This is a genomic window from Pseudoalteromonas sp. 23_GOM-1509m, assembly GCF_000518425.1.
In the GTDB taxonomy this organism is placed as follows: domain Bacteria; phylum Pseudomonadota; class Gammaproteobacteria; order Enterobacterales; family Alteromonadaceae; genus Pseudoalteromonas; species Pseudoalteromonas tetraodonis.
On sequence record NZ_JADO01000008.1, the window covers coordinates 57,672 to 115,342 of the forward strand.

General features: G+C 40.7%; 49 protein-coding genes and 1 tRNA gene (2 of these 50 cut by a window edge). 34 read left to right on the top strand and 16 right to left on the bottom strand.

Annotated elements, in window-relative coordinates; all coding sequences use genetic code 11:
* Positions 1-205 carry the final stretch of a 23S rRNA (adenine(2030)-N(6))-methyltransferase RlmJ gene (locus N523_RS0100275; RefSeq protein WP_028835561.1) on the top strand. The gene continues 635 nt to the left of window position 1, outside the view, so 205 of the gene's 840 nt are visible here — the last part of the coding sequence; the start codon falls outside the window, past its left edge; the stop codon is at positions 203-205.
* A gap of 382 nt (positions 206-587) precedes the next feature.
* Here N523_RS0100275 and N523_RS0100280 read toward each other — a convergent pair whose 3' ends face one another.
* Entirely contained in the window at positions 588-1,394 is an 807-nt protein-coding gene (locus tag N523_RS0100280; protein WP_028835562.1) for an META domain-containing protein, read from the bottom strand.
* Between the two features lie 135 nt (positions 1,395-1,529).
* Positions 1,530-2,096: a PhnA domain-containing protein gene (locus N523_RS0100285; RefSeq protein ID WP_024601949.1), complete on the bottom strand. Its 567-nt coding sequence runs from the start codon at positions 2,094-2,096 to the stop codon at positions 1,530-1,532.
* 267 nt (positions 2,097-2,363) lie between these two features.
* On the opposite strand from N523_RS0100285, the gene N523_RS0100290 reads away from it, so the two are divergent.
* Positions 2,364-3,632, top strand: a complete 1,269-nt coding sequence (locus N523_RS0100290; RefSeq protein ID WP_028835563.1) for an EAL and HDOD domain-containing protein — start codon at positions 2,364-2,366, stop codon at positions 3,630-3,632.
* A gap of 23 nt (positions 3,633-3,655) precedes the next feature.
* On the opposite strand, the gene N523_RS0100295 is transcribed toward N523_RS0100290, so the two are convergent.
* Positions 3,656-3,985, bottom strand: a complete 330-nt coding sequence (locus N523_RS0100295) for a hypothetical protein (RefSeq protein ID WP_028835564.1) — start codon at positions 3,983-3,985, stop codon at positions 3,656-3,658.
* A gap of 156 nt (positions 3,986-4,141) precedes the next feature.
* Here N523_RS0100295 and N523_RS0100300 point away from each other — a divergent pair, with 156 nt between their 5' ends.
* The 6 genes from N523_RS0100300 to N523_RS0100325 all read left to right on the top strand — a co-directional run bounded on the left by N523_RS0100300 (position 4,142) and on the right by N523_RS0100325 (position 11,831).
* The gene (locus tag N523_RS0100300; protein ID WP_028835565.1) at positions 4,142-4,750 is read left to right on the top strand and encodes a paraquat-inducible protein A; all 609 of its coding nucleotides are present in this window, start codon (positions 4,142-4,144) and stop codon (positions 4,748-4,750) included.
* A gap of 63 nt (positions 4,751-4,813) precedes the next feature.
* Positions 4,814-5,188 carry a hypothetical protein gene (locus N523_RS0100305; RefSeq protein WP_013466001.1) on the top strand — a complete coding sequence of 125 codons (375 nt, stop codon included), beginning with the start codon at positions 4,814-4,816 and terminating at the stop codon, positions 5,186-5,188.
* A 103-nt stretch (positions 5,189-5,291) separates the two neighbouring features.
* Complete coding sequence (locus N523_RS0100310) at positions 5,292-6,617, top strand: TolC family protein (protein WP_028835566.1); 1,326 nt, start codon at positions 5,292-5,294, stop codon at positions 6,615-6,617.
* Positions 6,607-8,106 (top strand): efflux RND transporter periplasmic adaptor subunit, encoded by a 1,500-nt coding sequence (locus N523_RS0100315; RefSeq protein WP_028835567.1) that lies wholly within the window; start codon positions 6,607-6,609, stop codon positions 8,104-8,106. The genes N523_RS0100310 and N523_RS0100315 overlap by 11 nt, the downstream gene beginning before the upstream one ends.
* A gap of 8 nt (positions 8,107-8,114) precedes the next feature.
* Positions 8,115-11,231: an efflux RND transporter permease subunit gene (locus N523_RS0100320; RefSeq protein ID WP_028835568.1), complete on the top strand. Its 3,117-nt coding sequence runs from the start codon at positions 8,115-8,117 to the stop codon at positions 11,229-11,231.
* Positions 11,232-11,375: 144 nt separating this feature from the next.
* A complete protein-coding gene (locus N523_RS0100325; RefSeq protein ID WP_028835569.1) occupies positions 11,376-11,831 on the top strand; it encodes a hypothetical protein in 456 nt (151 codons plus the stop codon).
* Between the two features lie 70 nt (positions 11,832-11,901).
* Here N523_RS0100325 and N523_RS0100330 read toward each other — a convergent pair whose 3' ends face one another.
* Complete coding sequence (locus N523_RS0100330) at positions 11,902-12,408, bottom strand: glycine cleavage system protein R (protein ID WP_013465996.1); 507 nt, start codon at positions 12,406-12,408, stop codon at positions 11,902-11,904.
* Between the two features lie 356 nt (positions 12,409-12,764).
* On the opposite strand from N523_RS0100330, the gene N523_RS0100335 reads away from it, so the two are divergent.
* The 7 genes from N523_RS0100335 to N523_RS0100365 all read left to right on the top strand — a co-directional run bounded on the left by N523_RS0100335 (position 12,765) and on the right by N523_RS0100365 (position 21,389).
* On the top strand, positions 12,765-14,999 hold the full coding sequence (locus N523_RS0100335) for an ABC transporter permease subunit (RefSeq protein WP_028835570.1): 2,235 nt from the start codon (positions 12,765-12,767) through the stop codon (positions 14,997-14,999).
* 15 nt (positions 15,000-15,014) lie between these two features.
* Positions 15,015-16,664 (top strand): phosphate ABC transporter permease PstA, encoded by a 1,650-nt coding sequence (gene pstA / locus N523_RS0100340; RefSeq protein ID WP_028835571.1) that lies wholly within the window; start codon positions 15,015-15,017, stop codon positions 16,662-16,664.
* A gap of 19 nt (positions 16,665-16,683) precedes the next feature.
* A complete protein-coding gene (pstB, locus tag N523_RS0100345) occupies positions 16,684-17,511 on the top strand; it encodes a phosphate ABC transporter ATP-binding protein PstB (protein ID WP_008114812.1) in 828 nt (275 codons plus the stop codon).
* A 44-nt stretch (positions 17,512-17,555) separates the two neighbouring features.
* Positions 17,556-18,257 (top strand): phosphate signaling complex protein PhoU, encoded by a 702-nt coding sequence (gene phoU, locus N523_RS0100350; protein WP_008114815.1) that lies wholly within the window; start codon positions 17,556-17,558, stop codon positions 18,255-18,257.
* 150 nt (positions 18,258-18,407) lie between these two features.
* Positions 18,408-19,082: a TIGR00153 family protein gene (locus N523_RS0100355; RefSeq protein ID WP_008114817.1), complete on the top strand. Its 675-nt coding sequence runs from the start codon at positions 18,408-18,410 to the stop codon at positions 19,080-19,082.
* Between the two features lie 39 nt (positions 19,083-19,121).
* Entirely contained in the window at positions 19,122-20,390 is a 1,269-nt protein-coding gene (locus tag N523_RS0100360) for an inorganic phosphate transporter (RefSeq protein ID WP_008114819.1), read from the top strand.
* 81 nt (positions 20,391-20,471) lie between these two features.
* Entirely contained in the window at positions 20,472-21,389 is a 918-nt protein-coding gene (locus N523_RS0100365; RefSeq protein WP_028835572.1) for a hydrogen peroxide-inducible genes activator, read from the top strand.
* 46 nt (positions 21,390-21,435) lie between these two features.
* On the opposite strand, the gene N523_RS0100370 is transcribed toward N523_RS0100365, so the two are convergent.
* Together N523_RS0100370 and N523_RS0100375 are read right to left on the bottom strand one after the other, a co-directional pair.
* Positions 21,436-21,639 (bottom strand): hypothetical protein, encoded by a 204-nt coding sequence (locus N523_RS0100370; RefSeq protein ID WP_008114823.1) that lies wholly within the window; start codon positions 21,637-21,639, stop codon positions 21,436-21,438.
* 187 nt (positions 21,640-21,826) lie between these two features.
* Positions 21,827-24,358, bottom strand: coding sequence for an EAL domain-containing protein (locus N523_RS0100375; protein ID WP_028835573.1), 2,532 nt, complete (start codon positions 24,356-24,358; stop codon positions 21,827-21,829).
* 242 nt (positions 24,359-24,600) lie between these two features.
* Here N523_RS0100375 and queA point away from each other — a divergent pair, with 242 nt between their 5' ends.
* The 6 genes from queA to N523_RS0100405 all read left to right on the top strand — a co-directional run bounded on the left by queA (position 24,601) and on the right by N523_RS0100405 (position 32,016).
* Positions 24,601-25,632 carry a tRNA preQ1(34) S-adenosylmethionine ribosyltransferase-isomerase QueA gene (queA, locus tag N523_RS0100380; RefSeq protein WP_028835574.1) on the top strand — a complete coding sequence of 344 codons (1,032 nt, stop codon included), beginning with the start codon at positions 24,601-24,603 and terminating at the stop codon, positions 25,630-25,632.
* 138 nt (positions 25,633-25,770) lie between these two features.
* A complete protein-coding gene (gene tgt / locus N523_RS0100385) occupies positions 25,771-26,898 on the top strand; it encodes a tRNA guanosine(34) transglycosylase Tgt (RefSeq protein WP_028835575.1) in 1,128 nt (375 codons plus the stop codon).
* 26 nt (positions 26,899-26,924) lie between these two features.
* Entirely contained in the window at positions 26,925-27,260 is a 336-nt protein-coding gene (gene yajC / locus N523_RS0100390) for a preprotein translocase subunit YajC (protein WP_010391747.1), read from the top strand.
* 19 nt (positions 27,261-27,279) lie between these two features.
* Positions 27,280-29,139, top strand: a complete 1,860-nt coding sequence (secD, locus tag N523_RS0100395; protein ID WP_013465988.1) for a protein translocase subunit SecD — start codon at positions 27,280-27,282, stop codon at positions 29,137-29,139.
* Positions 29,140-29,148: 9 nt separating this feature from the next.
* Positions 29,149-30,096 (top strand): protein translocase subunit SecF, encoded by a 948-nt coding sequence (gene secF, locus N523_RS0100400; protein ID WP_028835576.1) that lies wholly within the window; start codon positions 29,149-29,151, stop codon positions 30,094-30,096.
* Between the two features lie 132 nt (positions 30,097-30,228).
* Entirely contained in the window at positions 30,229-32,016 is a 1,788-nt protein-coding gene (locus N523_RS0100405) for a GGDEF domain-containing protein (protein WP_028835577.1), read from the top strand.
* Positions 32,017-32,068: 52 nt separating this feature from the next.
* Here N523_RS0100405 and suhB read toward each other — a convergent pair whose 3' ends face one another.
* Positions 32,069-32,872 (bottom strand): inositol-1-monophosphatase, encoded by an 804-nt coding sequence (suhB, locus tag N523_RS0100410; protein ID WP_010391751.1) that lies wholly within the window; start codon positions 32,870-32,872, stop codon positions 32,069-32,071.
* Between the two features lie 236 nt (positions 32,873-33,108).
* Between suhB and N523_RS0100415 the strand changes: the two genes are divergently transcribed.
* A complete protein-coding gene (locus tag N523_RS0100415) occupies positions 33,109-33,525 on the top strand; it encodes a VOC family protein (protein ID WP_028835578.1) in 417 nt (138 codons plus the stop codon).
* 46 nt (positions 33,526-33,571) lie between these two features.
* Here the strand turns inward: N523_RS0100415 and N523_RS0100420 are convergent, their stop codons facing one another.
* Positions 33,572-34,237 carry a LiaF domain-containing protein gene (locus N523_RS0100420; RefSeq protein ID WP_028835579.1) on the bottom strand — a complete coding sequence of 222 codons (666 nt, stop codon included), beginning with the start codon at positions 34,235-34,237 and terminating at the stop codon, positions 33,572-33,574.
* A 313-nt stretch (positions 34,238-34,550) separates the two neighbouring features.
* On the opposite strand from N523_RS0100420, the gene N523_RS0100425 reads away from it, so the two are divergent.
* From N523_RS0100425 to N523_RS0100440, 4 genes are all read left to right on the top strand, one after another.
* Complete coding sequence (locus N523_RS0100425; RefSeq protein ID WP_013465983.1) at positions 34,551-35,120, top strand: BON domain-containing protein; 570 nt, start codon at positions 34,551-34,553, stop codon at positions 35,118-35,120.
* A 64-nt stretch (positions 35,121-35,184) separates the two neighbouring features.
* The gene (locus N523_RS19235; RefSeq protein ID WP_008466367.1) at positions 35,185-35,343 is read left to right on the top strand and encodes a YqaE/Pmp3 family membrane protein; all 159 of its coding nucleotides are present in this window, start codon (positions 35,185-35,187) and stop codon (positions 35,341-35,343) included.
* A gap of 277 nt (positions 35,344-35,620) precedes the next feature.
* Positions 35,621-35,697, top strand: a tRNA-Ile gene (locus N523_RS0100435).
* 260 nt (positions 35,698-35,957) lie between these two features.
* Positions 35,958-37,835, top strand: a complete 1,878-nt coding sequence (locus tag N523_RS0100440) for a methyl-accepting chemotaxis protein (protein WP_028835580.1) — start codon at positions 35,958-35,960, stop codon at positions 37,833-37,835.
* A gap of 86 nt (positions 37,836-37,921) precedes the next feature.
* Here N523_RS0100440 and N523_RS0100445 read toward each other — a convergent pair whose 3' ends face one another.
* Positions 37,922-38,251: a 5-carboxymethyl-2-hydroxymuconate Delta-isomerase gene (locus N523_RS0100445; RefSeq protein WP_013465979.1), complete on the bottom strand. Its 330-nt coding sequence runs from the start codon at positions 38,249-38,251 to the stop codon at positions 37,922-37,924.
* Positions 38,252-38,413: 162 nt separating this feature from the next.
* Positions 38,414-40,534, bottom strand: coding sequence for a winged helix-turn-helix domain-containing protein (locus tag N523_RS0100450; RefSeq protein WP_028835581.1), 2,121 nt, complete (start codon positions 40,532-40,534; stop codon positions 38,414-38,416).
* 315 nt (positions 40,535-40,849) lie between these two features.
* On the opposite strand from N523_RS0100450, the gene N523_RS0100455 reads away from it, so the two are divergent.
* The 7 genes from N523_RS0100455 to N523_RS0100485 all read left to right on the top strand — a co-directional run bounded on the left by N523_RS0100455 (position 40,850) and on the right by N523_RS0100485 (position 49,044).
* On the top strand, positions 40,850-43,870 hold the full coding sequence (locus tag N523_RS0100455; RefSeq protein WP_028835582.1) for a TonB-dependent receptor domain-containing protein: 3,021 nt from the start codon (positions 40,850-40,852) through the stop codon (positions 43,868-43,870).
* 185 nt (positions 43,871-44,055) lie between these two features.
* Entirely contained in the window at positions 44,056-44,526 is a 471-nt protein-coding gene (locus tag N523_RS0100460; protein WP_013465976.1) for a CreA family protein, read from the top strand.
* 3 nt (positions 44,527-44,529) lie between these two features.
* The gene (locus N523_RS0100465; protein ID WP_028835583.1) at positions 44,530-45,312 is read left to right on the top strand and encodes a hypothetical protein; all 783 of its coding nucleotides are present in this window, start codon (positions 44,530-44,532) and stop codon (positions 45,310-45,312) included.
* Between the two features lie 2 nt (positions 45,313-45,314).
* Complete coding sequence (locus N523_RS0100470) at positions 45,315-45,941, top strand: LysE family translocator (protein ID WP_028835584.1); 627 nt, start codon at positions 45,315-45,317, stop codon at positions 45,939-45,941.
* 12 nt (positions 45,942-45,953) lie between these two features.
* Positions 45,954-46,448: a gamma-glutamylcyclotransferase family protein gene (locus N523_RS0100475; protein WP_013465973.1), complete on the top strand. Its 495-nt coding sequence runs from the start codon at positions 45,954-45,956 to the stop codon at positions 46,446-46,448.
* A 27-nt stretch (positions 46,449-46,475) separates the two neighbouring features.
* Positions 46,476-48,017, top strand: a complete 1,542-nt coding sequence (locus tag N523_RS0100480; protein WP_028835585.1) for a serine hydrolase — start codon at positions 46,476-46,478, stop codon at positions 48,015-48,017.
* 103 nt (positions 48,018-48,120) lie between these two features.
* Positions 48,121-49,044 carry a histone deacetylase family protein gene (locus N523_RS0100485; protein WP_028835586.1) on the top strand — a complete coding sequence of 308 codons (924 nt, stop codon included), beginning with the start codon at positions 48,121-48,123 and terminating at the stop codon, positions 49,042-49,044.
* Here the strand turns inward: N523_RS0100485 and N523_RS0100490 are convergent.
* On the bottom strand, positions 49,024-49,323 hold the full coding sequence (locus tag N523_RS0100490) for a DUF4144 family protein (protein WP_028835587.1): 300 nt from the start codon (positions 49,321-49,323) through the stop codon (positions 49,024-49,026). The genes N523_RS0100485 and N523_RS0100490 overlap by 21 nt on opposite strands.
* A 77-nt stretch (positions 49,324-49,400) precedes the next feature.
* Here N523_RS0100490 and N523_RS0100495 point away from each other — a divergent pair, with 77 nt between their 5' ends.
* Positions 49,401-51,929: an EAL domain-containing protein gene (locus N523_RS0100495; RefSeq protein WP_028835588.1), complete on the top strand. Its 2,529-nt coding sequence runs from the start codon at positions 49,401-49,403 to the stop codon at positions 51,927-51,929.
* Here the strand turns inward: N523_RS0100495 and N523_RS0100500 are convergent.
* The 5 genes from N523_RS0100500 to purH all read right to left on the bottom strand — a co-directional run.
* The gene (locus N523_RS0100500) at positions 51,902-52,717 is read right to left on the bottom strand and encodes a DUF2797 domain-containing protein (RefSeq protein ID WP_028835589.1); all 816 of its coding nucleotides are present in this window, start codon (positions 52,715-52,717) and stop codon (positions 51,902-51,904) included. The two genes, N523_RS0100495 and N523_RS0100500, sit on opposite strands and share 28 nt — an antisense overlap.
* A 21-nt stretch (positions 52,718-52,738) precedes the next feature.
* On the bottom strand, positions 52,739-55,279 hold the full coding sequence (locus tag N523_RS0100505; RefSeq protein WP_028835590.1) for an EAL domain-containing protein: 2,541 nt from the start codon (positions 55,277-55,279) through the stop codon (positions 52,739-52,741).
* A gap of 97 nt (positions 55,280-55,376) precedes the next feature.
* The gene (gene purD / locus N523_RS0100510) at positions 55,377-56,663 is read right to left on the bottom strand and encodes a phosphoribosylamine--glycine ligase (RefSeq protein ID WP_028835591.1); all 1,287 of its coding nucleotides are present in this window, start codon (positions 56,661-56,663) and stop codon (positions 55,377-55,379) included.
* A 14-nt stretch (positions 56,664-56,677) separates the two neighbouring features.
* Positions 56,678-57,496: a class I SAM-dependent methyltransferase gene (locus N523_RS0100515; protein WP_013465965.1), complete on the bottom strand. Its 819-nt coding sequence runs from the start codon at positions 57,494-57,496 to the stop codon at positions 56,678-56,680.
* A 109-nt stretch (positions 57,497-57,605) separates the two neighbouring features.
* Positions 57,606-57,671, bottom strand: partial view of a bifunctional phosphoribosylaminoimidazolecarboxamide formyltransferase/IMP cyclohydrolase gene (gene purH, locus N523_RS0100520; RefSeq protein ID WP_028835592.1) — the 3' portion only. It continues 1,521 nt past the right edge of the window; the window shows 66 of its 1,587 coding nt (coding positions 1,522-1,587); the start codon falls outside the window, past its right edge; its stop codon occupies positions 57,606-57,608.

Genomic DNA, 57,671 nt, shown 5'->3' on the forward strand with positions numbered 1-57,671 from the left:
TGACGCGGGCATTAAAAATATTCAATTATTTGAATTAGGTACTGAAGCAGATACAGAAGTACATGGTATGACCGCCTCTGGAATGATAGTGATAAATCCACCCTGGAAGCTGAAACAAACTATGGATGACGTGTTACCTGAACTAGTAAGCTTGTTGAGTAAGCCAAGTGGCTTTTATCGCAGCGAGCAGTTAGTTGTCGAATAAAAATAAATAAGCCTAGGGTCTGTTGACCTTTGCGGATTAAAATTTGTTCAAACTAGGGGCGGTTTAATCGCGGCGCGAGGTTTGTAACCTAGTGGGCTAAGTAAAAACCGAGCAAAGCTTCCGCGTCCTGCTCACGCCCCTTACCTACATCCATGTAGGCAACAAAGAGTAAACCGCCCTTAGGCAGAACCCTTCGGGCAGCGCCTGTTTGGCATTGATGCTGCGTTATCGCCTATTTATGGGGAATAACCACACCACATAGGCTCTGCCTTGCCTAAATACCAAACAGACTGCTGCAAATTTGACCTTGAAAGATCAACAGACCCTAGTTTAACTGGGCTTTATACTGTTCTGCTTAGATGCGGAGTATTGTTACGCTTAATTAAAAGTAAACAGCGTTAAAGGTTGCAAGTTGCTTGCCTGCCTCATTTTGTAATACTAATTTTTCACCGTTAATTTGCCATTGCGTTGCTGCTTGCAGCACACCCGCCATGGCGCTTTCTTGTTCCATATTGTCATGACACATTTTTTGCGTGGTAGCTAACTGCGTAAAAGTAACCGTTTGCTTCGATACTTCATAACCGCCATTAAAGTTATTGCACCCTAAAAAACCGTGCACAGTGTTGTCACTATTAAATTGAATAAATGGCTCTTTAGTATTCACTTCAACGGGATTGCCGTCGATTGAAACGGCTTTGAAGTAGGTATTTACTAAGTCAACGTCTGGCTTTGGCGCTACTTTTGAAACAATAATTTCTAAAGGCTCTGATGAGGCCGTATTAGCAAAAGGCGAGTTACTTGTTGTGCTGGTGTATAGTAAGTTTCCTTGATTATTAATGGTTGCGCGCACGCTGTAGCGATGGGCTGGATCAATTTTTTCAAGGTTGTATTCAAGCTCTACTTTATACGGCGGTGCGCCTACTAAATCAATTACCTGCTCAGAAATAACGGTTGCTGCCACATCCATTTTTGACACATCAACCAAGGTAACGGTTAGCTGTGAATTAGGCGCTAATAGGCTGCGATCTAGGTAGCTAACTTGTACTGGTAGAGAGGCTGTTGTTTGTTTCACAGCGCTATTTTGCTGTGCGGTGTCATCGTTACATGCGCTAAGCATAAGTGTGCCACTTGCTAAAAAACATAGGCCTGCAACCGACTTTAAGATTGAGTTTGGCTTTGGTGAGAACATAACAGTTCCTAGATATAATTACGGATATAAACAGTAGCATACGGCTAAGTTACTTAATCATCGCTTAACTTGTAAATACAGCCAATACAGAAAGTTGAGATATAAAAAAAGACGCTAGGCGCCTTGATTCGTTACTTATTTTTTAACGTATTTAGTTAAAATTACAATACGTTGTCCATCAACACGCCCTTCAATATGTTCTGGGTTGCTGGTTAAGCCAATATTGCGCACAGCAGTACCGCGCTTTGCCGTTAAGCTGCTACCTTTCACATCTAAGTCTTTTATTAAGGTGACGGTATCGCCAGCTTGTAGCACTACGCCATTACTATCAATGTGTTTAATATCATCATCTTCAGCAAGCGCTTGCTGAGCCCATGTTAATGTGTCTTCTTCAAGGTAAATCATATCAAGTGCGTCTTGTGCCCAGCCATTATCGGCTGCTAGTCGTGTCAGCATGCGATAAGCAACAACTTGTACCGCCGGTGTTTGGCTCCACATGCTGTCATTTAAACAATGCCAATGAGTAGGAGTTAAATCGCGGGTGCCCTCAATTTGATCTTTACATGTTTGACAGGTGTAAATGCATTTATCTGAATGAGCTTCGGTAACTGGAGGTACTTCGTATACAGTTAAGTTATCTGTTGCTGCGCAGAGTTCACATTGGTTGTTGCTACGCTCTATTAAGGCTTGTTCAATGCTCATATTAGGGGCTCTTGTGAGTTTATAAAAAATTTATAAGAGCATTATACCTTATAACCATAACCTTTGGGTATGCTCAGAGCGACTGATAGCAGCAAAACCTTATAAAAAATAAGGTTAATAAAGGTTTTTATTTTAAGAATATAAATTTAGGCTTAGTTGCTTGTTTTTTATTCGAATTAAAATTGCAGCAAGTCTTTAAAGTTTCACTATACTGGTTAGGTATAACAATAAAAATAACGCTTACATCACTGCAAAACAGGAAGGGTAATGCCAAATAATCCAGACGTAAAAAATTCATCTATTTTGGTTACTCAATATATTGCTAGGCAACCCATTTTTCATGCTGATAGAAGCATTTTTGCCTTTGAGTTACTTTATCGCGATTCAGTTAATAATGCCTTTCCTGCGGGAACAACCGACGGGCAGGCCACTGGGCGACTTTTTTTTAATGCGTTAATGCTGGTTGGGGTGGAAAAGCTGGCGCTTAATCAGACCGTGTTTATAAACCTATCTAGCGAAGGGCTTTTAGAGGATTTACCTACATTATTGCAGCCTGAAAATACTGTAATTGAAATTGTTGAGCGTACTGAAAATATCGAGCTTGTTACTCAACGAGTAACTGAGCTAAAAAAAGCAGGGTATGTATTTGCGTTAGATGATTATGACGCGCATGAAAAATGGCAACCTTTGCTCAGTTTGGTTGATTATATAAAGCTTGAAGTAGAAGAGCCTATAATAAAAACCACCATGCTACTTAAAAAGCTCAAACGCAATCACCCTGAGGTTAAAATAGTGGTAGAGCGAATCGAAACCTATGACGAATTTAGGCAGCTTAAAGAAGCTGGATGCGATTACTTTCAAGGATTCTTTTTTGCACGGCCAGAAATGCTCAGTTACGGTAATGTTGAGCCGTTAAAAATGGCGGTTTTTGATTTATTGCGCTGCACATCTCGGCCCGACTTAGATTTTAACGAAATTAATCAACGTATTTCTAAAGATGTGGGTTTAACCGCACGTGTTCTCAAACTAGTTAATGCTCGCTCTGCTAATAAAAATTTAGTGATTACGTCAATTCCACAAGCGGTTGTGTATTTAGGGGAAGATTCTATTAGAAAGTTTGTACGAGTACTGGCGCTGAGCGAACTTGGCTCAGACAAGCCTAGTGAACTTACTCGTTTAGGTTTATGTAGAGCGCAGTTTATGCAATTGATTTTAGAGCCTGGCGGAAAGATTATTGCAGAGCAAGGCTATTTAGTCGGCTTGATGTCGGTGCTTGATGCTATTTTAGATATGGAACTGGAAGCTATTGCCAAAGAGTTTAGTTTAGGGGCTGAGTTATCTGGTGCACTTTTAAGTTTTGATGGCATGATGGGGAACTCATTACATTTAATAAAAGCAGTAGAAGAAGATAACTGGCAATTGGCTAAAAAGTTGCTAGAGACTATTCGCCCTGCATCAGATATAAAGCTGGTGTATACAGCCATGTTAGATGCGCGCCAATATGCGGATGAGTTATTAGCCACCATTTTGGAGTGAATTTATTCTAATGGTTCAGCGGCTTACCCCGTTATAAGCCACTGAACGAAAATATAAGCGCCAATCAACAAATATATGCCTACACCAATTACAAATCCACGATATGTTATAGCAATGGCTAATGCAACGTGTAAGACCTGAAAGACGCGAACCCAAAACCCCTCTTTAAAGTACAAATCGAACCATTCTGTTGCAATATATTCTTGGCTACCCCAAGCAAACATACCCGCAACTAAGAAAAGTACGATATGAACAAAGTTTATCTCCATCTTTACAACTGGGGCTGTTTTCTCAATTATGACAAGCACCAACGATAAACATAGTAATATACCTAAACCAATAAAAAACAACATCGTTCTCTCTATTTATCTGATTTTCAGTCAATTATAATGAGTATCTATTTTGTTTCATAAAAAGTACAGCTCAGTTAACCATTAAATTATTGAGCAAGACTAACGCAAAGCGTTTGGGTATGATTGGCACATATTGATTTTACTTAGTATTACACCATGCGTTTATTTTTACCTATCACGACTATTTTAATAGCCTTAGCTTTATTAATCCCCGGGGTGACACAGCCGGTGTTGAGTATGGAAGGCAAAATTGATAAATCTAAACTTGCTCAAGCCGGTATTGAAATGCTGGCAGATGAAGGAAATCAAAACACCCGTAATATGCTAATGATGATCTCGAGTATGTTGGGATTAGACAAACTTGAAGGTGAGATCAGCGCTTATCAAAAAACGCGTAGTATTTGGGGCACCGTTAACGAACTGGCCGATAACAAAAACTACTTAGTGGCGATATTAGTGGCGTTTTTTTCAATAGTGATCCCAACAATTAAGCTGCTGCTTCAATTGTTTTATTGTGCACTGAAAGAGACTTCGTTTAAGTACAAGCTTGGTAAGGTCATTATTAGTTTGAGCAAATGGAGTATGGTGGATGTGTTTGTTATTGCATTAATCGTGGCTTACATGGCTGGTAATGCAAACGCGAACTCAGAAGACTTACTTAATATGCATGCTGAGTTTGGTACTGGTTTTTGGTATTTTACCGGCTATTGCCTGTTCGCCATTGCGGCTAGTAGCTTGATAAAGCCAATGGTAAAAACCAGTTAATGATTGAGTTTTAAAGCCAGTTACCATAAACTTTAAATGTCTATTTATTATTAGGTTAATTCATTGCAACGTATTTACTGTATTTTACTCACGCTAACTTTGTTACTCACTTTTGTGGGTCAAGCCGTTGCGTCTGTATCTATGGTATGTGATGTGCCGCATATGAACATGGCAACCCATGCATCGATGCAGCATAGTGAAATGGCAATGAGTGACGACGCTGATACAACAACCATGTCTATGGATTGCTGTAGTGAGCAAAGCACGTTAACCCAAGATTGCAGTTGCCCGATGAGTGCTTGTAATTCGCATTCGGCCTTGCATGTAAACTCGCTATTTATAGCTTCTAAATTACCCTCTGAAAAAGTGCACCTTGCTGTCATGCAGCGCCAACCTAATTTTGCACGATCTCTTTATCGTCCTCCTATGCCTGCATAACCGCAGGATAGGTGTATTCAAAATCTAGCCATTTAGCTTTTTGTCATCTATCTGCTTAAAAATTTAATCGTTTTTTATTTTTTAAATTTAAGTGGAGCAAGTGATGAATCACTTCGCAGTATTAAAAGCCGTTTGTGTGAGCAGCTTATTGAGCATTAGTGTCTCTGTACACAGTGCTGAACTGAGTTTAAATGAGGCAATTAACTATGCCTTAAACCATGAGCCTTGGCTTAAAGCCAGCAAACAAAAACAAGCATCAATTGAAGCAAAAAGTATTGCCGCAGGTACCTTACCTGATCCGGTACTCACGCTAGGGTTAATGAACTTACCCACTAATGGTTTTGCTTTTGATCAAGAAAATATGACCCAATTTAAAGTAGGAATTAGCCAATCGTTAAGCCGAGGCGATAGTTTAGCATTGCAGCAAAAAGCACTGTCTCAGTCGGCTGCGGCAGAGCCTTGGCTTCGTAAAGATAGACTCGCGCAGGTAAAAACCACAGTGACCGAGTCATGGCTCAATGCGTTCAGAGCGCAGCGAACTATTGCACTTATTGAGCAGGACAAAGCGTTGTTTACTCAGCTAATCGATATTACCGAATCAAGTTATGTAAGCTCGGTGGGTAAAACACGCCAACAAGATATTATTCGTGCGCAATTAGAGCTAACCCGCCTTGAAAATAAACTAATGCAACTTGATCAACAGCTTCAAGGTGCTAAAAAGCGGTTAACACAATGGTTGCCCATCGACATGCTAAGCCAGCCTGTTGGTGAGGACTTTTCACAGGTTTCAGCGTTAAAAAACTACACGGAGTTAGAGTTTCAGCAATTGATGGCATTGCTATTAAAGCACCCCGCTATTATGGCGATTGATAATGCAATAGAGGCAAAGCAAACTCAAATCAGTGTGGCTGAGCAAGGCTATAAACCGCAAATTGGTGTGAATATGGGATATGGTTATCGTGATGATATGCCAATGGGGGGCTCGCGAGCCGACCTTTTCTCTGTGGGAGTGAGTATCGATTTACCGTTATTTACCGACAATCGCCAAGATCAACTCGTTAATGCCGCGATTGCTGATAGCGAAGAGGCAAAAACACAAAAATTAATTGCTCTTAAAAAGCTACAAGGAATGTACTTTAAGGAAGTCAGCCAACTAACACGATTAAGTCAGCGAGCAGCGCTCTATAAAACTAAATTATTGCCGCAAATGGCCGAGCAATCCCAAGCGACCCTTAATGCTTATACCCGCGATGATGGTAATTTTTCGGATGTGATGCAAGCGCGGATCAGCGAATTAAATGCCAAAATAGACGCACTTAATATTCACGTTGATCAAAAAATTATTATTGCACGGTTAAATTATTACGCCAGTGCTGATGACGCCAGCTTAAAGAACTTAACACAGCAGGAGCTAACCTATGAATACTAATTTTAAATTGTCATTGGTGGCTATATGCAGTGCAGCGCTGACGGCCGGGATGTTATTGAGCTTGCCAGCTGAGCACACTATGCCAAGCGATAACAAAACCAGTAGTAAAAAAGAGCCGCTTTATTGGGTGGCACCAATGGACAGTAATTATCGTCGTGATGAACCGGGTTTATCACCTATGGGTATGGATTTAGTGCCTGTTTATGAAGAGTCAGACAGTGATGCAAATGAAGGCCCCGGCAGTGTTAAAATTTCACCTACCGTGATTAATAACTTAGGTGTACGCACTGCACCGGTGGAGTTTGCAGCGCTGGAAAATGAAGTCAACACGGTAGGCTATGTACAGTATAACCAAGACCAGCTCATTCATATTCACCCGCGGGTAGAGGGCTGGGTAGAGACGTTATATGTGAAGGCCGCAGGCGATCAGGTTAAACAAGATGAGCCACTTTATACCTTGTATTCACCGCAATTAGTCAATGCCCAAGAAGAGTTTGTTTTAGCGTTAAAGCGCAATAATCCGGTGCTAATTCGGGCGGCTAAAGCACGTTTAAAATCGCTTAATGTGTCTGAGGGTTTTATTTCACGCTTACAAAAAAGTCAGCAAGTGCTACAAAATATTACTTTTTATTCTCGCCAAGGTGGCGTTGTTGATGAGCTTAATATTCGTGAAGGGTTTTACGTTAAACCAGATACATCAATGATGAGTATTGCTCAGCTTGACGAAGTGTGGGTTGAGGCTGAGGTATTTGAACGCCAAGCTGAGCTGATCCGTGTTGGCTTACCGGTAACCATGACACTCGATTATTTAAGTGGTCAACGTTGGCAAGGGCAAGTGGATTATATTTACCCTACTTTAGATGCTAAAAATCGTACTTTACGAGTGCGTTTGCGCTTTAATAACGAAGGTCATCAGTTAAAACCAAATATGTTTGCGCAAGTGAGTATTCATAGCCAAAAAGCTGAAAAGCAGTTAATTGTGCCTAAAGAGGCGGTTATTCGCACTGGTAGCCAAAACCGCATTGTAATTGCGCTTGGTGAGGGGCGTTTTAAATCGGTTGAAGTAACCTTAGGGCGAAGCGATGCGACTCATACTGAGATTTTATCGGGTGTTATGGCTGAAGATGAAGTGGTTACTTCTGCGCAGTTTTTAATTGATTCAGAGTCGAGTAAAAGCTCTGACTTTAAGCGTATGCAAGCCCCTTCGCACAGCACCATGGCAATGAGTGATAGTGACCCAAGCATGGCTACTGTGAATGGGGTTATCAACAGCATTGACCCTAGCACGCGGGTTATGAATATTAGCCGTGAAGCGATTGAAAAGTGGGGGCGCGGACCTGCAACTATGGACTTTGTGTTAGCAAAAAATGTAACGATTGAGGCGTTTAAGCTAAATGATGAAGTTACATTTACCTTTAGTATTGAGCAAGGTGAGTTTGTGATCCATACAATGACTTCTGTGCATGCTATGCATAGTCAGCACGAGTAGGAGTGGTTATGATTACTGCAATTATTCGCTGGTCTGTTGTTAATCGTTTTTTTGTACTGTTACTGACCGCTATATTGATTGGTGGCGGCTTGTATGCTGTAAAAAACACCCCAGTAGATGCCTTACCCGATTTATCTGATGTACAGGTTATTGTTAAAACATCTTACCCTGGGCAAGCGCCGCAAGTAGTGCAAGATCAGGTTACATTTCCTATAACCACGGCGATGTTATCGGTACCAGGGGCGCAAACAGTACGCGGTTTTTCGTTTTTTGGTGACTCCTACGTGTACGTTATTTTTGACGAAGACACCGATTTATACTGGGCACGAAGTCGTGTTCAAGAATATTTAAGTCAAGTATCTGCGCGTTTACCCAATACGGCAATTGCAGAGCTAGGCCCGGATGCCACAGGAGTTGGTTGGGTGTATTTATATGCACTCACTGATACCACAGGTAAGCATGACATAAGCCAACTACGCAGTTTACAAGATTGGTTTTTAAAGTTTGAACTGCAAACTGTGCCCGGTGTATCCGAAGTAGCATCGGTAGGTGGCATGGTGAAACAATACCAAGTTAACGTACAGCCCGATAAGTTACGTGCCTATGGTATTCCGCTAAGCCTTATTCAAACTGCCATTAAGCAAGGCAACCAAGAAATGGGGGCATCAGTTGTTGAAATGGCAGAAGCCGAATACATGGTTACCAGCACTGGCTATGTAAAAAGTGTGGCTGATTTAGAAGCGATTCCTCTAGGTATAAACGCTAACGGTACTGCACTGCAGTTACGTGATGTTGCTAATGTGCGTTTAGGTCCTCAAATGCGCCGTGGTGTTGCCGAGCTTAACGGCGAAGGCGAGGTGGCTGGTGGCGTAGTAGTGATGCGCTTTGGTGAAAACGCGCAAAAAACTATAGAGCTCGTCAAAGCTAAATTGGAGTCACTTAAAAAAGGCCTGCCTGAGGGGGTTGAAATTGTACCTGTGTACGATCGCTCTCACTTAATAAAAGACGCAGTTGATAACCTCACCTCTAAATTGACGGAAGAACTTATTGTAGTGGCTTTAGTGTGTGTGGTGTTTTTATTCCATGTACGCTCATCGCTGGTGGCTATTATTACCTTGCCCTTAGGCATACTCACCGCTTTTATTATTATGTATTGGCAGGGGATTAACGCCAACATTATGTCATTAGGCGGGATTGCTATAGCGATAGGTGCCATGACCGATGGTGCGATTGTGATGATTGAAAACATGCATAAACACATGGAGAAAAAACCGCTGACCGATGAAAATCGTTGGCAAGTGGTGATTGATTCTGCCAGTGAAGTAGGGCCTGCATTATTTTTTAGCTTATTAATCATTACAGTTAGCTTTATGCCGGTGTTTATTTTAGAAGCTCAAGAAGGGCGAATGTTTGCGCCATTAGCTTACACAAAAACCTATGCAATGGCGGCATCTGCCGGCTTAGCAATTACCTTAGTACCCGTACTGATGGGGTACTTTATTCGCGGTAAGGTGATATCTGAAAATAAAAATCCGGTAAACCGTTTATTGGTAAATAGTTATAAGCCACTGTTAAACACAGTCTTAAAATTCCCCAAAAGCACCTTGTTAGTGGCACTGATTATTACTTTAGTGGGCTTTTATCCGGTTAATAAAATAGGCAGTGAGTTTATTCCACCTCTTGATGAGGGGGATTTAATGTATATGCCAACCACTTACCCTGGGATTTCTATTGGTAAAGCGCGCGAGCTATTACAGCAAACCGATAAGCTGATTGCCACTGTGCCCGAGGTGAAAACCGTATTTGGTAAAATTGGACGAGCGGAAACGGCAACCGATCCGGCACCACTGACCATGATTGAAACCTTTATACAGTTTAAGCCTAAAGATCAGTGGCGCGAGGGCATGACCACCGAAAAGCTCAAACAAGAGCTGGATGCTTTAGTAAAATTTCCAGGACTCACAAACGCTTGGGTAATGCCAATTAAAACGCGAATAGATATGCTGGCTACAGGGATTAAAACCCCAGTGGGTATAAAAGTCGCGGGGCCTAATTTGAATGAAATTCAAAAAATTGGCCAACAAATAGAAGTGCTGCTTAAAGATCTTCCAGGTACGGCGTCGGTTTACTCAGAGCGAGTAGCGGGTGGGCGTTATATTAAGGTCGATATTAACCGCGAAAAAGCAGCGCGTTATAGTTTAAATATTGCAGATGTGCAGCAAGTGGTCGCAACCGCTATTGGCGGGATGAACGTGACTGAAACGGTTGAGGGTCAAGAGCGCTACCCGGTTAATATTCGTTATCCGCAAGCGTATCGTGATTCACCTGAGGAGTTAATGCTACTGCCTATTGTGACCCCAGCTGGGCAACGCATTGCACTTGCCGACGTGGCTGATGTATACATTAGCGATGGCCCTCCTGGCATAAAAAGTGAAAATGCCCGTTTAAATGGTTGGAGCTTTATTGATATTAAAGATACTGACATTGGCAGCTACGTAGAAAGTGCTCAGCAGTTACTAAACGAGCAGCTAATTTTACCCGCAGGGTATTCTATAACTTGGGCAGGGCAATACGAATATATGGAGCGTGCCAAAGCCAAACTGAGTTATGTGTTGCCGCTTACCTTAGCCATTATTGTGGTACTGCTTTACCTGAATTTTAGAAGCTTCACTGAAGTATTTATTATTATGGCGACATTACCACTGGCGATGATAGGGGGTATTTGGCTCATGTACTTAGAAGGCTTTAATTTCTCTGTTGCTGTGGGGGTCGGCTTTATTGCCCTTGCTGGGGTGGCCGTAGAAATAGGCGTTATTATGTTGGTGTATTTAAATCAAGCGTATAAAGCGCAGGTACAGGCCGCCGCTCAATTAGGAAAAAGCATCAGTATTGAGCAGCTTAAACAGGCGATATTAGAAGGCGCTGGTTTGCGCGTTCGCCCGGTAATGATGACGGTAGCAACCATAGTGATTGGTCTGTTACCGGTGTTATATGGCACAGGCACGGGCAGTGAAGTAATGAGTCGAATAGCCGCCCCCATGGTTGGCGGTATGTTTAGCGCCATTGTTTTAACATTGCTGGTATTGCCTGCTGTGTATTTATTATGGCGAAAGCGAAACCTATAATTTTTACACTGGTTGTGTAACTTGTACTGTAAAAAATCAGTGCAAGTTACCCAGCTTTACTTTACCTGCTGATTTTATTGTGTTTTTTATTGGCATGATTCACGCATCTATTTAATCATTAGGGTTAAATAGTAAGGAACGCACATGCAAGTTAAAACAATCCAAGAAGTGTTCGATTGGACCGTTCAATTTCACACACAAATGGCTGCTAATTTTTTTAGTGTAAAGGACCTACTCGGGGAGCATAACAAACAGCTAATTGATTATTGTGTTGAGTATGAAAAAAAGCTCGCTGAGGATTTAATTGGCTTTAAAGCCATCACGCAAATAAACACATTAGATACGTATTGTTATGAATATTTTTCAGAGCACGCAGAAATTATTAACTTTACTGATTTAGATCGCAGTAACCAGTTAGATGAGCAAGTAATTCAAGAATATTTATCAAAGCAGCATCAAAAAGTATTGAACGCATATAGTTATTTGGCTGATAAAGCACAATCACCTGAGGCTCAAGAAAAACTAAGTGAGCTGTTGCAACTTGAAGAGCAAGGATTAAAGCAAATGATACAAAGCATTAATCGTCATGCAGATATGTAGCAACAAGTGTTACGCATAAAAAAGGCGCTGTAATAAGCGCCTTTTTCGTATGTAAAATAATAGAGCACATTTAACTTTGCTCTACATCAACCACTAAGTCACTCGTAATCGACTCAAGAGCGTTAATTACTTCGTCTTTGTTAAGCCCATTAGGCAGGCTAACGGTGGCAACGGCACTAAAAATTGGCACCCCCCAGTTTGGCGCACTTTGCTGCCTTGAGTTTAAGTTCGTAATATTAGCGCCTTTATGACGAATAACACTTGCCAACTCCTGGACAATACCGGGACGATCGTTCCCAGTGATCACAAAATTAAGCTGCTCGAGTTCAACAGGCTCAATTTCGGTGTTGCCTTTTTCAATACGGACATCTAATTTAGGAAGCCCATTAAGCGCATCTTGAAATGCCTGTAAATGCTCTTCAGCCACCTCAACTTGTATAATGCCAGCAAAGTGGCCAAGCAAATGACTTAAATTACTGCTTAACCAATTACCGTGGTTTTCCAATATAACCGATGAAATACTTTCTACTAAACCGGGGCGATCTTCCCCTAAAATGGTTATTACCAACTGCTTCATAATAGTTCTCTTTTTAAGCCCAAATGAAAAAATAAATGCATAGGCATTAAGTGATGCGATCTAATGTATGTGATTCTTAATGTATGTAAAAGCTAACCACAAAAGGATTGTTATATCTTAATAGGTTACTTTATTATTGTTATATTAGATGCCCATTGAGTATTGTCTTGGATAAATAGTTTGTCCAATTAATAATTGATTTAGTTTATTAATAACACATAAATAAATACAATTATTTAATAAAACAATACTTTAATATTATTTTGTGGTTCCAGTAAAGAATTATTACGACTGTAACATTACTGTCACTTTGATGAAATATAATGCGCCCAACGTTAAGATATAAGGGTGTTTTGATGACTTCAAATCCGAATAAACCGACTTTTAATACGGATCGAAGCCGTCTATTTAAAGACCGGTTTGCTAAGTTTGGCATAACCGCAGGCGGTATAATGGTATTAATAGCACTGCTATTGATCTTTTTTTACCTTCTTTATGTAGTGCAGCCTATTTTCGAGTCAGCTAAAGTTGAAAAGCGCGCTAGCTTTAATGTTGCTAATGCTGAGCAAATAGTTGGGCTTGGTGTTGAAGAGCAAACTGAGGTTGCTTACTTACTTGATAATCAAGGTCAAGTTAACTTTTATAGTGTTGATAAAGCAAACTTTGGTAAAAAACTAAAAACACTTAATGCCACTTTACCTGCGAAGGTAACCAGCTTTGCAAATAGTGCTCCTTTTCAAGGTCATTATGCGTATGGCTTAGAAAATGGCACCGTGACTATTGTTGCGCCTAAGTTTTTAGTCACCTTCCCTAATAATGAACGTAAATTAAGCCCGCGTTTAGGTTATCCATTGGGTGAGATGGCGTTAGAAGTTGATGAACAAGGTGCTGCTATTAAGCGTTTTGCCTTTAGCCATTATGAGGACAAAACAGCCGTTGTGGCACTTACCGCCGATAAACGTGTGGTATTTAGCAGCTTTGTAGCCGAAGAAAATATGTTTACCGGTGAAGTCGAATGGCAAGTTGAACGTACCGAATTGAACGTTGATGGTCGCGTAGATGAGTTATTAATGTCGCCTGATACCACCCGCACATTTGTTCGCTCTGCTAATCAAATTTACGTATTCGATACTCGCTACCCAAGTGAAGTAGAGCAAATCCAATTATTATCTGCCAACGAAGAAAACGCTAATATTGTGTCATCACAATTATTAGCTGGCGCAAACTCCCTGATGCTGGCCAATGATAATGGTGAAATATCGCAGTGGTTTGAAGTAAACACTGACTCAGGTCGCGAGTTTCAAAAAATTCGTTCGTTTGAAACCACTAAGCAAAGTAAGTTAAATATTTTTACTGAGTTTTACCGTCGCACCTTTTTTACAACCGGTCAAAATGGTGAGCTAGGTGTTTATTACACAACCAGTGAAGCAAAGTTGTGGCAAGGTAAAGTCAGTGAAGGTGCAATTGAACAGTTTGCTATTGCTCCGCGTTCAAATGCCGCGCTGATTTTGGCTGATAACAAGCTAACGGTATTAGAAATTCATAACGAACACCCAGAAGTAACGTGGTCAGCGCTTTGGCAAGAAGTATGGTACGAGGGTTACCCTGAGCCGGGTTATATTTGGCAATCAACGTCTGCCAGTGATGATTTTGAATCTAAGTTCTCACTGGTACCAATTTCATTTGGTACTTTAAAGGCTGCTATGTATGCAATGTTATTTGCTGTGCCTATTGCTATTTCAGCCGCTATTTACACCGCTTACTTTATGTCGAGCGAATTACGTCGCGTAGTTAAGCCGACCGTTGAAATAATGGAAGCTTTGCCAACGGTAATACTCGGCTTTTTAGCTGGCTTGTGGTTAGCGCCTTTAATTGAAGAGCACCTGCCGGCTATTGTTGGCTTACTCGTATTACTGCCATTAGGTATTTTAGCAACCGCTTTAGGTTGGACTAAATTACCTGCAGCTATTCGCCATAAAATTCCTGAAGGCTCACATTCAATTTTATTAATTCCTGTGGTGTTATTTATTGGTTGGTTGTCATTTGCGATGAGCGAAAGTATTGAACTGTGGATGTTTGATGGCAATGTGCGTCAATACTTAACCAATGAGCTTGGTATGACTTTCGATCAGCGTAACTCGCTTGTGGTTGGTATTGCGATGGGCTTTGCGGTTATTCCCACTATCTTCTCAATTGCGGAAGATGCGGTATTCAGCGTTCCTAAGCATTTATCTAATGGCTCGTTAGCATTAGGTGCAACGCAGTGGCAAACGCTAATTCGCGTGGTGTTACTAACGGCTAGCCCAGGTATTTTCTCTGCGGTCATGATGGGGTTAGGTCGCGCCGTAGGCGAAACCATGATTGTACTGATGGCAACCGGTAATACGCCGATTATGGATTGGAGTATTTTCCAAGGTATGCGTACCTTAGCCGCTAATATTGCCGTCGAAATGCCGGAGTCGGAAGTGGGGAGTTCGCATTATCGAATTCTATTCTTGGCCGCCTTTGTATTATTCATATTTACCTTTATTTTCAACACCGTTGCTGAATTTGTTCGTCAGCAGCTGCGTGAAAAATATAGCTCAATGTAAGTGGAGAAACACGACATGGTAAAGCAGTGGTTTAGGTCTGGTTCTCCTTGGATTTGGATGACCGGTGGTGCCGTCAGCATCAGTTTAATTTCAGTAATTGGTTTACTCGCCATGATTGCATGGAAGGGATTAAGCTTTTTTTGGCCATCTCAAGTTATGCAATATGAGCTTGAAGGCTCGATTACTAAACAAACCGTTATTGGTGAAATTTACGACCGTGAATTAGTACCTAAGTCGCGTTTAGCGGCAACCGGTATTGATGTTTCTAAATTTGAAAAAGACGAGGTTGAGCGTTTACTAATTAAAACCGGTAACCGAGAGTATGTAGATTTAGACTTTCGCTGGATACTTGAAACTGATATTACACAAAGCTCAGCACCAAAAGCACTCGCGGTATTTGAGCGTAGCAAAAACGGTAACTTTTACGGTTATGTAGAATCAGTAATCAAAGATGGTGAAACAATAACTACAGATAAAGTTGAAATATTACATGATCTTGTAGAGCGTGCGGTTGACTTAAATGACGAAGCACTGGATTTACAAAATGGTGATATTGGTCATATAAACTACGAGTTAGAGCGTTTACGTTTGCAGGAAAAAGCCTATTTGCTTGATAACGAGCTAACTGATGAGCGCGTAGCTGAACTTGCTCAAGCCCGTGCTGATTTACGTGCGCAATATGGTGAGCTTGAAAAAGAGTTATTTGCACTGCGTAACCAAGCTAAGCGTGACCAAGTAACTGTGAAAGATATGCGTGGTGAGATTGTTACTATCCCGCTTTATCAAGTGTTGGATGTATGGTTTCCAAACGATATGGGCTTTTTTGCTAAACTAGGCCATTACTTTGTGCAGTTAGGCAAGTTTGTTTCAGATGACCCACGTGAAGCCAATACCGAAGGCGGTGTATTTCCTGCTATCTTTGGTACGGTATTCATGGTGATGTTAATGGCTGTGATTGTGACGCCATTTGGTGTGGTTGCCGCCATTTATTTGCATGAATATGCAGCTAAAAACGCAATTACTAAAATGATCCGTATTGCGGTTATTAACTTAGCGGGTGTTCCGTCAATTGTATATGGTGTATTCGGTCTAGGTTTCTTTGTGTATATGGTAGGTGGCAGTGTTGACCAACTATTTTACCCAGAGTCATCGCCTACGCCTGTATTTGGTACACCCGGTGTGATGTGGTCGGCACTCACCTTGGCTATATTAACTCTGCCTGTGGTAATTGTGTCAACCGAGGAAGGTTTATCTCGTATTCCAAGCACAGTACGTGATGGTTCATTAGCACTGGGCGCGACTAAGGTAGAAACGTTATGGCGAATCATTATTCCTATGGCCAGCCCTGCTATTATGACGGGGTTAATTTTAGCGGTTGCTCGTGCTGCGGGTGAAGTTGCACCGCTTATGCTGGTGGGTGTGGTAAAAATGGCACCAACGTTGCCGCTTGATGGTAACTTCCCTTACATACACTTAGATAGAAAGTTCATGCACTTAGGTTTTCATATTTACGATGTTGGTTTTCAAAGCCCTAACGTTGAAGCGGCGCGTCCGCTGGTATATGCAACGGCCTTTTTGTTAGTGTCGGTTATTATTACCCTTAACATCACCGCCATTGGTATACGTAACCATTTACGTGAAAAATTCAGATCGCTTGAGCATTAATTTAGTATAGGTAACAAACATGATTACAGTCGCTCCAAAAGTAAACCAAGCAAAGCCAAGCTTGAAGTTAGATTTAAATAATTTAACAGACGAACAAAAAGCGCTAGAAATTAAAGATCTCGACCTTTACTACGGTGATAAACAAGCACTGAGTAAAGTAAATATGAACATTCCGAAAGGCCAAGTAACGGCATTTATCGGTCCGTCGGGTTGTGGTAAGTCAACTTTGCTGCGTTGTATTAACCGTATGAATGACTTGGTTGATATTTGTCGCATAGAAGGCGAAATAATGCTGCACGGGCAAAATATTTACGACAAAAGCGTAGATGTTGCTGCGCTTCGTCGCAATGTTGGCATGGTGTTTCAGCGTCCAAACCCGTTTCCTAAATCAATCTACGAGAATGTGGTTTACGGTCTTCGCCTGCAAGGGATTAAAGAAAAGCGTAAGCTTGATGAAGTGGTAGAGCAATCGCTACGTGGTGCGGCTCTTTGGGATGAAGTAAAAGACAGACTTCACGATAGCGCATTTGGTTTATCGGGCGGTCAGCAGCAGCGTTTAGTTATTGCTCGCTCAATTGCGATAGAGCCAGAAGTATTATTACTTGATGAACCAACATCAGCACTCGACCCGATTTCAACTTTAGTGATTGAAGAACTAATTAATGATTTAAAGAATAAATTTACTGTGGTTATTGTTACTCATAACATGCAACAAGCAGCGCGGGTATCTGATCAAACCGCGTTTATGTATATGGGTGAGCTCATTGAGTATTCAGATACCAATACCTTATTTACCACACCAACGAAGAAAAAAACTGAAGATTATATTACCGGACGCTACGGCTAGTCGGGTTAAAACGCTAAAACAATGAATTATTAAAGAAGGTCATTATGGAACACAACATTAATAAACATATTTCTGGTCGTTTTAACCAAGAGTTAGAAGATGTGCGAAACCATGTACTGAGTATGGGTGGGTTGGTTGAGCAACAACTTAATAGCGCGCTTGATGCAGTTAGCAAAAACGATGCGGTATTGGCACAAAAAGTACGTGAAAACGACTACAAAGTTAATGCAATGGAAGTCAGTATTGATGAAGATTGCACCCGTATTATTGCTAAGCGCCAACCGGCAGCCAGTGATTTACGTTTAGTAATTGCAATAGCAAAAACCATTGCTGATTTAGAGCGAATTGGTGATGAAGCTAAGCGAATTGCTAAAGTTGCACTAGACTCATTTACTAAGGATCAACAAGATTTACTAGTAAATATTGAAAATATGGGTCGCCAAGTATCTAAAATGCTGCATGACGTTTTAGATGCATTTGCACGTATGGATGTGCAACGTGCGTTTGAAGTGCATAAAGAGGATGCTAAGGTAGATAGAGAGTATGAAGCTATCACCCGTCAAATAATGACGTACATGATGGAAGATCCGCGCTCAATTCCAAAAATTATGGATTTAGTATGGTCTGTTCGCTCATTAGAGCGTATCGGTGATCGTTGTCAAAACATCGCTGAATATGTCATTTATTTTGTAAACGGTAAAGATATTCGTCATACATCTCAAGAAGATATTGAAAAATCACTGTAGTGATACGAATAACTAGAAAATAAGAAAGGCAGTAATACACTGCCTTTTTTATTTTTTGTAAATAATTGAATGAGAAAAAGCGTTCACAATCTAGCTTAATGCTGTAAAATTCACGCTGAACAGCATATTGAATTGATTAAAGGGTCAGTTATGCCAACAAATTTTTTAGGTGTTTTTGCAAAATCACCTATAAAACCAATAGAAGAACACATCAGAAAAGCGCATCAAGCAAGCGAAAGTTTGATACCTTTTTTTAATCATGTTTTTAAAGAAGAATGGCAACAAGCTGAAGAGCTACGTTTAACTATTCGTAATTTAGAACGTGAAGCCGATGAAATGAAAAGAACTATACGCTTACAACTACCTGGCGGATTATTCATGCCGGTAGAGCGTACAGACCTTCTCGAATTAGTAACCCAACAAGACAAAATTGCTAATAAGGCAAAAGACATTGCTGGGCGTGTAATTGGTCGTGAGATGATCATACCAAAAGAGATTCAAGAAGACTTTTTGGCGTATGTAACTCGTTGTGTTGATGCAACAAAACAAGCATCTAAAGCGATTAATGAATTAGAAGAATTGTTAGAAACGGGCTTTAAAGGCAGAGAAGTTACTCTGGTTGAAAAAATGCTCGTAGAATTGGATGCCATAGAACAAGACACGGATGAAATGCAAATTAGAATACGCCGCCAACTACGTAAAGTAGAAAGTGAGCTAAATCCAGTAGATGTAATGTTTTTATATAAAATCATTGAATGGGTTGGCGAGCTTGCAGATATTGCAGAGCGCGTAGGATCACGTCTTGAGCTGATGTTAGCTCGTTAATTTAAAATCAGTTCAAACACGAAAGATTAAGGTTACACAATGGATATCATTGCATCTTACGGCACGGTATTAATTTTAATTGCCGCAGCAGTCGGCTTTTTTATGGCTTATGGTATTGGCGCAAATGACGTTGCCAACGCGATGGGTACATCAGTAGGTTCAAAAGCACTTACCATTAAACAAGCGATTTTTATCGCGATGATTTTTGAGTTTGCAGGTGCTTATTTAGCCGGTGGTGAAGTAACATCAACAATTCGTAAAGGGATTATTGATGCGGCCCCATTTGCCGACATTCCTGAATTGATGATTTTAGGTATGATCGCCTCTTTATTTGCCGCGGGCAGTTGGTTATTAATGGCCTCGTTTTTAGGCTGGCCGGTATCGACGACTCATTCAATCATTGGCGCTATTATTGGCTTTGCTCTGGTTGCAGTAGGCACAGAGGCTATTCAATGGGGTAAGGTTGCCGGTATTGTAGGTAGCTGGATTGTAACGCCGGCGATATCAGGTTTTATAGCGTACTTAATATTTATGAGTGCGCAAAAGCTGATATTTGATACAGACGCTCCACTTAAAAATGCCAAGCGCTTTGTACCAATATACATGGGTTTAGCTGGCTTTATTATGGCACTTGTGACCATTAAAAAAGGCTTAAAGCACATTGGTATTAATTTAGGTACCTTTGAAGGTTTTGCTATTTCTATAGGTATAGCGGTACTAGTTGCTGTTATTGGTAAAATTGCGATTTCTCGTTTAAATATCGATCCTAAAGCGGATAGAGAAATGCAGTTTAACAATGTAGAAAAAGTGTTTGCAGTACTTATGGTGCTAACAGCCTGTTGTATGGCATTTGCTCATGGTTCTAATGATGTTGCTAATGCAATTGGACCACTAGCTGCTGTTGTAAACATTGTTGAAAATAATGGTGAAATCGCGAAGAAAGCGGCTATTGCTTGGTGGATATTACCACTGGGTGGTTTAGGTATTGTTGCCGGTCTTGCTATTTTAGGCAAAAAAGTAATTAAAACCATTGGTGAAGGAATTACACATTTAACACCAAGCCGTGGTTTTGCTGCTGAATTAGCCGCTGCATCTACCGTTGTTATTGCATCGGGCACAGGCTTACCTATCTCAACCACACAAACCCTAGTGGGTGCCGTGTTGGGTGTAGGTATGGCACGTGGTATTGCCGCACTTAATATGGGTGTAATAAGAAATATTGTAGTTTCTTGGGTAATTACATTGCCAGTTGGTGCTGCCCTTGCTATTGTTATTTTCTACGTACTAAGAACCGCTTTTGGGGTTTAATAAAAAGTACTTAAAAGACTTTTAGCTTGAAAAGATCTCAACGCCCTTGGTGTTGGGGTCTTTTTATTTGTGGAAAGAAAAATGACCAATCTCCCTAGTATAAAGCAGCTACAGTATTTATTAGCTGTGCATCAGCATCAACATTTTGGCCGCGCAGCAAGTGCCTGCTTTATTGGCCAGTCAACGCTGAGCACCGCAATTCAAAACTTAGAAGAGACCTTAGGGTGTCAGCTTATAGAACGAGAAAATCGCAGCCTTATGTTTACCACCATTGGTGAAGAGGTTGTTGAGCGTTCAAGAAAAATCATTCACGACACTATTAGCTTAAAAGAGCTTACCAAAAGCTTTTTAACGCCGCTTAGCGGCACATTAACGGTAGGTGTTATTCCCACGATTGCGAGCTTTATTGCAGCGCCTCTTTATCACTTTTGTCAGCAAACGTTTGCTGACTTAGAGTTAGTTTTAGTGGAGGATACCAGCGACAAGCTACTTGATAAGTTAGAGCATGGGCAAATTGACTTGGCACTATTAGCGCTGCCCTACGAAACCGATAAATTTCATACACAAGTACTTGCACAAGATCATTTTAGCTTAGTGCACCATAAAGACTACACACCAGCTAAAGGCATTGAAGACTTTAATTTACTACCAGAAGCGAGTGTATTTTTACTTGAGCGAGAGCACTGTATGACTGGGCATGCGCTCAGTGCGTGCCATTTAAACCGCTCTAGCTGTATAAATCCCTTTGAGGCAGCTAGCTTACATACTTTATTGAGTATGGTTGAGTATAAACTTGGCGTGACTTTTTTACCGCAAATGGCGATTAACGCGGGTATTTTAGAAAACAAAAACATGCTTGCTACGCCATCACAAGGTGATGCCTATCGTGATATTGGTGTACTGTGGCGCAAAACAACGGGGCGGATTCGTGACTTTAAATTGTTTAGCCAACAGTTAGAGGTCTTTTTGAAAAAGCAGTGCAGTGTTGATTTTAAGTAACGTAAAAAAAGCGTATTAGAGATAATACGCTCAATAACACAGGGAATTAAAGTGGCTGCTTGTGCTGGCCATGGTAGCTCTCTAGAGGCGGTAAAAACAATAAGTAAACCCACACAACAACATTGAAGTAAGGCACCAGTCCAAGCACTGTAAAGGTTTTTACAGGATAGCCTTTAATCTGAGCATACTTGTAACATTGAAGCGCAATAGCAAAGTGTATAAACAATAATAACGTGATTAGTTGCGTCATAAACATCCTCCTTATGACCAAATGTCCATCTTTAAGAGTATAGACATCTAGACGATAAGAAATAAAGATGTCATGTAAAATCAAGGTAATCACTTAATTTTCATGACATTGTGCTGCCGATAAGCAAAGTATAGGTTAGATGGGCAATTTTGGTAGTAATAAATTGCTTAAATTTGTTTATTAATGTTTATAGTGATGTGAGGGTATCTTGATAAAAAATAGGGTTGTTCTTTATTTTTTCTAATTCAATCAGTACCTTGTCGATAGGGACAGGGCGAGCAATAAAATAGCCTTGCCCGTAGTCTACGCCTATTTCTTTGAGTGCAAAAAATACTTCAGCGGTTTCCACATATTCAGCCACAGAGCGCTTATCTAGTGACCGACTGATGTCATTTATGGCTTTTACTAGCGCTAAATCAATGGAATCGTTAAGCATATCGCGGACAAATGAGCCGTCAATTTTTACATGTTGGGCTGGTAATTGTTTAAGATAATTAAAGGTACTAAATCCGGTACCAAAGTCATCAATCGAAAAGTGGCAGCCTAAATTATTTAACCGTTCAATCATTTTACGAGTGGCAGCCAAATTATTAATGCTAGCCGATTCAGTTATTTCAAAAATAATTTTTGACGGAGACACTTGGTATTTTTCGAGGCTCGACTCTATTAACGGCAGTAAACGCTCATCTAAAAATGACTGTGCCGATAAATTTATTGCAACCTGAAGAAGCTCTGGGTGCGCAGCAACACTTGCAATACTGTTACGAATAACACATTGATCCATTAAAAAGGTGTCGTTAAGCATTTCCAATGAGGGAATAAACTGATTTGGGTAAATAAGTTCGTCGTCGAGCTTTAATCTCAGTAGTACTTCAAAGTAAGCAACCTGATTAGTTTTAAAATCCCAAATGGGTTGATAATGAAGTTCTATATTGTCTTGTTGTAGAGCTTGGCGTACGCCATGACCCCATTCTAAGCCCGTTTGCAGCGCATTGTTTTCACCATCTTGTTTTGAATAACAATGTACTAAGTTACGGCCTAAATTTTTAGCAATATATAACGCAATATCTGATTGCTTTAAACATTCATTTGGATCGCAGTTATCAGCAGTAATTTGGGTTAAGCCAATAGAGCAGCTAATTGAATACACTTGATCTTCTGACTTAAATTGGTTGCCTTCAATGGCACTACAAATCCCTTCTGCAATTAAATGTGCATCTAATAAATTGGTGTTTTTAAGGATCACCGCAAACTCATCGCCACCCACACGGCAGATCAGGTGCTCATTACTAATATTGGCAATAAACAGTTGTGCCACTTCTTTTAAAACAATATCGCCTTGTTGGTGGCCTTTACTGTCGTTGATTATTTTAAAGTGATCAAGATCGATATAAATAAGCGCATGCTCAATATTTGCATAGGTATTTTCGCTTTGACAAATATAGTTAAGTTGTTGGTCAAAGTAATAACGATTATGTAGGCCGGTTAACGTGTCATGCAATGCTAAATGGCGTAATTGAAGCTCAGCTTGCTTACGCTCATGAATATTATCGAGTGTGGCGGTAATGGTCGCGTTATTACTGCTATTTTTTATTAGCTGGAGGCGGCATTCAACCCACACCGAATTGCCGTTTTTTTGTTGTAGTTTAACTTCTATTTTTTGTTTATTTGCGCCACCTTGTAAAATGTCATCAATAGTGGATTGTAACGACTGTTTATACTCTTTGGTACAAAATGCAGTTAATGGCTGTTTCAAGGTCGATTTAACCCCAAAACCACTCAAAGACTCCCATGCAGGGTTTATAAAGCGAATATTGCCTTGCTGGTCTAGCTCAAGCACCACGGTATTTAGGTGCAATAAAATACGTTGATGTGCTGAAAACAGGTCGCGATACTTTACTTCACTAATACTTAATTGCTGCACTTTATTGGCAAACTCAGCATAGCTGACCATAAAGTCTTCACGACGAGCGGCGTGGTCACAGACTTTATTTAAAAATGAGGGGTCGTAAGGGGCGCGAATAAAGTCGGTAACGCCTGAAAGTAATAACTGCTCGGCGTAATCGGCATCGTTTTTATCAATAATAGTAACAATGGCTTGCTGAGGGTTATGCTGCAGAATTTTTTCGACTAATTGATTTGAGCTTTCTGCTTGTGCCGCTGTGGCATCCAGTAGCACGATAGCAAAAGGCTGCTGATTATAAGCACTTAGCGCCGCTTTTTCAGTTGTGACATGGGTGATAGCAAAGTTAAGTTTTAATTGCTCACTCATGTCGTTTGCCCTGCTGGCAAAGGGTTCTAATAACAACAGGTTTAAGCGACTACTTTTTTCTAAATGGCTCGACAACACATTTGCGAGTATTTGCGGCAGAATATCTTGGCGTTCAAAAGGCAGTACCGCATCTATGCCATAACTTCGTGCAGTAGTCTCGGCGATACGTTCACAATAAATAGGCGGAATAAGTAAAATAGGCGTATTTTTAGGCGTGTTTAGTAATCCAGAGCGGATCATACGGGAAAACCGCCAACCATCAATTTTACCTACATCTAAGCCAGTTATGATTATATTTACGCTTTGATTTTTTAATATTTTTAGGGCGTCTTGGCTGTCTGATGCTTCAATGAACTCAAACACATTAAGCCTCTCTAACGTGGCACGAATAGTCTGGCGCTCATCATTACTTGCATTCAATATTAGCAATTTAAGCTGTTTTGCCACGTAGGTACCACTCCGAGAGATGCAGATCATAAAACAGTAAGAGTAATGATATTTAGCGATAAGAACAAGCGTATTTAACCGCTATTTTAAATGTAGCTCATTGGTGGCTAATTAGGGGGAATATGTGGGATATCTTGAGCTTCATTAGTAATAGAAATTAGGGAGAATATAGGGGTTATCTTGAGCTTCATTAGTAATAGTAATACACTTGGCGCGATTTTAAATGATGTGGAATTCTAACAATGCGCGTAGCTGATTTTAGCTTTGACTTACCTGATGAATTAATTGCTCGTTTTCCTAAAGCAGATAGAACGAGTAGCCGTTTATTGAGCCTAAACGGGCCAACTGGTGAGATTGAGCATAAAATATTTAGTGACATACTTGAGCTTGTAAACGAAAACGATTTACTGGTTTTTAATAATACCAAGGTTATACCTGCGCGTATGTTTGGTCAAAAAGAGTCTGGTGGTAAAGTTGAGGTACTCGTTGAACGCGTATTAGACGAACACCGCGTACTTGCGCATATTCGTGCGAGTAAATCCCCAAAGCCAGGTAATGTACTCATTTTAGAGGACAAAGCAAAAGCTATTATGGTGGCACGCCATGATACCTTATTTGAGCTTGAGTTTGACCGCAGTGAAAATGTGCTCGACATTTTAAATGATGTCGGTCACATGCCGCTTCCTCCTTATATTGACCGCCCAGATAACGAAGCCGACCGTGAGCGTTACCAAACGGTATATGGCGAAAAGCCAGGCGCTGTTGCTGCACCTACGGCAGGTCTTCATTTTGACGATAAACTCATGGCTGCGCTCAAAGATAAAGGCGTGCAAATGGCGTTTGTAACCTTGCACGTTGGTGCTGGCACCTTTCAGCCTGTAAGAGTTGAGAGTGTTGATGAGCACATCATGCACTCTGAATATATTGAAGTGCCACAAGATGTGGTGGATGCGGTTGCAAGCACCAAAGCCAAAGGCGGGCGAGTGATTGCTATAGGTACAACTTCAGTACGCTCACTTGAGTCTGCAGCAAAAATACATGGCGGCAAGCTAGATACTTACTTTGGCGATACCGATATCTTTATTTTTCCGGGTTATCAATTTAACGTTGTTGATGCCATGGTAACTAACTTCCATTTACCCGAATCAACTCTGATCATGTTAGTTAGTGCCTTTGCAGGGCAAGACAACATTATGGGCGCTTACAATACGGCGATTGAACAACAGTATCGCTTTTTTAGCTATGGCGATGCGATGTTTTTGACCCGTAAATAATTTACAGCGTCATCGGTTTTTATTTACTCCTAGGTATAGTGAATTTCTCACTGCTAATAGTAATAGGGTGGTAAAAAGGGTAGAATCGAGCGGTTAAATTATAGCTTGTTGGACTGTTTTTCCGACACAGAGGATATTATGAAATTTGAATTAGACTGCACTGATGGTAAAGCGCGCCGCGGCCGCTTGATTTTTGACCGAGGTGTAATAGAAACACCGGCGTTTATGCCTGTAGGTACTTACGGCACGGTTAAGGGTATGACACCTGATGAAGTAAAAGCAACGGGTGCACAAATTTGTTTGGGCAATACATTTCACTTAATGTTGCGCCCTGGTACTGAAATCATTAAACAGCATGGTGATTTACACGACTTTATGAATTGGGACTTCCCAATTTTAACTGACTCAGGCGGTTTCCAAGTATTTAGCCTTGGTGCAATGCGTAAAATCACTGAAGAAGGCGTGATGTTCCAATCGCCTGTAAATGGTGACCAAATTATGATGTCGCCAGAAAAGTCAATGGAAGTGCAGCGTGATCTTGGCTCAGATATCGTGATGATATTTGACGAATGTACGCCGTACCCTGCCACAGAAAAAGAAGCCAAAGACTCTATGGAGCTTTCTCTTCGTTGGGCTAAGCGTTCAAAAGAAGGGCATGGCGACAACCCTTCAGCATTGTTTGGTATTATTCAAGGCGGTATGTATCCTGAGCTTCGTGCACAATCACAAGCTGGCCTTGAAGAGATTGGTTTTGATGGTTATGCACTCGGTGGTTTATCGGTGGGTGAGCCTAAACATGAAATGATTAATATTCTTGATCATTGTGCTTATAAAATGCCAGAAAACAAACCGCGTTACCTAATGGGTGTTGGCAAGCCTGAAGACCTAGTTGAGTCGGTTCGCCGTGGTATAGATATGTTTGACTGTGTAATGCCAACGCGCAATGCACGTAACGGTCACTTATTTATTACAACTGGCATCATAAAAATCCGTAACGCAGTGCATAAAACAGATACTGGCCCACTTGATCCAGAGTGTGATTGCCATACCTGTAAGAATTATTCGCGTGCTTATTTGCATCATTTAGACAAATGTAACGAAATTCTTGGCGCACGACTAAACACTATCCATAACTTACGATACTATCAACGTGTTATGGAAGGTTTGCGTAATGCTATTAGCGAAGGTCAACTAGAGACATTTGTACACGATTTTTACGCTCGCCGAGGCCAAGAAGTGCCAGAGCTAGCTGATACAACAAATTAAAATTTAAAAATTAAAGAGGAAGTATTATGAGTTTATTTATTTCAAACGCACATGCAAGCGCTGGCGCACCTGCAGCAGGCGGCGGTATGGAAATGCTAATTATGTTAGCGATTTTTGGTTTGGTTTTTTACTTTTTAATTTACCGCCCGCAAGCAAAGCGCGTAAAAGAGCATAAAAGCTTAATGAGCGCGATGGCAAAAGGCGATGAAGTGCTAACCCAAGGTGGTTTAGTGGGTAAAATCGTAAAAATTGCTGAAGATAAAGACTTCATCGTGATCTCATTAAATGAGCAAGCAGAAGTAACTGTACAAAAATCAGCAGTATCTGCTGTACTGCCTAAAGGCACAATGAAGTCGCTATAAAAATAATAAGGACGGCCCCGTGTTAAACAAGTTTCCAATTTGGAAGTATTTACTTGTTTTAGCTGTGTTAGCCATTGGCCTTTTATATGCTTCACCAAACTTGTATGGCCGCGATCCGGCCATACAAGTTTCTGGCGCTAAAGGCACCGATGTTGACCTCAGTGTTGTAGACAAAGTAAACGCAATCCTCAAAAAAGATAACGTCAGCGCTAAATCGACGAAACTCGAAGACGGGCAAATTCTTGTTCGTTTTAAAAACGTTGAAGACCAACTAAAAGCGCAAGACTTATTGCGTAACTCGCTTAGTGACGATTATATCTCAGCTATTAATATGGCTCCTGCACAACCGGCTTGGTTAAAGTCGCTTGGCGGTAACCCAATGAAGTTAGGCCTAGATTTAAGTGGTGGTGTACATTTCACCATGGAAATCGACATGGTCACTGCGGTTGATAATCAGCTTGAGCAAATGGAGCAAGATTTTCGTAGCGATCTGCGCGAAGAAAAACTACGTTATCGAAGTGTGCGCCGCGTAGCAGGCTCAGAGCGTATGCGTGTAGAAATGCGTAACGAAGAAGATAAAGAAGCCGCAGAGCGCTTTTTAGAAAGCCGTTACCCATTAAACGTTTACATTGATGATAGCAGTAATGATAACGCATTCTTTGCCACTATGAGTGAGCTAAAGCTAAAAGAAATTCGTGACTATGCCATCAAGCAAAACGAAACGATTATTCGTAACCGTATCAACCAAATTGGCGTTGCAGAGCCAAACGTACAGCGCCAAGGTGCTGAACGTATTATTGTGCAATTACCAGGGATTCAAGATACAGCTCGCGCTAAAGAAATTTTAGGTGCTACGGCCACGCTTGAGTTTCGTGAAGTTGACGAAAATGCTGACATAAGCGCCGCTGCTCAAGGTCGTATCCCACCGGGTACTGAAATGATCATGAGCCGTGATGGTTATCCTGTGGTACTAAAAAAGCGCATCATTCTTGAAGGCAGCCATATTACTGGCGCGCAGTCAGGTGCAGATGAGTACCAGCGTCCACAAGTAAGCATTAAACTCGATAGTAAAGGTGGGGCAAAAATGAATGCCTTCACCAAACGTGCTATTGGTAAACGTATGGCTACCGTGTTTATTGAGTACAAGCCATCGGGTAAAAAAGATAGCGAAGGTAAAGCACTTCCACCGATTAAAGTGGAAGAAGTGATTAACGTAGCAACCATTCAAGCGCGTCTTGACCGTTCATTCCGTATTACCGGTATTGATAACCCCGCTGAAGCACATAACTTAAGTTTACTACTTCGCGCGGGTGCACTGGTTGCGCCTATTCAAATAGTAGAAGAACGTACGGTTGGGCCAAGCCTAGGTCAAGAAAACATTGAAGCAGGTATGACCGCTGTAGCCTTAGGTTTTGCGTTTGTACTGGCCTTTATGCTTATTTACTACAAAGGTTTTGGTCTTGTTGCGAATATCGCACTGGCTGCCAACTTAGTACTTATTATTGGTGTAATGTCGTTAATTCCAGGTGCAACGCTTACCCTGCCGGGTATCGCAGGTATTGTACTAACCGTGGGTATGGCTGTTGATGCGAACGTACTTATATTTGAGCGTATTCGTGAAGAGCTCGCTGATGGCCGCAGCCCTCAACAAGCGGTTCATTTTGGTTACGATAGTGCCTTTAGTACTATTTTTGATGCCAATATCACCACATTAATTGCGGCGATTATCTTGTTTGCTGTTGGTACCGGTCCTGTTGCAGGCTTTGCGGTAACCCTAGCAATTGGTATTTTAACCTCTATGTTTACAGCAATTGTAGGTACCCGTGCGGTGATCAACCTATTTATTGGTGGTAAACGTGTTGATAAACTTTCAATTTAAGGAGCAGACATGCAAATTTTAAGATTGGGCGGAAAAACCCTTCGTTTCATGTCTCTTCGAAAAGTGGCAATGGGCTTTTCTACGTTATTAATCATAGCGTCGCTGGCGTCACTTTTTGTTAAAGGCTTAAATTTCGGTTTAGATTTTACCGGCGGTACAGCAGTTGAGGTAGGTTTTTCACAACCTGCCGATCTGAAAAAAGTACGTAATGTACTGGCTGAAAACGACTTTGCTGATGCATCGGTACAGCTTTTTGGCTCAAGCCAAGAAATACTGGTCCGTTTAGCCCCTCGCGGTGATGATGTAAAAGCAGAAGTAATTGGTAACCAAGTAATTACTGCCCTTAAACAAGCTGATGATAGCGTAGTAATGCGCCGTATTGAGTTTGTAGGCCCAAGCGTAGGTGAAGACTTAAAAGAGCAGGGTGGCCTTGCCATGTTAACTGCGCTTATATGTATCTTAATTTACGTGGCATTTCGCTTTGAATGGCGCTTTGCTGTAGGTGCGGTGGGTGCACTATTACACGATGTAATCATTACGATTGGTTTATTCTCGGTGCTTGGTTTAGAGTTTGACCTAACTATTTTGGCTGCAATACTCGCCGTGATAGGTTACTCACTAAACGATACCATTGTTGTATCAGACCGTATCCGTGAGAACTTCCGTAAAGTACGTATTGACGACACCATTGAAATTATTGACCTGTCACTTACGCAAACACTTAATCGTACTTTAGTTACATCAATTACCACTATTTTAGTATTGATTGCACTCTTTGTATGGGGCGGCCAAACTATTCATGGCTTTGCTACCGCACTATTATTTGGTGTATTTATTGGTACTTATTCTTCAGTTTACGTTGCCAGCTCGGTGGCTATTGCCATGGGCGTAAGTAAAGAAGATTTAATACCAGAGGTGATTGAAAAAGAAGGTGCCGATTTAGACTCAATGCCTTAATTGAGATTAAATTATCCTTTTTAAAAAACCGCTCCTTGTGAGCGGTTTTTTATTGCTTAGCGTGTAAGACATATAATTGTCATACGAGCTTGATATTTTATTACTCTTATTTAATTTTGATCAGAGCTAGTAGTGACTGAGCAACGTAAAGCCTTAGAATCAATTTTACAACAAGGGGCAATAACAACCTTGTTTCAACCTATTTTTGATATAACTAAGCAATCTATTAATGGGTATGAAGCGCTTAGCCGTGGGCCTAAAAATAGCCCATTAGCGATGCCAAATAAGCTATTCGAAACGGCTCATAAATATCAATTAATTTCAGAGCTTGAGCTTTTATGCCGTTCTCGCGCCATAGAAAACTTTGTAAAACTAAATCTACAAGGGAAGTTATTTTTAAATGTCAGCCCAAAAATTCTACTCGATCCGAGCCACCCTAAAGGCGAAACCTTACATTTAATTGAACAGTTTGGTCTTGCGGCTAATCGTGTGGTGATTGAAGTCACCGAACAAGAAAAAGTAGATGATGGCTTTTTACTGTTAAAAACCATTGCTCATTATCGAGAGCTAGGCTTCACTATTGCTATTGACGATCTTGGTGCAGGTTATTCCGGTCTAAAGCAATGGTCGCAGTTATGCCCAGATATTGTAAAAATTGATCGTTACTTTATTGATCATTGCGATCAAAGCGAAGTTAAAAAAGAATTTCTAAAATCAATTGTGGTGTTAGCACGGGCAACAAATACAGCGGTGATTGCAGAGGGAATTGAGCGTACTGAAGAACTCGATTTAGTTAAAAGTATAGGCATAAGTCATGTTCAGGGATTTTTGTTAGAAAGACCCAGCCAACAACCAAGCTATGACTATAACTGTAAGCAGTTACAAGCATTTACATTGACTCAAGCAGGGTCAAAGTTTGAACAATCAATGGCTATCGGGGTGCTTGCTGTTGCTCAGCCTGCCATTAGCAGTCACACGCGTTGTAAAGAGGCTCATGCGCTTTTTGAGCAAGACAAGCGCATAATTAGCTTACCCGTTTTAAATAGCAATCAGCAGCCAATAGGGCTGTTACATAAAGATCAGCTAACAGAAGTGTTTGCCGCGCCATACGGGCATGCGCTTTATGATAAATGTGAAGTCACTGAGTTAATGGATAAACAGCCTTTGGTGGTTGATGAAAATCAAATGCTTGATATTGTCTCTCAGCAAATAACAGAGCAAGACTTTGATATTCGTCGCCATATTGTTATCACAAGTAATAATAAATATTTAGGTTTGGCACCGCTCAGGGACATATTAAAGCACATTACCGCTGAAAAAATCCGCCACGCCCAACATGCTAACTCTCTAACCATGTTACCGGGTAATGTGGCAATTAGTGAAGTAATAGAGCAGCGTCTGCAACATAAACAGCCATTTTCACTAGCCTATATCGATTTAAATCATTTTAAACAATTTAACGATCTGTATGGTTATGCCAGTGGGGACAGCGTGATAAAACTTCTGGCCGATGTGACTGTAAAAGCGTGTGCGCACAGCGCTAACTTTGTCGGGCATATTGGTGGCGATGACTTTATGGTGGTGTTTGAAAAAAAAGATGCGGTGGAGGTTTGTAATACCATTATCACGCAATTTGAATTGCAGTCACGCGTATTTTTTACGCCAGAGCATATTGCTGGAAAAGGGTATTGGGCAACTAATCGAGAGGGCGAAAAGCAGTTTGTACCTCTACTTACATTATCGATAGGTTTAGTTGAGCCGGATCTGCAGCAGTGTAAAAATAGCCATCAAGTAGCGGCATTAGCCACAGATGCTAAAAAAGAAGCAAAACGTTATCGTCACAGCTACTTATTTATTTGTAATCGAAGAAGGCCTGCACCCGCTGTTGTGCGTTTATCCAATAGTAAAAAAAGTGGCTAACAAAAAGCAAAAAAGGAGCCTAGGCTCCTTTTTTTTAAGTGCGGTATTACGATTAACGTAATAACGACTCAGATAATACTGGGCGCATTTCACGAACAATCGCTTGTGTTAGCTTAGGTGCACCACAAATAACGTTACCGCTCACGTTGTAGTTATTACCGCCAGCAAAATCAACAACCATGCCGCCAGCTTCTTTAACTAATAGCTCGCCTGCTGCTGTATCCCACGGTTTTAAACCAATTTCAAAGAAACCATCAACACGACCCGCTGCAACATATGCCATATCAAGTGCTGCAGAGCCTGCACGACGAATATCAGCGGTATGTACGAATAATGCTTTAAACGCTTCAGAATAGGCATCTAAGTGGTGTTTTTGTTTGAAAGGGAAACCTGTTGCAAGAACAGAACCGGCAAGTTCAACCGTTTTAGATACACGTAAACGTTTGCTGTTTAACTGTGCGCCTTGACCACGAGAAGCGGTGAAAAGTTCGCCACGAATTGGATCGTAAATTACGGCTTGGTCTAAACGACCTTTAACTTTAAGTGCAATAGATACTGCGAAATGAGGGATACCCTTGATGAAGTTAGTTGTGCCATCAAGTGGGTCAACAATCCATTGGTAATCAGCATCCTTACCTTTGTGTTCGCCTAACTCTTCACCAACGATGCAGTGATCAGGGTAAGAACGTAAAATAGTGTCACGAATTACGGCTTCGGCTTCTTTATCAATGTTCGTAACTAAATCATTAGTGCCTTTTTGTTGCACTTCAACTTTTGATAAGTCTTCACTTGCACGAAGAATAAGCTTGCCTGCGTTACGCGCAGCGCGAACCGCAATGTTTAACATTGGATGCATGGTATTACCTTTGGGTTGTAAAAGAACGTTTATATATTTAAGCCGGCGTATTTTAGCGGTTTTTGCCATAAAGTAAACCATAAAGCCTAAATACTTGTGAGTGTTTTTTGTACAGCCATGATCTTTCAATATATTTATCGGAATAAAAACAGACAATAAATTTGTAAATTAGCGCTTTACCTAAAGTTAACTTGAGGTTTTATGATGTTCTATATTCAATTAACAGGAAGAAAGTTATGAAATTAGAACACGTAAATTTAGTTGTTAGTGACATAAACGCCATGCTTAAGTTTTACCAAGCAGCGTTTCCCTATTGGTCAATTAGAAGTGAGGGAGAAGGAACCTGGTATGGTAAAGCAAGGCGCTGGGTACATTTTGGTGATAACGAGCAATATATTGCTATAAGCGATCACGGTGAAGGGAAAAACCGCGACCTATCAGGACATCAAATTGGTTTGGCACACTTTGCCTATGTAACCAATAACTTAAATGCAGTAATAGCGCGCCTAAAACATGCGGGCTTTGCAATAAGTAAAGAAGGTGCTGTAAATCCATTTAGAAAAAACATTTATTATATTGATCCCGCAGGGTTTGAAGTTGAGTTTGTAGAGTACATGAGTGATGTACCTAGTGAGCGAAATAACGACTTATAATATGAATGAAGCCAACGATTATGGCTTCATTCAATGTTTAGCATATTTAATAATGTTTACCATGTATGCCAAGCTGAGTTTTTAGATCATTTGCAAAGCTAATAAATTTTTCTTTAATAGTGCGTTTAACTTTAACTTCCACAGAGCCTAAAACAGTTTTTCCTTCAATGTGAATCGTTGGCCCTTGGCGCTTATTAAGTGACACTGTTTTATTTTCAAAACTGCCTAAAATACAAAACATTTTAGAAACTACATTAACGTGCTCTGGTACATATATTTCTTCGCTGCCAAAATAACAATTAACGTGAATAGTGACATGTTGGTGGGTAAAAATCGCATCTGTAAAATCAAGATTGATTGACCCCATGTAGTTTTCTATATAAATGTTTTGAGGAACTACCCATTGGCCGCTTCGTTCACTCGAACCAAGAATGCTTCTTAATGTAAGTGGCTCTTCATCAGTCTCATGCTGCGCGCTATAATTAGGTGCAAACTGAGAGTGCTTTTGCGCCTTATATTGCTGGTCAGTATTTAAGGTTAAATCTTCAACGAGATCCATAAGTGCTTTATTGTCACTCGCTGCCATGGCGTCGTCTAAGCGCCTTTCAAATGCTTCAACAGAAATAACACCATGGCTGTAGTTATAAATGAGCTGATCAATCACTTGCTCACGAACTTGCTCAATAGGGCGGTCTTCAATTTTAACAGACATTTAAATTATCCTTTTATGGTTGCTGGTTATTTCAAAGCAAGCCTTATACCAAATATTAAATTGTTTAAATTCAGTGGTTTATAATTTTGGGTTTTTGATTCTTTATTATATTAACGACAGATTAACCAAATATACAATTATTTAGTAAGTTTCGCTATTCGAGAAACTTTTACGCAATAGTCTGTAAATGTTTACTTAGTAGGTTTAAGCCAATATCTACTACTTTAAATTAACCTATTGAAATTAAAGGTTAAAAAATATTGGCCCGATGCTCGCATTAGCTTAAGTGTCTTTAATCAAAAGGAGAACGATTATGAAAACATTTAATAAGTCTATGATTGCAGCCCTAGTATTAGGAACAACCGCAATGGGCGCTCAGGCAAGCAGTTGGGAAAACGAAAGCAAAGATGCTTGGATTGATGGGAAAGCAGAAACAGTATTGCTTATGAACACCAATCTAAATAACTTTGATATCAACACGGACGTAAAAAACGGCAAGGTAATGCTAACAGGTAAAGTAAACAGCGAAGTAGATAAAGAGCTTGCTGAAGAACTCGTGCTAAGCCTAGATGGTGTAACTGACGTTGAAAACAGTCTAACTGTGGTAAAAAACACCGACATGAAGAAGCATGATTCTGAAATGATGGGTAACGACACTGAAAGTGATTTAACCGATGCTAAAATCACTACAGTGATCACAACACGTTACTTATTTGATTCTGAAGTAGGTGGTACAGACATTGATGTTGATACCGATAATGGTGTGGTAACTCTTAAAGGTACAGTTGAGTCTGATGCTGAAAAGCAATTAGCGATGGAAATTGCTAAAAACGCTGAAGATGTTCGCAAGGTAGTTGATGAATTAACTGTTATTGCAGAATAATACACTATACTAAAGCCCAGCCCAGCTGGGCTTTTTGCTTTGCTAACATTGTAAGGATTAAATTATGGATATCATTAGAATTATTTTTTCTATTTTATTACCACCACTGGGTGTGTTTTTACAGGTAGGACTAGGGATGCATTTTTGGTTAAATATTTTGCTAACTTTGCTCGGCTATTTCCCTGGATTAATTCATGCGATTTACATTATTGCCAAAAAATAATGTAGCAGCATAGCAGGACATTTAATACTGAGTTGCTAAGTGCTCCCAAAGGTATGTTTATTAGTTACTCAGGCTGCTATTAATAAATGGATTTGTTTTACAAAACTCATCACTAACAAAACCTCAAAGCCTACTATTTGAGCAGTTAGCCCCTTGATTGTTAAAATAAAGCTTTTTGCTAGTGACAAGCCCCTAAAAACTTTTTATACTGCAACCCGCTTTAGTCGCTCTGTGGCTAAACGCTTCAAAAATTAACTGCTTACAGTTATACAAAGATGGCCCCTTAGCTCAGTTGGTTAGAGCACACGACTCATAATCGTTAGGTCCCCAGTTCGAGTCTGGGAGGGGCCACCACTTTTACACGCTTTCCAAGTAAATAGAAATTCACCTTCCTAGTTTATAAAACTTCATTTCTATTACTTCTATTGTATTTTTATCAGCGCACTGATTTTTTTATTAATTTTATTGAATACATTGCAATAAACACAGTTGAATCTACTATTAAAGTGTTATGAGATTTTATTATAAAAATATTTATTTTATGACCTTTAATGTCGCTACTGTTAATTGTGTGCAGTATATAAAATACCGCTTTGTTACCCCTTAGGTGCTCTATGTTATTAAAACGAAAAGTATACCTCAGCCTTATTTTGGCTGTTGTTGCTCCTTTAGCAATATCTACTCTAATATTTTCAAATAGTATTCGCTCAAATACAGAAGACAAACTAGCCAAAGTAGATTTACCAACAGCGCTTAGTGAAGTGAAAAGCCAAATCGAATTAGAGTTATCGACTCCTATTATTGTTGGCAAAGAAATAGCGCAAAACTTATTTGTGCAACAATGGATGAATAATAATGAAGATGCGCAAAGCCGAGGTAAATTCATTGATTACCTCAAACATATAAAAAATAAAAACCAAGCCAGTAACGCATACATTATTTCTAAAAACTCCCGCAATTATTACACCGATGAAGGTATTTCTAGGCAAATAGACAGTAGTGATACTTGGTTTGATGCTTTTTTAGCATCGGATAGACTATTTGAAGTAGCACTCGACATAGATAAAGGCAGCTCTGAGGTGATGGTATTTATTAATTATGCCATTGAGCTTGATGGGCAACGACAAGGAATTGCCGGAATAGGCCGTTCGCTCGATTCTATGGTGGATCTCATAAGTGAATATAGAATAGGAGAGGGCGGCATTGTTTATTTGGTCTCTGGTAGTGGCGAGATTATGTTGCATGGTAATAAAACTAAAATTGGGCAATCTGTTGACTTGGCGCCGATTAAAAATGGGGCAATTCAAAGTAAAGTAATTGATGGTGATGACTATGTTGTCTCAAGTACGCCAGTAAATTCATTAGGTTGGCATCTAGTCGCTGAAATTCCCCAAGAGCAATTATATGGCGCAATTAATAGTGCTATTAATACTAATATCATTTTTGGTGTAATTATTGCGCTTGTAGGTTTAGCGTTAGCACGCGTGTTAGTAGGGCAAATATTTAGGCCAATCGAAAACATTACTGCAGCGGTGAATGCATTAACGGAAAAAGATGGTGATTTAACGGCACGACTCCCTACTGATGATAATAATGAAATTTCAGACTTAGCGGTTAAGTTTAATCTGTTTTTAGAGCAGTTACATTATATGTTCAAACAGGTTTCTGAGTCGGCAATTCATGTTAAAGGTATTTCCCAAGATGTGCTTGAGCAAGTGCAAGGTGCGGCAAATTTAGCTGAAGTGCAATCATCGAGTACGCAAACGGTGGCGGCAGCCGTTAATGAGATGGAGGTTACGGTTCAGGATATTTCTGGTAGTGCCAGTAATGCAGCAGATATTGCTACTAAAACCGAAGAAACGACGCACAAAGGGGTTGAGTTTGTGCAAAGCACGATTAAACAAATGGAACAACTAGAAGCGTCAATGGCCAACTCTGTGGCCTCGGTGTTAGAGCTTTCGACAGAGATTAAATCAATTTCTCATGTATTGGATGTAATTAAAGGGATTTCCGAGCAAACTAATTTATTGGCGTTAAATGCGGCTATTGAGGCTGCTAGAGCGGGTGAGCAGGGCCGTGGCTTTGCGGTAGTTGCTGACGAAGTAAGAACGCTTGCGCAACGTACCGCGGAGTCTACGGAGCAAATTAATGAGATGATTGATTCGTTAAATGCTAAAGCTTCAAGCACGGTAACAGCGATTGAATTGGGCAGCAAAAACACCCTAGAAAATGCCGAGCGCTTAAAAGAAACCGGCCATACATTAAATGGTATTTCACAGGAAATTGTACTACTAAGCGAGTTAAACAACTCAGTGGCTACTGCAACGCGAGAGCAAACACTAGCAACCTCAGAAATTAGCCAAAATATTGTGATGATTTCCGATTCGGCAGAGCAAACCAAAGAAAATATGAAAAAGTCAGAGCAGCTTTGTAACGGTTTAAATAAAGAATCGAATATTTTAAGGGATTTACTGGGTAAGTTTACGCTTTAAACACGATTTAATTAAAAAATCAGTTGAGCGAGGAAACCATCATAGTTATAGAGTTCTCGCCTATAACTATGATGTTGTAATGGCGGTTAGTTTTTACGGTAAATCTCGTGATCCATTTCGTAAATATTTACGCTTAAACTGTCAGAGGCTCTGCAATACGTTTGCAAGCAGGCTAGTAATTGCTCACTTAGTAGTTGCTTTTGCTCAATGGAACGCCCAGCCATAATATGCACCGCAATATGAATAAACCCTTCTTTACCCACACCTAACTGATAATGCTGATAAGCAATAGCGCGAGTCTTTATTGTTTCTAAATCAAATAAGCCACTTTCAAACGTTGTTGTATGGATTTTTTCCACAAGAACTTGAGGTAGTAAAGGCAGATCTTCTGAGTGTTCAATAATAATGTGTGGCATTTAACGTATCCTCTTTAGATTGGTTTATTTAATTATACCAAACGGGTTTGTACACGCTAACCCCATAACGCTTAATTTTTAAAAATGTGGCTTGAACATATTTTTAGCAATAAACTCATTTAAGCAATTACAAGACCTGTAGCGTGTTTAATTTTAGATTTATTATGGCAAATATTTTTGGTTTATACGTTTTATGTCAATTTGTGGTGACTTATACGAAGAGTACACAAGCCAGTTGGTATTTGTAATATAGGTTAAGCCAGAGGTGCGACTAAATGCGCGTTCGGGAAGGCGTATTACGTCATGATGGCTGTTGGTTGAGAAGTCGTAATAACTCAAACGGTAATCACCTTGTTTTACATTAAAATAGTAAATACGCGATTGCGCTAAGGTGTCGCCTTCAAAAAAATACCACGAATTATGATTCGATAAATTAATTTCGCTAACAAGTGGTTGCTCAGTTTGGCTATCTGGGTCTTTTATCCATAGTTGATTAGTTGCTTGGTTGGCAAAAATTAAAGCGCCTTGCTTGTTTTCATAAGCGTATAGTGTTGGTGAATCTATGGCCTTTGCGAGTTTATTTCCCTTTAAGTCGAAGCGATAAACGTGTTGATCATTCGCTACCAATAGGCTTTTACTATCTGCAGCCCAACTCGGTTTTCCATGGTAACTAAAGCCTGTGGGTAATGACTGACTTGATTGGGTGTTAAAGTCATAAAGGTATAGCGCATGCTCACCAAGATGAGAAGCAACAAAGGCAATGTAATTACCATCAGGTGACCACACCGGGTTGTAAATATTTGCACTGAGATTAGTAAGCTGTTTTCGTGAGGTGCCGTCTTGATTTGCAGTCCATAATTCCATTGAGCCCGATTCGTTAGATACAAAAACTAACTTTTTTCTGGCTTTACTGTAATCAGGAAAGCGCGTATTAAAGTCGCTTGATAATACCGGAAAAGGGGAACTTGCAACCGCATTACTGGTTTCTACACGCATTAATGCAGAGTCGATATTCCATTGATGAAAATACAAACTGCCATCATGTGCATATTCTGGGTAACTTAAGCCATCAATGTGCGCATTGATCATTTGTTGTGTTTTGAGGTTATAAAAATAACCTTGGCGCTTGCCTTTTTTAACACCCGAAAAGACGAGTTGTGGCTTATTGGGATGCCAATCAACGCCTCTCATATCAACAAAACCTGAAGTTAATTGCTTAGCATGAGCTGTTTTTATGTCGATTAAAAATAGTTCTTCAAAACCCGTTGGTAAATTACGCGATACCACCAGCTGTGTCGCATCTGGTGAAAACACAACCGACTCATCGGTATATTGGCATGCTGACGTACAAGGGACTTGAGTAACTGAGTATGGCGATGAGGTTAAATCGACAAGGTTAAGCTGGGTAAAATCATTATTTTTTTCATCTTCACTAATATAAACCAGCTTAGTGCCTGTGGCATTAATGTCTATATCGGTACTGGTTTTACTTCCGCACAGCCCTATAACAGTGATATTGCCCGAGGCGATATTTTGCTGAATTACTTCACAGCCTTGAGCAGCTTTACGGCGGTAATAATAAATAAACGTTAAATCATGACTAAATACCGCTCTGCCCTCAATGAATGAGGTGTCGGTAAGAGCTATTGCAGCTTGTTCGGATAAATGTAAATCACGTAAGTATAAATTAGCTTTGTGTCCTGGGCGGCGCCACGAATACGCTAAAAAATGACTGTCATTAGAAATAGCCGGAAACAACTCTCTTCCTGGGCTGGTGGTAATTGTTTCAATGTAATCGTACAAACGCGCTGCTTGTTGCGATTGAGCAAGTGGCTGCTTTGCGTTTTCAAAAAGGGCGCTATAACCCCAATAGCTACCTAATAATATAACAATAGCAAGTACGCTAGCGTAAATATACCTAGAGCGAAGCGGCATATTGTTAATGCTATTAACAGGCTCTGGCGTTGTTGGTTTTTGTACTAAGCGGTAACCCGTTTTACGCAGTGTTTCTATATAGGTATTGTCGGGGTCGAGTTCTTTAAAGCTTTTACGAAGATGCCATATGGCATTTGTCAGTGCTTTTTCGCCCACATATTGATTACCACCCCACACATTCTCTATTAGTTGCTCACGCGTTACTGCGTTTGGGTAACATTCTACCAAGTAAACAAGTAGTTCTATAAATTTAGGTTGTAATACACAGGTTTTATCAGCACAAAACAGCTTATTTTCAAACACCGATATTTGGCATTTTCCAATTGAAAATGTCTGTTGAGTATTCATAGTTTGTGTATTTAAACCTCTTGATTAAGTACGTTACTAGGCAGTGTTTAATGCAAAATAAAGCGATAGTTGGTTAACATTCGATTTTACATCATTCTAACACGAAAACCTTAAGTGTATGATTATAAATAAATAGATATTAAATAGATATAAAATAGGGATATAAACGAGACACCTCTCATTGTGCTTTTATTCACGATTACTTACAACATGTTATTAGTAAAATAAACCAATTGGTACAAAACAAATTTAATAACTAAAAAGTTAATCAAAAACGATTTGTACTAATGGAATAATAAATAATAAGGGAAGTTTGTGAGTAATATATCAACAAAAAAATGCGCTTTAGCACTGGCTATAACAGCCAGTTTATCTGGACATGCAATAGCAAATGACGAGGCTATTGCTCGTCAATCAACCGCTAAAGCAAGCGAAGAAGTGGTACAAGAAGCACCAGAAAAAATAACCGTAACGGGTTCGCGTTTAAAGCGTGATAGTTTTTCTGTAACGACCCCGCTGGTAACCATGGATAGAGCGTCGATTCAGGATACAGGCCTAGGCAACCTTTCAGATGTATTAATCGATAACATGCCTGCACTGAGCGAAAGTATTGGTAATACAACCAGCCAATCAAGTATTTCGGGTACCGGTTTATTAACGGTGCAGCTTCGCGACTTAGGCGCTAATAGAACGCTAACGCTTATTGATGGCCGCCGTGTGGTATCAAATAGTTATGGTGGTAACTATGTGAGTTTAAATACTATTCCAAGTGGCATGGTGGAGCGCGTTGAAATTATAAGTGGTGGTGCGTCGGCCACTTATGGAGCTGATGCGGTAGCCGGTGTAGTGAATATTATTACCCAGTCAAAAAAAGAAGGCTTTGAATTTCAAGCCCGTGGCGGTGAAACAACAGATGGTGGCGGTCGCGAGTTTACGCTTGATTTAAACTACGGAACGTCATTTGCTGATGATCGCGGTTATGTATTTGTCAGCTCAAACTGGGATCGTGATTTTGGCATGACCTTTTACGACCGTGACCGCGCAAAAATAGAAGCGGCGCATAGTTATGATGATGAGTTAATGTGTAATCAAATGTACACTGCTGATGGTTATCAGTGTATGAGTGGTATTACACAAGCTGATTGGGCAAGCAAAAGCGATGGTACCTTAGGCGGTGTATTTTTAGAAAGCAGCCGAAACGATACCCAGTTTTGGTACGACGGGCAAACGCTGCGTGATGACTGGAAAGGTAATGAAGAAATTTATGGTATAAATTCGTCACAATACGTCATGCTTGATGTACCTAGCGATAACTTTTCGACCGCGATAAAAGTAGATTATGATGTAACAGACGACATTATGAGTTACTTCCAAATTCAATATAGTAAGAGTGGCTCGTTCAACGATAAGTCACCAGAAGATGAATACGAAGGGGCTTACGTACCTCGCTACGACCCAGTGACTGGCGACCCTATCGATGATATTGCGCCCGGTTACATTCCTATTGATAACCCATACGTGCCACAAGAAATTATTGACAGCAACCCATACAAAGACCGTATTTATTGGGATCGTCGTTTTGGTGAAGTAGGTAATATCAGCACTGATAACGACCGTACGACCATCCGAACTTGGGCAGGCCTACAGGGTATGATGTTTGATGATACATGGGATTGGGATATCTCTGCTGGATACGGGCAATTTAAACAACATCAAATCCGTAGTAACGAGTTAAATACGGTACGTGTCAATCAAGCACTGCAAGCTGAAAAGCTAGCCGATGGCACTATTCAATGTAAAGACGCCGAAGCGCGAGCGCAAGGATGTGTCCCGCTTAATCTATTTGGTGAAGGGTCTATTACCCCTGAAATGGCTGATTGGATCCGTACTAACCCGATTATTGATACTGAGATTCAGCAATATACGGTAATGGGTTATATCACTGGTGACCTATACGAATTACCAGCAGGTAATGTGTCTGCAGTATTTGGTGCAGAGTATCGTAAAGATTCACAAAGCCTAGATACCAGTGATGATATGAAAGCGGGCGGTATTACGTTTAACGTTGTGCCTTCTTTTTACGGTGAAGTAGAAGTGTATGAGGCATTTGCTGAACTTGCGGTGCCACTACTTAAAGATGCGCCATTTGCTAAAAGTTTGTCGGCAGAAACGTCGCTGCGTTTAGCAAATTACAGCATTGATAATATCAGCACTGTCGCCAGTTATAAGCTAGGCCTTTTATGGCAACCAATTGATGGGTACATGTTACGTGCCAATTATGCACGTGCACAGCGTGCGCCGACTATCACGGAATTATTATCACCCCCTCGCGGCGATTTTGATTCATTTGATGATATTTGTGATGGTCTAACAGCAACATCAACAAACCCAGGACACGATAACTGTCGTTTAGAGCCAACCTTGGCACAAAAGCTAGCTGATGATCCTAACTTTGAATTTGAAAGTGAAGACAATAACTACTCGCCAAATACAGGTAATCCAAACTTAAAAGAAGAAACAGCCGATACCTATACCTTTGGTATTACTGTATCTCCTGAGTTTTTAGATGGCTTTAACTTAGCGGTGGATTACTACGATATTGCTATTGTTGATGCAATTGATGAAATAAGCAACGAAAACATCATGCGCGAATGTTATGACTCAGAGGCTGCTTGGGGCAGTGATAACGAATACTGTAACGATATTACCCGTAACGACGAAGGTAACATTGTAAAAATTCTACAGCGTGAATATAACTTGGATGAGTTAACTGCGCGCGGTTACGATGTCGTTGCAACTTACAAATATGACATCGGCAGCTATGGCAACTTGTCATTTAAGCTTGATTACAATCACATTATTGAAAACTCGCAAACCTATGAAGGCTTAGATGGTAACAGTGTTACTTCACAGTATGCAGGTTATGGGCGCTCAAAAGATAAAGCCGCTATGTCGATTGTATGGAAAATGGATGATTTACGTATCCGCTGGCGTACAAATTACGTAGGCGCGTTTAAAGCAAGCCAAGAAGATGAGAAAGACTACCTTGAGTATGTTGCTGCAAACGATGAGCGCTGTGCTGCGGGCGATGCCGGTTGTATTGCAAACCCAGAGCCACTTGCGTATCAAGATTATGGCTCATTTTTAAAGCATAGTTTATCAGCGTCTTACACTCTGGTACTGACTGATAAAAGTGACTTACGTGTATTTGGCGGTATTAACAATGTATTTGACGACAAAGGGGCATTTTACCCAAGTGGTCGTGGTAACTTTTATAGTGGCTACGGCGGCGGTGCCGGTCGTTATGTTTATCTAGGTGCACAATATAGCTTTTAATAACCTTTAGCTGTATTTGTTTGCAAAGGCACTCCCTCGGGCGTGCCTTTTTTATTGTGTATCTTGCTGCGAAATACCCTTTAAACCATTACAGTATTGAGTTGGTGGATAAAATTTGTTTTATCGCGGTGAAAGCGTTTAGTATAAGGCGTAACTTAATTTTTAATATGAACGAAGGACTTGCTATGAAGTATCTCAAAATGGGTGGTTTAATTGTATGCTTAGCAGGGCTTGCAGGGTGTTCTGATGATGTTGCCTCAGTGAGTCTTGGGCTATTTACCACTAAAGATGTGGTGGTTAATTCACAGCAAGACCCGCTAGTGACCGGTGTAACCTGTCATATTAGCCATATTGAGGCGAATTTAGATTTTTCAGACCCATCAGATATGTCGATTGCCTGTCGTCAAACTGGGCCAATAACGCCAGACCAATTACAGTCTATCGACCGCAGTAAATCCGGTGAAGTCGTGTTTAAATCATCTAAGAGTATTTTGTTTAAGTCATTAAAAGTGCGCCGTATTTATGATGCTAAAACCCATACATTATTATATTTATCATACTCAACGAAAGAGTCTACGGGCAGTCATCATCATGCGCTCTCTACGGTGCCTTTATACAATACACAAGCATGGCAATGGGCGAAGGGGCAAGAGTAGTTTATGTTAACTCTATTTAAATCAAAGCCCTTATTGGCAGAACAAGAACAACAATGGCTGGTTGATACCTTTATATGGGCAGCAGAAAACTTTGATTTGGATTTTTTTACCAAACACAGCCAAGTTATTTTGCCAACGGTTGAGTTTTTTCCTGACTCGGTTTCAAGTATTGAGGAAATGGCCAGCAAAGTGTTTGCGCGTGTTAAGCAATACGCTGGTATGAATGAATGGCCAGTAACCTTGGTTGCACCGCAACAATTACAACCACAGGTGTTTCCACACTTTGAATTTAGTCAGCGTTTACGTGGCGATGATTGCCATTTAATAGTACCAGCCAGTCATACTATTAATGTGTCGTTTAATCCCAATCAAATTAATCAACCGCAAGACTTAGTGGCGAGTTTTGCCGGTACGCTTGCCACCATATTAATTCATCACGTAGGGGTTTTGCCCCCAGGTGGTAAAGAGTACTTACCACAAGCTACTGATGCTTTAGCGTGTTTTTTAGGCTTTGGGGTAATGATGAGCAATACCGTGTACCAGTTTAAAGGTGGCTGTGGCTCATGTTATAACCCGTATGCAAATCGCGAAGCGGCGCTCAGTGAAACGCATACCGTATTTATGCATGCGTTAGTGAGCTACTTTAAGCAAGATAAACACTCTAAAAAACATTTAAAACCGCATTTACGAGGCCAATTTAAAAAAGCGCAAAAAGAAATAAAAGCCTTGGTTAATCAATCGGCTAACCCATTATTATTGGCTTTTTCGCCAGAGCAAGCCAGTTAAGTATGAACTATATCGATGAATTTTTATTAATTGCGGTGGCTCATTTTTTTGCGGTAGCAAGCCCTGGGCCCGACTTTGCGGTAGTCCTTAAACAAAGTGTACAACACGGCAGGCGCAATGCCTTATGGACAAGTGCAGGTGTTGGTGCGGCTATTTTATTACACATAGCCTATTGTGTATTGGGAGTTGCGCTGGTGTTAACTCAATCACCTGCGTTGTTTATGGCGCTTAAATATATAGCGGGCGCGTATTTAGCGTATTTAGGCGTGCAGGCACTGCGCGCTGCTAAACCTACAAATACCTCATCAGAACCGACTGCAAAACCCAGCCTTGCAGCTGAGTCATCATGGCGTGCGTTTCGACGTGGCTTTTTTACCAATGCACTTAACCCTAAGGCAACACTGTTTTTTATGTCGTTGTTTACCTTAGTGATTAGCCCAACTACGCCGGTAATAGTACAAATGGGATATGGCGTTTATATGGCGCTTGCTACGTGGGCTTGGTTTTCTATTTTATCGCTATTGTTATCAAAAGCGCGTGTACGTGATTTTTTTCAGCAAAGTGGTTATTGGTTCGACCGCGGCATTGGCATTATTTTAATCGCACTGGCTGTGCGAGTTGTTATTTAAAGAAGGAATAGTATGGCGTTATATAATTTTTCGTTTGGCTCTAATATGTCATCTAATCGTTTATTGGCACGTTTACCTAATGCAAAACGTGTGGGTACGGCACTTTTAAAGGGCTATAAGTTAACCTTTAATATGGCCTTTTCAGATGGTTCAGGTAAATGCACTATTGTGCCCACCAATGAACCCGATGCTGTGGTATATGGGGTGGTGTATCAGCTTAATGAAGCCGAAAAAGAGATCTTAGATAAAATTGAAGGCCCTAATTACGACTGTGTTGATTTAACCGTGAGCCTTCTAGATGACGATGACATTAATGTACACTGCTACATAGCAAACACACATGACGACACACTGCTACCTTATGATTGGTACGTGCAGCATGTATACCGCGGCGCACTTGAGGCGGGCGTACCCGAACACTACAGTCAACGCATTTTAGCTTACCCGAGTAAGCAAGATACTAATAAAGCGCGCGCCGAAATAGAATTTGCGGTTCATCAAGACTAAACAAAAATAATAACCTAAGGTAACACTATGAAACTAAAAAAATTAGCCACAGCCGCATTATTGGCTGGCTGGGCGTTTACGAGCTCTGCAGCGGTTGATACCGATAAAATTTCAGAGGTGATCAACGCCTCAATGACACGTTTTGATGTACCCGGAATGGCCGTTGCCATTGTTGAAAATGACAAAGTTGTATTCGCTAAAGGCTTTGGTGTTGCCAACCTTGATACGAATAGCAAGGTGAATAAAGACACTTTATTTGGTATTGCTTCAAATACCAAGGCATTTACCAGTGCAGCATTGGCTAAGCTGGTGGATGAAGGCAAGTTAAGCTGGGATGACCGCGTAATTGACCATCTTCCTGAGTTTAGATTGTACGACCCTTACGTTACTCGTGAAATGCGCATACGCGATCTACTTAGTCATCGTAGCGGTTTAGGGCTTGGTCAAGGCGATTTAATGATTTGGCCAAGTACAGATAAATCGGTAGTCGATATTTTATCTGGGCTGAAATATTTAAAACCTGCGAGCAGTTTTCGTAGCCAATATGCTTACAACAACCTAATGTTTGTTACCGCTGGTGAAGTTGTTGCGCGTGTATCGGGGATGAGCTGGAACGACTACATTGAAAAAAACATTTTACAGCCGCTAAATATGACTAACTCGCGCGCTGGCTTTTCGCGTATCGCAAAAAATAACAAAAACTGGGCGATTGGACACATCCCAATGGATGGCAAATTGCATCCTTTTTTTGTTAATTACCTTGAAGACTTTCGAGGGGCAGGCGCCATTGCATCAAGCGTAAATGATATGAGCCAATGGCTACGTACTCAACTTGCTGGTGGCAAAATGCCTAATGGCGAGCAGTTATTTAGTGAAAAGCAGCAAGCACAAATGTGGCATCCACATATTACGTCAATGGCATCTAAAAGTGCCTATGAAGCGTATCATCAACAATTTAGAGGCTACGGTTTAGGTTGGAGTATAGAAGATTACCACGGCGTTAAAAAGCTGGCACATGGTGGCGGCATTTTAGGTATGGTATCGCAGGTGACTTTATTACCAGAAAAAAACGTGGGGATTGTGATATTAAGCAACCAACAAGCATTTTCTGCATTATCGGCAGTGACTCATGAAGTACTTGAAGATGTACTCGAGCTTGAAGATAAAGATTGGGTTGAAGAGTTAGCTAAAAAGCATTTTGCAGGGAAAGAAAAAGCCTATGCTAACGCCGCTCCAAAAGCGCCAACAGACACTCAACCGCAATTGCCTAATATAAACTACACCGGTACATTACATGATGATTGGTATGGCGATGTAATCGTTGAAGAACTAGATGGTAAATTACGCATTGATTTTACCCATACAAAACGCCTTAAAGGTGAGCTAAAGCATTACACAGGTAATACTTTTATTGTGAAGTGGGATGAAAAGTTATTAGAGGCAGATGCCTTTATTCGCTTTTCTATGAGCGCCGATAACCGCGTGGAATCGGCGAAAATGAATGCAGTTTCAGCGCAGGTAACCGACTTTAGCTTTGATTTTAGAAACCTCGACTTAAAAGCTAAATAACCATAACTTTGGTTAAAGAGTTGTTTAGTATCAACCAAAGTCGCAAAGCCACCACAAGGTGGCTTTGTTATACTTGATGAGCAACTTATTTTTGGAGTTAGCTATGCGCACTGCGATTATTTCTCATCCTCACTGTCGTAAACATAAAATGATAGAAGATCATCCAGAATGCCCTGAGCGTTTAGATGCGATTAATGACCGTTTACTTGCTAGTGGACTGGATGTGGCTATAGAGCAAAAACAAGCCCCTAAAGCACTGCGCGAACATTATTTATTGGCGCACAGTGAGCAGCATATTAAGCATGTAGAAGACATGATCCCAAACGAAGGGCTCAGCGATCTTGATGGAGATACGTGGTTATGCCCCGACTCTTTAAAGGCCATTGAGCGTGCAGTCGGAGCAGGGTTACTCGCTGTTGATGAGATTTTAGAGGGTAAGTTAGACGCTGCGTTTTGTTCAGTACGCCCGCCAGGGCATCACGCTAACCGAGATAGCTCTTCTGGTTTTTGTGTGTTTAATAACCTTGCGATTGCGGTTAAATATGCACAAAGCAAAGGGGTAAAGCGCATTGCCATTGTTGATTTTGACGTACACCATGGCAATGGGACTCAAGATATTTTTATGGATGATGAAAATGTGTTGCTGTGCTCGTTATTTCAATATCCATTTTATCCTAATACCGCCATTAAAAATAACGCCACACTGGTAAATTCACCTTTACCGATAGCTAGTGATGGTGCTGATTTAAAAGCACTTTATGAGCAACAATGGCTACCAAAATTAACAGAATTTAAGCCTGAGCTACTTTTTATAAGCGCGGGATTTGACGCACATTTAGAAGATGACATGGCCAGTCTTAAGTTTGTTGAAAGTGATTATATATGGCTTACTGAGCAGTTAGCGCAATTTAGCCAACAGCATCATTGTTTAGGTATTATTTCTTATTTAGAGGGAGGGTACTCACTGTCGGCCCTCGGGCGCAGCGCGATTGCACACGTTAAAGCGCTAGTTGATTTCGGCGAGTAACCTGAATGCCTGATCTGGAGTTAGCTGCTCTATTTTACTTAAGCAGCATTGCCCTTCTTTTGCTAAATATTCTTTTACTAGCTCTGCTAATTGGCTTGCACTGAGCGCCGTGAGCGAATGGCCGCTTAAGCTTTGATAGCCACTAACCTTATCTAAAATAATGACTTTTTGCTGTTCACTTGCTTCCATAGTGTAAATAAAGTCATGTAAATCATTGGCGTGCTCTATTAGCTCAATTTCATTATTATAAATAATAATTTGTGGGTAACTGATGCTCATCTATTGTCCTAAATCAAATTGTTTTTTTACTGAATAATTTATAATCATTAATTGGTTTAATTTTGGAAGTAGAAGCAATGCCTCACACTAGCCGCTATCAAAAAGTATGCGATGTTTTTACCAATAAGGTGATCGCCTGCGCTAAGGATACCCCTTTAATTGAAGCGGTGAAACTAATGCGAGCGCACAATGTTAGCGCTATTTTTGTAAAACAACAGCAACAAATAATAGGCGTATGGACTGAAACCGATTGTTTAACACTTAACTTTTCTAATCACTCACTTAGGCAGTTAGCGATTGAAAGCGTTATGTCGAGCCCTGTACTAAGTGTGCCCAGCCAACAATTATTAACCGAGACGGCCATGGTGTTTAATAAGCAGGGTGTAAGGCATTTGTTAGTCACTGATACAAATGACATTCCCAGCGGCGTGATCAGCATTACAGATATTGTAAACAATCAAGGGCTAGAGCATTACTTACAATTTAGACCTATTAATGATCAATATAATAAAAACATACGGATAGTACCGAGTTCATTGGCAATCAATGACGCGGTGAGCATGATGCGTGAATATGCAGAGAAAGTGATTTTGGTGTTTAATGAGGATGAAAATGTTCATGGCATTATTACCCAGCGCGACTTACTAAAGCTCATCACCGAGCAGCACAATCATCTGGTTTGTTGGGATTTAGCCAGTCGCCCCCTTTATCAGATAAGCCCCCAAGACAGCCTTTTTGATGCTTACAGGTTGATGTCTGAAAGTAACATTCGACATTTAGTAGTAAGCGAAAATAATCAAATTAACGGTGTATTATCGCTTGAAAACTTAATTAATGAAATTGAAACGGCGTATTGCTGTGAGCTTGAAAAAGTACTTCAGCAGCGTGATATTGCACTGCAGCACTCACAGCGTAATTTATTTTTAGCCAATAAAATTATCGACTCCTCCCTAGATGGCATCATGATCACCGACTCGAATGGAGTGATTATGCAAGTAAACCCTGCATTTACTCATCTAACCGGTTATAAAGAATATGAGGTGATAGGTAAGCGGCCTAATATGTTGAGTTCAGGGCGTCATGATAAAAACTTTTATATAAAAATGTGGGATTCACTGACCAAAACAGGGGTATGGCAGGGGGAAATTCATAATCGTAAAAAGTGTGGTGATATTTATATTGAGTGGCTCAGTATTATAGAAATAAAAGAGCCAAGTCATAGTGAAGTGATTTACGCCGCTATTTTTAGTGACATAACTGAGCGAAAAAGCGCAGAAGAAAAAGTGGTGCAGTTAGCGTATTTTGATGAGCTAACTGGCTTGCCTAATCGGCGTTTATTTAACGATAGGCTCTCTATGGCACTCGCCTCAGCACACAGAGATAAACAAATGTTAGCGGTAATGTTTATTGACCTTGACCGTTTTAAAGAGGTCAACGATAGCTTAGGTCACAATGCCGGTGATACCTTATTAAAATTAGTATCAGAGCGTATCATCAATAGCTTAAATGAGGGTGATACGCTGGCGCGATTAGGGGGAGATGAGTTTGTTGTATTATGCGAAATAAATAATGTAGAAGGTGCTATCACCCTTGCTGAGAGTATTTTAAATCACTTAAATACACCGTTTAAGCTTGAAGGCTTTGAGGTTGGTGTTACTGCGTCCATAGGGGCGGCTGTTTACCCTGATGATGGCTTAGACAGTGAAACATTATTAAAGCATGCTGATATTGCCATGTATCGCTCAAAAGATGTGGGGCGTAATTCGTTTCAGTTGTTTCAACCGTCAATGAATGCCCGATCTTTAGAGCGCTTAGCGATGATGAGCCGCTTTCAGCATGCACTCGAAAATGATGAGTTTGAGCTTTATTTTCAGCCTAAAAAATGTTTAAAAACAGGGGTGATTATGGGAGCTGAAGCACTGTTGCGGTGGTGCGATCCCGATTTAGGGACTATTTCACCGGCGCAGTTTATTCCGCTTGCTGAAGAGCTAGGTTTAGTGGTGCGTTTAGATTTATGGGTTATAAACCAAGCAGGTAAAGAGTTAACCCTTTGGCAAGCGCAGGGGATTGATGCCGGACGTTTAGCGATTAATGTCTCTGCGTGTCATTTAAGCCAAGGTAAGTTGGCTGATAATATTAAAGCTATGCTTACTCGTTACCAATTACCTGGCAGCTTACTTGAAATTGAGCTGACCGAAAGCAGCTTTATTAGCTCGTTTTCACAGGCAAAAGAGCAACTACAACAGCTCAAAGCGCTGGGCGTGCATATTGCGCTGGATGATTTTGGTACGGGGTATTCTGCACTCAGTTATTTAACCAAATTACCGTTTAATACATTAAAAATTGATGCGAGCTTTATTGCTAAGATTCCTGATGAGTATGGCAATAGCCAAATTGTGGCGGCCATTATAGCCATGGCGACAAGTTTAGGATTGGATGTGGTTGCTGAGGGCGTTGAGCATGCCTCGCAAGAGGCACACTTAGTCGAAATAGGCTGCAATGTTATTCAGGGCTATTATTATTGCCATCCATTAACGCAGCAGCAGTGGATAGCATTTTATAACCAAGCAGCAAAAGGTTATTCTGAGTCTACACTCACTTCATAAGAGGTGAACTTACGAATATTAATAACGCCGTTATCAAAAATTAAATATTGGCCTTTAATGCCTTGTAAAATACCGCTAACAACGGGGTTTTTATCGAAGTTAAATGAGCTGATTTTGCTTGGATATTCGCTTACAGGAAAATCAAGATTCACAACGTCTTGATCAAGCTGTTCAATAGCGGTTGCGCCAAATAACTCACTCAGCTCGGTTAGTTTTTCGCTAATTTGTGGAATAAGCTCAGCAGCCGCTGCTTTTAAATCAAGAACGTCGTTTTGTCCTTTGAGCATATTGCGCCAATTGGTTTTATCAGCAATAAACTGCGCGAGCGCCACTTCCACTAAGCCCGACTGTAAACGAGTTTGTACTTTAAAAATAGGTAATGCTTGGGTTGCCCCTTGGTCAATCCAACGGGTAGGTATTTGGGTGTGGCGAGTAATGCCTACTTTTAACCCTGATGTATTAGCTAGATACACATAATGCGGGATCATGCAGTTTTCTTCACCCCACTGTGGCTCGCGGCAGGTGCCTTGATCGTAATGGCAGGTTTCAGGTTTCATGATACACATGTCGCAACTTGCAAGCTTGCGCATACATACAAAGCAGTGCCCTTGAGAATAGCTTTTTTTTGTTTTTTTACCACAGTTAGAACACAAAATTGTGCCACTAAAAGTGAGAGTCAATTGTTTACCTATTAAAGCATTTAAATCAACCAGTTCATCACCTACAGGTAAATGATATTGAACGGGTTCTGTTAAGCTCGACTTTAATTTACGCAGTGTACCTTGCATCTTTACTTGGCCCCAAAGATGTTAAAAAGGGGAGCTTAACATTTTTAGACGGTATTGGCTGTTCAAGAAGTCTAAATAATTATCATAAGAGAGTGCTTTTGCGTACAAGTAGCCTTGGGTACGGTCGGCTTTCATAGTGTTGAGCAGCTGGTGAACTTCTTGAGTTTCTACGCCCTCAATCGTGATAGTAAGGCCCAAGTTATGTGCCATATCTATGGCTGTTTGCACAATGACCTGATGAGCCCGGTTATCGGTTAAATCAAACACAAACGACTTATCTACTTTAAGTTCACTAAAGTGATAGTTAACTAAGTAGCTAAGCGATGAATAACCAGTACCAAAATCGTCTAACACGACCTTAACGCCCAGTGTGGCAAGTTCACCAACTAAGGTGACTAACGCATCTTGATTTTCGACAAACGCTGATTCAGTCAGCTCAAACTTCAATAAATGAGGGGCAACCTGATACTTTATTAAAAGGTTTTCTACTTTTTCGGTTAAATTGGCAATGGCTAGGTTTTTTGCACTTAAATTAACGCTAATACTATGTTCAGTTACGCCCTCATTTGCCAGTTTTGCAATGTCTTTGCAAGCTTGCTCTATCACCCAAAGTGTTAATTCATTAATAATACCGGTGTGTTCGGCAAGTAGAATTAGTTTTTCTATGGAAATGTTTTTAAACTCAGTATTAGGCCAGCGTAGTAGAGCTTCGGCACCATTGACACTGTTATCTTTTAAACTAACTTGTGGCTGATAAAATAGAGCGAGCTGATCCGTTCTTATCGCTTGTTGAAGCTTAGCAGCAAGCGCAACGTCCATAGCTAAACTGCTGTTCGCAGATGATGAGCTTACCTTACTTAGACTATGTTTAGCGTTATGTAATGCCAAGTAGCCTCGTTTCAACCAAAATTCAAAGTCATCACGTTTACCAAAGGCACTAATCCCCACGCTGTAATTGAGTTGTAAGTCTAGCCCTTTGATTTGATAGGTTTTTGGTAACTTATTTACTACCCTTTTTAATAACTCTTCGAGCGTGTGTGGGCTTTGGTTTTTAGTCGAGATACAGGCAAAAACACCGCTACCTAAATCAGCAATTTTAGCGGGTTGATTAATGCCACTACTTAAGTTAAAAAATTCTCTCTCAAAGCTCAATTGGCATTCTAATTCGTGCGCAACATGCTTAATTAATTCATATCCTTGGGAGGGCGTAATAATGGTATTTAGCGAGTTAAAATGACGTATTTTAACCAAACATAAAGTGGTGGAACGTTGCTGGGCTTTGAGTGCCATAAAGGCATACTTTAACTTTGCGCTATTGAGCAGTTTTGTTTGCTGGGTATGCGTGGCATGATATAAAGCGCGTTCACGCTGATAACGAACCCGATCGGCAAGTGCCATGGCCATGAGGACAATTTCACACAAAATGGCCATTAAAAAAGCATGACGTATTGAAAAGCTATAAGTGATAACGCCTGTAAGCTCTAAAGGCTGAATGGCTGCACCAATAATCAATGGCACCCATGAAAATACGTAAAACTTAGCCCATCTAAAGCCACTTTTTAATTTGTTATAAATTAAAATAAAGCAGACGATATAAAGTAATCCCAAAATTACAAAAAATATGGGGGCAGCTATATTTTCGGGAATAAAAAAGCTTAATGTACCGAGCACTAGCATTAGCCAGAGTAAACCAACACTTAATTTATAACGCCAGCAACGGTCTTTATGATATCGCAAAAACATGGTGCAAAAAGCGAGAGTGAAAAACGCAATAGTGTAATTAACGACAATTATTTTTTCGTGAATAAACAACTGCCATTCTAGCGGCCATAAATAAAAACCAAACCCCAGAACGGTGCCCATTAATGCTATAGCACTAATAATGTAGCCAATATAAACTAAGTACACGCGGTCTTTAATGCCAAAATAGAGTAATAGGTTATATAGTGAGGCCATTAATAAGACACCCGCGAAAATTCCCCAAATGCCTGTTTGTGAGCGAACTAAGTCAACAAATACATTATGGCGATATAAGTGAATTGGGGTTTTACTGATCCCCACGGTATCTATTTTTATAATTAGTCGTTGTGTAGATTGGCCATCGAGGTTAAAGCGAATGTGGGGCACGCTGTACTTAAATAAAGTAAGACGTGGCTCTTTATCGCCAAGCTTATAAGTGTCGAGTAGTTGGTTGTTACTATTGAGCCTATATATGGTGAGATGATCTACCATCGGGTTATCAAAGTGGGCAACCACATCTTCTTGTTGGCTGCTTTTGTTTTCTAAATCGAGGCGTAACCAATAATTTTGCTGTTCAAAGCTCCAAGGTATATCGTTAAATTCTTGCTGTGTAAATAGCGCCTGCTTGGTCATTACTTCTGCAAAACTTTGTGTTTTGCTTTTGTCTATGTAATAAGCATGATCGAGGTAAACAGGGGTTATTTTATCTATGGTATAGCGTGATGGCATCACAAAGTTTATTGCCAATGTGCTGATAATAAAAAAGATAAAAATAAGTATTACAACTGCCACCGCATGGTAGCGCAAGGTTTTAAATTCCAATATTAATCTATGTCCAGATTACTTTTTTTTATAGTGTAGCAGTAAAAAGCGCAGATAATCTGCGCTTTTATAAAATTTACTCGTTAGTTATCAATCGTTATGATTGTTCACGAGCAATTGCGCGATAAGCAATGTCAGTACGGTATTCCATGCCATCCCAGTTGATTTCATCAACCAGTTTATAGGCACGCTGCTGCGCTTGTGTAACTGTATTACCCAGTGCAGTAGCACACAGTACACGACCACCGGCAGTCACTACGTTATCGCCGTCTTGCTTAGTCCCTGCATGGAAGACTTTTTCGCCTTCAGGGTAAGTTACTTTCAAGCCACTAATAGCATCGCCTTTCGGGTAGCTATCTGGGTAGCCTTTAGCGGCTAAAACAACACCTACTGCAGCGCGTGAATCAAACTCAATGGTGGTTTTATCAAGCTCTACACGGTTAGCAGCTTCAATCAGTTCAACTAAGTCTGATTGTAAGCGTAGCATCATAGGTTGTGTTTCAGGGTCGCCAAAACGACAGTTATATTCAATAACCTTTGGTGTACCTGTCTCATCTATCATTAAGCCTGCATATAAAAAGCCAGTGTACGGATGGCCTTCGCTAGCCATACCTTCTACCGTTGGGTAGATCACTTCGTTCATAATGCGCTGATGAATTTCATCGGTTACTACAGGCGCTGGTGAGTATGCACCCATACCACCGGTGTTAGGGCCTTGATCGCCATTGTAAGCGCGTTTATGGTCTTGGCTGGTTGCAAACGGCAGTACGTTTTTACCATCAACCATGACAATAAACGACGCTTCTTCACCTTCTAAAAACTCTTCAATGACCACACGGCTACCGGCGTCACCAAAGGCATTACCCGCAAGCATATCGCGAATAGCCTCTTCAGCCTCGCGTTCGTCCATAGCAACAATCACGCCTTTACCAGCCGCTAAACCATCGGCTTTAATAACAATCGGTGCGCCTTTTTCTTTTAAATAGGCAAGCGCAGGGTCGATTTGTTCAAACGTTTGGTAATCAGCGGTTGGAATAGCATGGCGTGCTAAAAAGTCTTTAGTGAACGATTTAGACCCTTCAAGCTGGGCAGCACCGGCGGTTGGGCCAAAAATAGCTAAGCCGTGTTCACGGAACTTATCAACAACCCCTAATACTAGCGGTACTTCAGGGCCAACAATGGTTAGCTCAACATTATTTTGTTGTGCAAAGCTTAGCAGTCCATCAAGGTCTTCAACGTTAATTGCTACGTTCTCAAGTTTTGGCTCAAGAGCTGTGCCCGCATTACCTGGAGCAACATAAACAGTGTTAACTTTTGTATTTTGAGCGGCCTTAAACGCAAGTGCGTGTTCGCGGCCGCCGCTGCCAATGACTAATACATTCATGGCGAATATCCTATTTAAAGCGGTTTTTTAAATTTCAGCGTCATACGGTCGCTTTCACCTATGGCTTTATATTTAGCGGCATCTTGCTCGCCAAGTCTAAGGCTCGGTGGAAGGGTCCATACCCCTTTAGGGTGATCGGCTGTATCAAGAGGGTTTGCATTAATATCGCTTTTTGCTTCAAGTTCAAAACCAGCTTGTTCAGCAAGTGCAATAACCACACTTTGCTTCATATAACCTGATGATTTTTGCATCTCATCATCTTGCTCTTCTGGTAGGCGGTGTTCAACCACACCTAAAGTGCCGCCTGGTTTAAGTGCTTTGTAAAAAGACTTAAACGCATTGCTTGCAGCTTCTTTATCTTTGCTCATGTACCAGTTATGAACATTACGAAAAGTCAGTACCATATCGGCGCTAGCCGCAGGAGCAATATCTAAATGTGTAGATGGGGCAAACTCAGTGAGTTTAACGTGACTAAAGCGGGCATCTTCAGCGATTTTAGCCTTAAAGCCAGCAAGAGAACGTTGGTAATAACCAACCGATGAATCAGCAGGGAAGTGCGCAGCATAATAGGTGCCTTGCTCTTTCAGCGCTGGCGCTAAAATTTCACTGTACCAACCACCACCTGGGGCAATTTCTACCACGGTCATAGATGGTTTAAAGCCAAAAAATTCGAGTGTTTCTACAGGGTTGCGGTATTGATCGCGCTCACTGCTACGCTCGCTTGCTTTAACTGCATTTGTTAATGCTGAGTCGTGGCCATGGTTATGTGCCAACGCCATTGTTGAGCTTAATGACAGTGTGGCAACCAGTAGAGATTTTAGTGCAAATTTCATCGTCTAATCCTTCACATTATAATTGTTAGTCATGGTTATAGAATAAGCAGAATACGTGAATTTGGTGCAAACAAAAAGAGCTAACTGAACCCGTTAGCTCTTTATGCGATTAATGACGGAAGTGGCGCATACCGGTAAACACCATTGCCATTCCAGCTTCGTCAGCGGCAGCAAT

Excerpts from the sequence above, each read along its gene's own strand:
- N523_RS0100280 (WP_028835562.1), bottom strand. The coding sequence starts at position 1,394 with ATGTTCTCACCAAAGCCAAACTCAATCTTAAAGTCGGTTGCAGGCCTA.
- N523_RS0100285 (WP_024601949.1), bottom strand. The coding sequence starts at position 2,096 with ATGAGCATTGAACAAGCCTTAATAGAGCGTAGCAACAACCAATGTGAA.
- N523_RS0100290 (WP_028835563.1), top strand. The coding sequence starts at position 2,364 with ATGCCAAATAATCCAGACGTAAAAAATTCATCTATTTTGGTTACTCAA.
- N523_RS0100295 (WP_028835564.1), bottom strand. The coding sequence starts at position 3,985 with ATGTTGTTTTTTATTGGTTTAGGTATATTACTATGTTTATCGTTGGTG.
- N523_RS0100300 (WP_028835565.1), top strand. The coding sequence starts at position 4,142 with ATGCGTTTATTTTTACCTATCACGACTATTTTAATAGCCTTAGCTTTA.
- N523_RS0100310 (WP_028835566.1), top strand. The coding sequence starts at position 5,292 with ATGAATCACTTCGCAGTATTAAAAGCCGTTTGTGTGAGCAGCTTATTG.
- N523_RS0100315 (WP_028835567.1), top strand. The coding sequence starts at position 6,607 with ATGAATACTAATTTTAAATTGTCATTGGTGGCTATATGCAGTGCAGCG.
- N523_RS0100320 (WP_028835568.1), top strand. The coding sequence starts at position 8,115 with ATGATTACTGCAATTATTCGCTGGTCTGTTGTTAATCGTTTTTTTGTA.
- N523_RS0100325 (WP_028835569.1), top strand. The coding sequence starts at position 11,376 with ATGCAAGTTAAAACAATCCAAGAAGTGTTCGATTGGACCGTTCAATTT.
- N523_RS0100330 (WP_013465996.1), bottom strand. The coding sequence starts at position 12,408 with ATGAAGCAGTTGGTAATAACCATTTTAGGGGAAGATCGCCCCGGTTTA.
- N523_RS0100335 (WP_028835570.1), top strand. The coding sequence starts at position 12,765 with ATGACTTCAAATCCGAATAAACCGACTTTTAATACGGATCGAAGCCGT.
- pstA (WP_028835571.1), top strand. The coding sequence starts at position 15,015 with ATGGTAAAGCAGTGGTTTAGGTCTGGTTCTCCTTGGATTTGGATGACC.
- pstB (WP_008114812.1), top strand. The coding sequence starts at position 16,684 with ATGATTACAGTCGCTCCAAAAGTAAACCAAGCAAAGCCAAGCTTGAAG.
- phoU (WP_008114815.1), top strand. The coding sequence starts at position 17,556 with ATGGAACACAACATTAATAAACATATTTCTGGTCGTTTTAACCAAGAG.
- N523_RS0100355 (WP_008114817.1), top strand. The coding sequence starts at position 18,408 with ATGCCAACAAATTTTTTAGGTGTTTTTGCAAAATCACCTATAAAACCA.
- N523_RS0100360 (WP_008114819.1), top strand. The coding sequence starts at position 19,122 with ATGGATATCATTGCATCTTACGGCACGGTATTAATTTTAATTGCCGCA.
- N523_RS0100365 (WP_028835572.1), top strand. The coding sequence starts at position 20,472 with ATGACCAATCTCCCTAGTATAAAGCAGCTACAGTATTTATTAGCTGTG.
- N523_RS0100370 (WP_008114823.1), bottom strand. The coding sequence starts at position 21,639 with ATGACGCAACTAATCACGTTATTATTGTTTATACACTTTGCTATTGCG.
- queA (WP_028835574.1), top strand. The coding sequence starts at position 24,601 with ATGCGCGTAGCTGATTTTAGCTTTGACTTACCTGATGAATTAATTGCT.
- tgt (WP_028835575.1), top strand. The coding sequence starts at position 25,771 with ATGAAATTTGAATTAGACTGCACTGATGGTAAAGCGCGCCGCGGCCGC.
- yajC (WP_010391747.1), top strand. The coding sequence starts at position 26,925 with ATGAGTTTATTTATTTCAAACGCACATGCAAGCGCTGGCGCACCTGCA.
- secF (WP_028835576.1), top strand. The coding sequence starts at position 29,149 with ATGCAAATTTTAAGATTGGGCGGAAAAACCCTTCGTTTCATGTCTCTT.
- suhB (WP_010391751.1), bottom strand. The coding sequence starts at position 32,872 with ATGCATCCAATGTTAAACATTGCGGTTCGCGCTGCGCGTAACGCAGGC.
- N523_RS0100415 (WP_028835578.1), top strand. The coding sequence starts at position 33,109 with ATGAAATTAGAACACGTAAATTTAGTTGTTAGTGACATAAACGCCATG.
- N523_RS0100420 (WP_028835579.1), bottom strand. The coding sequence starts at position 34,237 with ATGTCTGTTAAAATTGAAGACCGCCCTATTGAGCAAGTTCGTGAGCAA.
- N523_RS0100425 (WP_013465983.1), top strand. The coding sequence starts at position 34,551 with ATGAAAACATTTAATAAGTCTATGATTGCAGCCCTAGTATTAGGAACA.
- N523_RS19235 (WP_008466367.1), top strand. The coding sequence starts at position 35,185 with ATGGATATCATTAGAATTATTTTTTCTATTTTATTACCACCACTGGGT.
- N523_RS0100440 (WP_028835580.1), top strand. The coding sequence starts at position 35,958 with ATGTTATTAAAACGAAAAGTATACCTCAGCCTTATTTTGGCTGTTGTT.
- N523_RS0100445 (WP_013465979.1), bottom strand. The coding sequence starts at position 38,251 with ATGCCACACATTATTATTGAACACTCAGAAGATCTGCCTTTACTACCT.
- N523_RS0100450 (WP_028835581.1), bottom strand. The coding sequence starts at position 40,534 with ATGAATACTCAACAGACATTTTCAATTGGAAAATGCCAAATATCGGTG.
- N523_RS0100460 (WP_013465976.1), top strand. The coding sequence starts at position 44,056 with ATGAAGTATCTCAAAATGGGTGGTTTAATTGTATGCTTAGCAGGGCTT.
- N523_RS0100465 (WP_028835583.1), top strand. The coding sequence starts at position 44,530 with ATGTTAACTCTATTTAAATCAAAGCCCTTATTGGCAGAACAAGAACAA.
- N523_RS0100470 (WP_028835584.1), top strand. The coding sequence starts at position 45,315 with ATGAACTATATCGATGAATTTTTATTAATTGCGGTGGCTCATTTTTTT.
- N523_RS0100475 (WP_013465973.1), top strand. The coding sequence starts at position 45,954 with ATGGCGTTATATAATTTTTCGTTTGGCTCTAATATGTCATCTAATCGT.
- N523_RS0100480 (WP_028835585.1), top strand. The coding sequence starts at position 46,476 with ATGAAACTAAAAAAATTAGCCACAGCCGCATTATTGGCTGGCTGGGCG.
- N523_RS0100485 (WP_028835586.1), top strand. The coding sequence starts at position 48,121 with ATGCGCACTGCGATTATTTCTCATCCTCACTGTCGTAAACATAAAATG.
- N523_RS0100490 (WP_028835587.1), bottom strand. The coding sequence starts at position 49,323 with ATGAGCATCAGTTACCCACAAATTATTATTTATAATAATGAAATTGAG.
- N523_RS0100495 (WP_028835588.1), top strand. The coding sequence starts at position 49,401 with ATGCCTCACACTAGCCGCTATCAAAAAGTATGCGATGTTTTTACCAAT.
- N523_RS0100500 (WP_028835589.1), bottom strand. The coding sequence starts at position 52,717 with ATGCAAGGTACACTGCGTAAATTAAAGTCGAGCTTAACAGAACCCGTT.
- purD (WP_028835591.1), bottom strand. The coding sequence starts at position 56,663 with ATGAATGTATTAGTCATTGGCAGCGGCGGCCGCGAACACGCACTTGCG.
- N523_RS0100515 (WP_013465965.1), bottom strand. The coding sequence starts at position 57,496 with ATGAAATTTGCACTAAAATCTCTACTGGTTGCCACACTGTCATTAAGC.